Origin of the sequence: Nocardia sp. NPDC046763 (assembly GCF_040645495.1) — a bacterium.
Lineage (GTDB): Bacteria > Actinomycetota > Actinomycetes > Mycobacteriales > Mycobacteriaceae > Nocardia.
The window spans coordinates 56,405-111,307 of the sequence record NZ_JBEYYI010000023.1 but is presented as its reverse complement, the minus strand read 5'-3'; the positions used below and the strand labels follow the sequence as shown (position 1 = coordinate 111,307).

Genomic DNA, 54,903 nt, shown 5'->3' with positions numbered 1-54,903 from the left:
CAGCCGCCCCGCGCCCGTCGACGTGATCCGGCCCTGATCGTCCATGTTCTCGGACAGCCGCAGCGCCGACTTCGTCGAACTCATAGGCATCGGGTGTCCACCACGATGCGCGTCCACCACGAGCAGGTGGACGGTATTGCTTCCCACATCGAGTACACCGAGCCGCACAAGAACACGGTACTGGGTGGGTCAGGACTTCTGGCCAGGCGACTGAGCTGTTAGCGTTCCGCATTGTGACGGCAGGTGCATCGGCGAGCGGACCGACCGGGCTGCGACCAGCGGCGAAGATCGACCCGGCGCCCGAAGTTGAACTCGACTTCCCGCGGGAGTGGATCGAATTCGTCGATCCAGCAAATGATGAGCATTTGATCGCGGCCGATCTGACCTGGCTGCTCTCACGCTGGACCTGCGTTTTCGGCACTCCGGCGTGTCAGGGCATCATCGACGGCCGGGAGAACGACGGCTGCTGCTCGCACGGCGCGTTCCTCTCCGACGAGGAGGACGGCAAGAAGCTGCACCAGGCCGTGAAAATGCTCACACCCGAAGACTGGCAGCTCATGGACCAGGCCGTCGACGACAAGGGCCGGGTCCGCAAGAAGCTGTACCTGGAAGAGGACGACCTCGACGACGAGCCCGCCCTGCGCACCCGGCGGGTGGACGGCGCTTGCATCTTCCTCAACCGGCCCGGCTTCGCCGAGGGGATCGGCTGCGCGCTGCACACCATGGCGCTGCGCAAGGGCCTGGAGCCGCTCACCGTGAAGCCGGAAGTGTGCTGGCAGCTGCCCATTCGCCGCACCCAGGAATGGGTGGACCGGCCGGACGGGGTGGAGATCCTGCGCACCGTGATCACCGAGTACGACCGCCGCGGCTGGGGTCCCGGCGGCCTGGATCTGAACTGGTACTGCACCGGTTCGCCGGATGCGCACGTCGGCACCCGCCCGGTGTGGGAGGCTTACGCACCCGAGCTGATCGAGCTGATCGGCCAGCCCGCCTACGACGAGCTGGCGCAGCACTGCAAGCGTCGCCAGGGCCTGGGCATCGTGGCGGTGCATCCGGCCACGGCCATCGCGGAGGAGAAGGCCGCCGAGGCCGCGAAGAAACAGACCGCGTCCGCGAAGCGGGCTGCCCGGAAGGCGAAGCCGGCGCAGCAATAGCGGAAAACTAGCCAGTAATTTTCTGAAATCACCCAATTTCACATTGTTGCTCCCTTACTGTGCGACGGACCCCTACCCACACGGGTCGCAGCACAGGAGTACGCATAGTGAGCAAAATCCCCTTGGGCGGCCGCCATCTCGGCATCGGTCTCGCCGGGCTGGCCATCGCGACGGGCGCAGTCACCGTTCTGGCCACACACGAAGCCCCCGCCGCCCACGCCACGGTCGACTCGGTCTCCATCTCGGGATCGAACTGGACCGTCGGCACCAGCTACACCCTCAGCGCCAACCTCTCCGGCGCGTCGATCGGCCTGCTCGTCTACTGGAGCGACAACGGCAGCAGCCTGACCCCGGTCGGCAAGGTCCCCTGGCCCCCCGGGCACGCCAGCCTCGACTGGACCCCCAAGACCCCCGGGCAGCACGTCATCACCTGCTCGCAGGGCAGCACGACCCAGACCCTGATCGTGAACGTCGGCGACGGCACCACCACCACGACCGTGCCGCCGACCACCACCACGACGGTCCCGCCCACCACGACCACCACGGTCCCGCCGACCACCACCACCGAACCGCCGACAACCACGACGGTGCCGCCGACCACCACCACTGAACCGCCCACCACCACAACGGTTCCCCCGACCACTACGACGGTGCCGCCGACCACCACGACCGAACCGCCCACCACCACAACGGTTCCCCCGACGACGACCACGGTGCCGCCGACCACCACGACCGAACCGCCCACCACCACAACGGTTCCCCCGACCACCACCACGGTCCCGCCCACCACGACGACCCCGAGCGGCGGTGGCAGCGGTGGCACCGGCAGCGCCAACGGGCTGCCCTTCGGTCTCTGATCGAGACCAATTCCCCTGAAATCCAGGAGTTTTCATGAGAATCACCCCCATGGGGCGCGGCCTCGGCGCGGGTCTGGCTGGGCTGGCCATCGCGACCGGTGCGGTCACCGTCCTGACCACCCACGAGGCCCCGGCCGCGCACGCCAGCGTCGACTCGGTCTCCATCTCGGGATCGAACTGGACCGTCGGCACCAGCTACACCCTCAGCGCCAACCTCTCTGGTGCGTCGATCGGCCTGCTCGTCTACTGGAGCGACAACGGCAGCAGCCTCACCCCGGTCGGCAAGGTTCCGTGGCCGCCCGGCCACGCCAGCCTGGACTGGACCCCGAGCACCCCGGGCCAGCACATCATCACGTGCTCGCAGGGCAGCACGACCCAGACCCTGATCGTGAACGTCGGCGACGGCACCACGACGACGACCGTGCCGCCGACCACCACGACCACGGTCCCGCCGACCACCACCACGACGGTGCCGCCCACCACCACGACCACGGTGCCGCCGACCACGACCACCACGGTCCCGCGCACGACCACCACCACGGTCCCGCCGACCACCACGACGTCGCCGGGCAACAGCGGCGGGGGCACCGGCAGCGCCAATGGCCTGCCCTTCGGCCTCTGATCCGATTTCCACCCCAATTCCTTTGGGGCACACCATGAGAAGCACAGGAGTACGCATGCGCAGCAAACCTTCGGGCCGCGTGATCGGGGCCGGGCTGGCCGGCGTCACGGTCGCGGCTGCCGCCGCGGTCGCGGTGGCCATGTCACCGACCGCGAGCGCCACCGTCGACGTGATCACCATTTCCAGCGCCACGCCGACCGTCGGCGGCGACTACACCCTGCACGCGTCCCTGTCGGGCGCGTCGGTCGGCCTGCTCATCTACTGGAGCGACAACGGCGCCAGCCTGACTCCGGTCGGCAAGGTCCCGTGGCCGCCGGGTGAGGCCAGCCTGGATTGGTCGCCGTCCACCCCGGGCCAGCACATCATCACGGCCTCGCAGGGCAGCAGCACCCAGACCCTGGTCGTGAATGTCGGCACCGGTTCCGGCGGGACGACGACGACCACGCCGCCGACCACCACTCCCCCGACCACCACTCCGCCCACCACCACGCCGTCGACCACCACCCCGGGTGGCAGCGGCAGCGGCAGCTCCAGCGGTTCCGCGAAGGGCCTGCTGGGCGGACTGCTCGGCAGCAGCTAGCAACCACCCGATTCGGGTACGGCGTGACGGGTTTTCCGGTGGGACCCGTCACGCCCACCAGTACCAAGCGGACGCTTGCTTGATTATTTTTTCGAAATGGCCACGCTTCACACATCTGGTCCCTTAGGGTGCGGAAGCCCGCACATCTCCCCGTGGGGCAGCACAGGAGAGCAACACATGCGCAACACACCACCGAGGATCAGCGCGCGCCGAGCCGGCGTGGGGATCACCGGCTTCGCCGCCCTCGCCGCCGCGGCCGTGGTCGCGGCCCCCGCGTCCCTGGCCGCGGTCGACACGGTCAGCATCGACGAGACGAACCCGGTGGTCGACAAGGCGTACACGATCTCGGCCACCCTCAGCGGCGCCTCGATCGGCCTGCTCGTGTACTTCAGCGACAACGGCAACGAGATCGGCCCGCCCAAGATCCCGTCCCCGCCCGGACACGCCTCCATCAGCTGGCGGCCCACCACCAGCGGACAGCACATCATCACCGCGTCCCAGGGCCCCAACAGCCAGTCGATCGTCGTGCAGGTCGCCGACGCGCCGCTCGGCTCGGGCTCCAGCAGCACCGGCAGCGGCTTCGGACCCGCGGGCCCGCTCGGCAGCGGCAGCAGCGGCACCACGCCGAACTAGCAAGCGAGACAGGACTTTCCGCATGAGCAGCATTCGTGCATCGAGATCGGTCCGTCGGATCGGCGCGGGCGTCGCAGGGCTCGCGACCACCGCCGCCGTCGCCGTGCTGGCCGCGCCGCAGGCCGCCGCCACGGTCGACTCGGTCGCCATCTCCGGCAGCGCCCCGTACACCATCAACACCGGCTACACCCTCACCGCGAACCTCAGCGGCGCGGGCATCGGTCTGCTCGTCTACTGGTCGGACAACGGCACCAGCCTCACCCCGGCCGGCAAGGTGCCGTGGCCGATCGGCTACTCCAGCATCGACTGGAAGCCCACCACCGCGGGCCAGCACATGATCACCGCCTCGCAGGGCGGCAACACCAAGACCATCATCGTGAACGTGACCGATCCGTCCCAGCCGGGCGGTGGCGGTGGCACCGGTGGCAGCACCGGCGGTGGCGGCGGGACCGGCAGCGCGGGTTCGGCGCTGGGCGGCCTGCTCGGCGGGCTGACCGGCAGCGCGGGCTCGTAGTCCGCACCGGCCTTCGTGCCCGCCGTCACATCGCGGCGGGCGCGGACATCCCGAGCGGGACCCGCGTCGTTATGTGACGCGATCGCGGGTGTCCCGGAGGTGAACAAACGGTGCCACCGAGCGACAAACGAATCAGGCTGCGCAGAAGTATATTTCGCATCCCCTCCGATCCGATGACCTCGGGATGTGAATAGCCGGAAGTATGCGCGACATCGTTCCGCTATTGCGAATTCACCGGAACGTGTTAGACATCCTGGCCATGATCAAGAAAACCCTCGCCATCACTGCGCTGACCGCCGGTGCCGTTCTCTCCATTGCGCCGCAGGCGTTCGCCGATAACACCGACCCCAATGCCTTCTCCGATCGCACCGCCGACTTCGTCGCGTACAACGACCCGGCCGTGCTGGGCGCCAAGGATGCCGGCAAGCAGATCATCGTCAGCCCGTACGGCACCAGCCACACCATCGCGTGCAAGGGCAATGGCGCGGACGTGCCGTGGTACGGCTGCATGCAGCAGGACAACCCGGGCCTGGGCTGGATCATTCTGGACAAGCAGGACCTGCCGGGCCTCGGCCCCGCGTGGGTCGACAGCATGAACAACGACCCCAACGCCTGAGCGCCGAAAACTGCCGGGGGGCGCACGAAAGACTTGGTGGGAGTAAGCCGAACCCGCCCGCTTCTCGAATTCGAAGCGGGCGGGTTCTCTTCGTCCGGGTGGGCTACGCCTCGAGCTTGTAGCCCAGGCCGCGCACGGTGACCAGGTGTTCCGGCTTGGCCGGGTCGGCCTCGATCTTCGAGCGCAGGCGCTTGACGTGCACGTCGAGGGTCTTGGTGTCGCCGACGTAGTCGGCGCCCCAGACGCGGTCGATGAGCTGCCCGCGGGTGAGCACGCGACCCGAATTGCGCAGCAGGTATTCGAGCAGGTCGAACTCCTTGAGCGGCAGGGTCACCGCCTTGCCGTTCACCTGGACGGTGTGGCGGTCCACGTCCATGCGCACCGGGCCGGCCTCCAGCACGCTGGTCTCGCTGCCGTTGTCGGGTTCCTCGCCGGCGCCGCGGCGCAGCACGGCCCGGATGCGGGCGATCAGCTCGCGCGAGGAGTAGGGCTTGGTGACGTAGTCGTCGGCGCCCAGTTCCAGGCCGACCACCTTGTCGATCTCGCTGTCACGCGCGGTCACCATGATCACCGGGACACTGCCGCGAACGCGCAGTTGCTTGCACACGTCGGTGCCGCTCATGCCGGGGAGCATGAGATCGAGCAGGACGATGTCCGCGCCGGAACGGTCGAACTCGGCCAGGGCGGCCGGGCCGTCACCCACCACGGTGACCTCGAACCCCTCCTTGCGCAGCAGGAACGCGAGCGGATCGGCCAGCGACTCCTCGTCCTCGACGATCAGCACACTCGTCATCGGGTTGCCTCCACACCGTTGGTTCTGGCCCGCCCGAGGGGGCGCGAGCCGTTTTCCTTCTTGGCCACCGGAACACCGGTGGCAAGTCTCTTGTCGACCTGCCCGTTGGAATCGGCAGGGTGGGCCGGGATACGCAGGGTGAACGTCGATCCGGTGCCCAGTTTGCTCCACAGCGTGATCTCACCGTTGTGGTTGGCGGCCACATGCTTGACGATAGCCAGCCCGAGGCCGGTACCGCCGGTGGCACGCGAGCGCGCCTTGTCGGCCCGGAAGAAACGCTCGAAGACGCGCTCCTGGTCCTCCTTGGAGATGCCGATGCCGCGATCGGTGACCGCGATATTGACATAGCCGCCGCGCAGCGCCCGGCTCACCGACACGTGCGAGCCGCGCGGCGAGTAGGCGATGGCGTTCTCGACCAGGTTGGACAGGGCGGTCACCAGCAGGGTCTGGTCGCCGAGTACCTCGAGGCCGCTGGTGGCGTCGGTGGAGACGGTGATGCCCGCGGCCTCGGCGGCGGTGCGGGAGCGCTCTATGGCCTGGGTGACGACGGTGTCGACGTCGACGGCTTCCAGATCCGGCAGCCGCTCCGCGCCCTGCAGGCGGGACAGTGCGATGAGCTCGGTCACCATCTTGCCCATGCGACGGGCCTCGCCGTGCAGGCGTTCGCCGAAGTGCCGCACCGAGTCCGGATCGTCGGCGGATTCCAGCAACGCCTCGGCCAACAGGCTCATGGCGCCGACCGGGGTCTTGAGCTCATGGCTCACATTGGCGACGAAGTCGCGGCGGGTGGCCTCCATGCGGGCCTGCTCGGAGTCGTCGTCCGCGAACAAGACCACGAAGTTCGTGTTCTCCTGCGAGAGCGGCCGAGCAACCCCTCGGACAGCGAGGCGGGCGCGGCCCGGCATGGGGATCTTGGCGGTGAGTTCGAAATCGACGTCCTGGCCGCCGGCCAGCACCTGTTCCACCGCGGCCCAGGCGCGCTCGTCGAGCAGGCGGTCGTGGACGACGCCCAGCTCCTCGGCGCGCGGGTTCACCAGCACCACGTCCCGATACTGGTCCACCACGGCGATGCCGGACTCGGAGGCGAGCACGATCAAGTCCAGCACCTGGGACATGGTCAGCCCGGTGTCGGTGGCGGCGCGCAGGCGCTCCTGGCGAGCGTTCACATACGGAATGAGCAGTCCTCCGACGGCCAGTCCGACTACGGCCGCCAGGACTGCCAAAAGCACGGCCTGTGGAACGCTCACACTTTGAATCGTACGGTCGCCGACGCGGGGTCAAACCCCGGGTGCTGGAAGTTTCACGCAGGTCATGGGCACTTCCACCCTCGTTAGCCCGGCGTTTACGCAATGTTCGGACAGCGTGTCGCGACCGCTGAGCGCCCGTGCGGCAACCACTTTCGCGATCCCGGATCAGTCCGCTACGTCGCCGTAGAGGGCGGTGCGGACGGTGTCCCCGTGGCGGTCCGCCCACTCCCCCAGCGCGAAGATCGGGATGAGCAGATCCGTGCCCGCGGGAGTCAACGAATACTCCACGCGCGGTGGCGCTTCCGCGTATCGGCGACGTTCCAGCAATCCCATCCGCTCCATGCGCCGCAATGTCTGGGTGAGCATCTTCTGGCTGATGCCGCCGATCGCCCGCCGCAACTCCACCGGCCGCATCGGGCCCTCGCGAAGTGTGTAGATGATCACAGTCAGCCACGAATTGCCGAATACGTCCACGGCCAGCCGCGCGGGGCAATCGGATTCGAGCCCGCCGTACTCCGCGAATTCCACCGGTTCGATGATCTCGGCCGTCATGAATCCAGCCTGCCATCGCCATTGGGCACCCGGGAGTGCGCATCGGAATTCCTAGCGTCGACTACGTAAGCCAGACCAAGGAGTTCACATGCGAATCGGAATCATCGGAGCCGGACAGATGGCCCGCGCCCTCGGCGGCGGCTGGGCCGCCGCCGGACACGAAATCGCGCTCGGCGCACGCACTTCGGCGCGCGCCGACGAGGCAGTCGCCGCCATCGGCCACCGTGCACGAGCCACCAGCATCACCGATGCCGCTCGCTTCGGCGACATCACGCTGCTCGCCGTCCCGGCCGACGCCCTCGCCGAGGTGCTCGCCGCGGCGAACTCGGAGGATGCGACGGGGGCGGATGCGGCGCACGGAACCGGCGGACGGCATGCCCTGGCGGGCCGCACGCTGATCGACTGCACGAACGCCTTCGCACCCGACAGCGGCGGGTTCACCCTCTCCGAACCCGCTGTCGCCGAACGGATCGCGGCAACCGTGCCCGGAGCCCATGTGGTGAAGGCGTTCAATCTGCTTGCGGCAGAAGTCTGGGCGGGCCCGCACCGTGAGTTCGAGAGCCGCCCCCTGACCGTTCCGCTGTGCGGCGACGACCCGAACGCCGTGGCGACGGTGGCAGCCCTGGCCACGGACCTGAAGCTGCATCCCGTCCACGCGGGCGGCCTCCGCCGGGCCCGATACCTCGAAGCCACTTCGGCTTTCGTCGTCGGCCTGTGGTTCGCGGGCCATGACCCCCGAGCCATGTTCCCGCCCTTGGAGTCTGCCTTCGCCGTTCCCGACAACTAGAAGGGGTTGCCGAACAGCGGAGAGTGAGTGTACGGTCACTCACATGAGCAGACGCGGGATCGCACTCTCGACTTCGGATGTCCGACGCGAAGCAGTACTGGACGCGGCCATCACCGAATTCGCCAAGACCGGATTCCACGGGACCCCGATCAATACCGTCGCCGCGACGGCCGGAATCTCGCCCGCGTACGTGTTCAAGCTGTTCCCGAGCAAGGTGGAGTTGTTCGTCGCCGCACTGGACCGGTGTTTCGAGCGGGTCGAGGGCGCACTGGCCACCGGCGCCGCCCGGACACCGGGCGGCGATCCGGAGCAGGTGCTGCATGAGATGGGCGGGGCCTATGCCGAATTGATCGCGGACAAGAGCCTGCTCATGCTGCAGGTGCATGCCTTGTCCGCGGCCGATACGCCCGATATCGCCACGGCCATGCGCCGCGGGCTCCAGCGCATCACCGAGTTCGCCGAAACCCGTTCCGGCGCAACGGGTGAGCAGGTGCAGCACTTCATGGCCTACGGCCAGCTGTGCCACCTGATCACCACCCTCGGCCTGGATGCCGGCGAGGGCGCCTGGGCAGCCACCCTGACCGCCGGCATCCGCCACTTCGACTGACATTCATGCGCCCTCCGACGAGGGCGCCTTCTTTCAACCACCGAGTGATTGATCAATCACACACCCAGAAGGGGCCGACCCATGTCGAACATCATCGCCACCGAAGTAGTGCTGCCGGGACGCGTCGAGCCGGAGGGCCTGACCGTCGCCGACCGCGAGCTGCCGCCGCCGGGCCCCGGCGAGGCGCTGGTCCGTATGGAGGCGACGGGGGTGTCCTTCGCCGAACAGCAGATGCGACGCGGGAAGTACTACGACCAGCCCGCGTTCCCGTTCGTGCCCGGCTACGACATCGTCGGTGAAGTGCTGGTGGTGGGCGCGGGGGTCGATCCGGCACTGGTCGGCCGCCGGGTCGCGGCGCTGACCAAGATCGGCGGCTGGAGCAGTCATCTCACGGTGTCCGCGGGCGATCTGGTGCCGGTGCCGGACGGACTGACGGCGGAGGCGGCGGAGACCTTCGTCGTCAATGGCGTCACCGCCTGGCAGATGCTGCACCGGAAGGCGAAAGTCCGGGCGGGACAGACCATTCTGGTACACGGCGCGAACGGGGGCGTCGGTTCGACACTGGTTCAGCTGGCGAACGCGGCCGGGATCCGGGTGACCGGGACGGCGTCGGCGCGCAACGCGGACGCGGTGGCCGCGCTCGGCGCGGAGCCGGTGGACTATCGCGGCGACGTCCCGGCGCAGGTGCGGGCCCTCTCGCCGGGCGGGGTGGACGCCGTATTCGATCATGTCGGCGGTCCGGGCATCGTGGACTCGTTCACGCTGCTGGCGCCCGGCGGCACCCTCGTCTCCTACGGCACCGCGGCCACCAAGAACGAGGAAGGCGATTCCCGGCTGCCGGTCCTGAAACTGTTCATCCGCCTGTTGTGGTGGAATGCGCTGCCCAACAAGCGGAATGCGTCCTTCTACAACATCTGGGCCGGACGCCGTCGGCGCAACCGTTTCCGGGCTCGCGTCGCCGAGGACCTCGGCGCGGTGTTCGACCTCGCCGAGCGCGGCGCCCTGCACCCACAGATCGCGGCCCGAATCCCGTTGCGGGAGACCGCTCGCGCGCTCGCCCTCGCCGAATCCGGCACCGTCACCGGCAAGGTCGTCATCGTCGGCGACGCGGAAGCCTGACACCGCGACACCGGTGATGCAGGCGGAAAGCAAAACCCCGGGTGTGCACGCCGTTGTGCACACCCGGGGCTGTAATCCCGGAGGGACGGATTCACCAGCCGGTGTTACCGCGGACCGGGATGTTCACGAAGCTCGGGCGATCCGGATCGAGCTGCAGATGCTCGGGCTTCAGGCCGGTGTCGATCAGCATCGGCAGGATGGGCAGGCCCTTGGGGAAATTGCCGGCGAAGACGTCGACGCGCAGGCGGTGGCCCGGCTGCAGGACGGCCTGGGTGCCGCCGAGCGCGATGTCGAGGGTGGTGGCCTCGCCGGGGACGGTCTCCTCACGCTTGTCCAGGGAGGTGAAGGCGCGCGGGTCGGTGTAGTCGCCGTTGGCGGAGCGGGTGCTGTCGGCCTCGTCGACCTGGCGCAGCGAGGCCATCAGCTCGCCGGAGGTCAGCACGGTCGACTGTCCGTCGGGGGCGACGTCATTGACGGTGACGGTCCAGTAGCCGTCGGCGGCGTCCTGAACGGTGTTGAGGTGCACCGCGATCGGGCCCGAGACGGTGGTGGCCTCGGCCACCGGCGCGCTGGTGAAGGTGAGCGCGTTGGTCTCGGCGATGCGGGAGTCCTTGGCGCAGGCGTCGATCAGGTTCAGGATGCCCGCGGTGGCCTGGGCCGCGTCATTAGAGCAGACGGTGGACAGGCCGGGCGCGACGGTGAGCCGGTCGGTGTCGCCATTGGCGTCCGCGGTGAGCGATCCATCGTAGAGACTGTTCGCGGTGCCGGAGCGCTGCGACGAGAGGTACATGCGGCGGTAGTCGGCGGCCTCGGAAACCGGTGCGGTGGGCCCGAATCCGCCCTGGGTGGTCCAGCCGCCGCCCTGCTGCTTGAGGGTCACCGGGCCGTACTGATCGATGCCGTTGTCGATGCCCTTGAGCCACTTGTCGAACCACGCGCGCTGCAGCACGTCCAGGCGCGGCGGCGCCCCGACCCGGTTGACATCCGCGCCGGAGGTGACGTGGTAGGTGTTGCCCATGAGCAGCTGCTTCTGGCCGGGCGGCAGCGGAATCTGGTTGTAGATCTTGGATTCCGAGTAGGTGAACAGGTCGTGCCAGCCGCCGGTCACGAAGGTCGGCACCTGGATCTTGGCCGGGTCGCCCAGCCACTCCTGGCGTTCCTGGCTGAGGCCGTTGAGCATGTCCTTGACGCGCGGGTCGATGCTGTTCATGTCCGTGCTGGTGTAGGCCGACATGAGCACGTCGAGGTAGCCGAAGGGATCGTCGACGCGATCCTGCAGCCATTTGAAGTCGAAGGTGCCGTTGGCGATCGAGGCCACGTCCGGCACCCACTTGAGGCCGTTGATGGCGCTCAGCCACAGCGGAATGAAGTTGAAGCCGAAGCCGCCGCCGGGCGCGAGCACATCGTCGATGAGGTCGCTGCCCGGCACGATGGGGAAGATGGCCTTCAGCGCGGGCGGCTGCTTCTCGGCGGCCTGCACCTGGTTGATGGCCGAGTAGGACAGGCCGTTCATGCCGATGCGGCCATTGCTGAAGCCCTGCTTGGACGCCCAGTCGATGACCTCGACGGTGTCCTGCTGTTCGCGGCCGCGCAGCATGTCCCACTCGCCCTGCGAGAATCCGGTGCCGCGCACGTCCACGACGACCTGCGTGTACCCGGACTTGATGAGCTGGCGGTCGACGGAGAAGTTGCGGAGTTCGCCGTTGCCCGCCGCGTTCAGCAGTTCACCGAAGCCGGTGATCGGAGTGCCGTCGAGGTGGATGTCGCGGAAGACATCGAGGAGCGCGTCGGACAGTCCGGGAATGGAGAAGGCGCTGTCGGCGACGTTCGACACCAGCTTGGTATAGGGCGTCATATTGACGACGGTCGGCGTCGGGGTGTCGATGGGATGGCCCGCGGCGTCGGCCGGGTGGTAGACATTGGCCTTCAGAACGGTGCCGTCACTCATGGTGATCGGGACGTCCCAGTCGATGAAGACGTTGGGGTACTGCTGCTGCCCGTCTTCGGTGGTGGTCCATTCGGCGCCTGCGGCACCACCGTCGGGTCCGGTCGGGATGGTGGCATCGGCGGTGATACCGATAACAGGCAGGAGCAGAGCGGCCGCGGCGGCAGAGACCGTGGCCCGTAGCGCATGCTTCATCGAACGTGATCTACCTCTCGCAGATGGTCGAACGCCCAGCAGCATATCTACTGCGAAGTAAGTTGCAAACCCCGGTTACAGACACCGAATTAAATTCGCAACGCTTCGGCAAATTCTTTTGCGAGACAGGGAAATACCCTACGGTCACGTAGTGAGACGCATATCACAGTAGCGGATAAAGCATTCCGATCGAGGCTTCGACATGAAAACTTCGCCGGAAATGAAAAACGCGCCGTGACCGCATAATTCGGTCACAGCGCGAGTTCGTTACGAATTACTTGCCGCCCTGGCTTGCCACGGCGGCGGCGCCCGCCGCGGCGGCCTCGGGGTCGAGGTATTCGCCCTTGCCGATCGGCCGCAGGTTCTCGTCCAGCTCGTACTTGAGCGGGATACCGGTGGGGATGTTCAGCTCGGAGATCTCCTCGTCCGAGATGTTCTCCAGGTGCTTCACCAGGGCGCGCAGCGAATTACCGTGCGCGGCAACGAGAACCGTCTTGCCCGAGCGCACATCGGCCGCGATGGTGTCCTCCCAGTAGGGAACCATGCGGGCCACGACGTCCTTGAGGCACTCGGTGCGCGGCACCTCGATGCCGGCGTAGCGCGGGTCGCCGTCCTGGCTGTACTCGCTGTCCACCTCGATCGGCGGCGGCGGGGTGTCGTAGCTGCGGCGCCACAGCATGAACTGGTCGTTGCCGTACTGCTCCTTGATCTCCGCCTTGTTCTTGCCCTGCAGCGCGCCGTAGTGGCGCTCGTTCAGGCGCCAGTCGCGGACCACCGGAATCCAGTGCCGGTCGCAGGCGTCGAGGGCATTGTTGGCGGTGCTGATGGCACGGCGCAGCAGCGATGTGTAGACGATATCCGGCAGAATCCCGTGCTCGGCGAGCAATTCACCGGCACGCTTGCCTTCCGCGACACCCTTGTCGGTGAGACGAACATCCACCCAACCGGTGAACAGGTTCAGGGCATTCCATTCGCTCTCGCCGTGGCGCAGCAACACGAGGGTGTACGTCATGGGGTCATCCTCCCACGCGGGGTTTTGCCTGCATTCGCGGCCCCGAGCGCGAGAATCGCGGCACCCTGCAGGGTGGCCTGATCGGTCAATTCGGACGGCACCACGCGCAGCCCGCGCAGGAACTTCAGCCGCGCGTGCGCCGCGGCGGCGGTCCGCAGCGGACCCCACAGCGGTTCGCCGGATTGCGCGAAGCCGCCACCGATGACCACGAGATCGGTGTCGAGCAAGGCGGCGGCCGAGGCGACAGCCGTCCCGATCGCGGTGCCCGCCCGCTCGAGAGCAGCCATGGCGATCGGCTCCCCCGCGTGCGCCGCGGCCGCGAGCTCCACCCCGGTCGTTCCGGCCCACCCCTGCCGCCGCGCCCAGCGCACCGAGGATTTGCCACTCGCCACGGCCTCGACACAGCCGAATCCGCCGCAGGCGCAGGGCTCGTCCTGACCGGGCACGACAATATGGCCGACATGCCCGCCATTTCCGGTGCGCCCCATGACAACCCGGTCATCGGAGATGATGCCCCCACCGATTCCCGACGAAACGGTCATGGCGAGCACATTCGGCACCCCGCGCGCAGCCCCGAAACGCTGTTCGGCCAGCACCAGGCACACACCGTCGATGGCGAACCGAATCTCGGCCTCCGGAAACAGTTTCCGCACCGCGTCCACGATCGCAAACCCGTCGCTCCACTCCGGAATATTGAGCGGCCCGCAAACTCCCGCAGCCACATCCACCGGCCCGGCCGATCCGATGCCCACCGCACTGATCCGGGCATCCTCGACAACGTCGGTCAGCAATGCCCGGCAGGCATCCCACACCCCGGATTCCGGCACCGCGATCCGCCGCGGTTTCCCCACGGCTCCATCCGGATTCACGGTCGCCGCCGCGAATTTGGTCGCTCCGATATCCAGCGCTAGTACCGTCATCGCCGACCGCCTCCTGTGCGCTTCCGTGTCCCGATGGCCCGGCCGATTGTCGCGCACGGAGCTCGTTCTCCGTATGCCACGGTGACAACTGATTTCGTAACGGTCGGGGTAACGGGGACGTCCGAAATCGGTTCGGCTCCCAGCCTCCGGCACGCGTTCCCGATGCCGACGGCTCTCAGCCGTGCGCTGAAGTCTCGGGGAGGCGGGTCAGTCCACGAGGTGTTCGAAGGCCCGGAGGTTCTTCAGCGATTCGCCGCGGGCGACCCGCCATTTCCATTCTTTGCGAATGGATTCGGCGAAGCCGAGTTCGAGGAGGGTGTTGAAGTCGGCGTCGACGGCTTCGAGGATCTGGCCGAGCCAGCGGTCGAGTTCGTCGGGGGTGACGCGGTCGTTGGACATGCGGCCGACGAGGTAGATGTCGCCGACGCGGTCGATGGTGTAGGCCACGCCGTAGAGGCGGCGGTTGCGGCGGAGCAGGAATTTGTAGACGCCCTCGAAGTTCTCGTCGGGCTTGCGGCAGACGAAGGACTCCATGCGGACGCCGTGCTTGCCGACACTGACCCCGATGACGGTCTTGAGCTTGCGTTCACCGGGGAGCACCACCACGAACAGGTCGGGGGCGTCGCGGGTGTACTCGATCTCGCGTTCGCGCAGTGTCTCGTCGATGAGTTGCGCGGTGGCGCGGGCGGTTTCGTCGTTCAGGCCGCCGGTGCTGGCATGCGGGCGGGGCGTCCACTCCTCGGTGCGATCGGCCTCGCTCATCTGCGTACTGCTCCCATCCGACGCCGCCATAGCGCCAGCGATCTGGCGTGATTGCTGTCGGTGTGCAGGTTACCGCCGTGCGGCCGGACGATCGGCGACCGGGCGAGCGCGGCGGCATAGCTGTCGAGCAACGCCTCGGCCGTGTGCGCCCAGGAGAAGTTGGCGGCGTGCCCGACCGCGGCCCGGCCCATGTCCTCCAACCGGCCCGGATCGTCGAGCAGCGAATGCAGGGCGGCGGCCCAGTCGCCGGTCTGGTGACCGGGGACCAGCAGGCCGGAGACGCCGTCGTGGACGGCGGTGCTCAGCCCGCCCACATCGGCGGCGAGCACGGGGGTGCCGCTGGCCTGCGCCTCGATGGCGACCAGGCCGAAGGACTCGTTGTAGCTGGGCACGGCCACCAGGTCGGCGGCCCGGTAGACCTGCACCAGCCGGTGCGCGGGCTGGGGCGGCAGGAAGGTGACCCGGTCCGAAATGCCCAGGGCCGCAGCCAGTTCGATCAGGGCCTCGGGCCTCTTCAGGCCGCTGCCGGACGGGCCGCCCACGATCACCACACGCAGCGGGCGTTGCGGCGGGGTCGGCAGGGCGGCCTCCTCGGCCAGCACCTGGGCGGCCGCGCGCACCAGCACGTCGGGGGCCTTGAGCGGCTGGATGCGCCCGATGAAGGCGACGATGCGCTCGTGCGCGGGCAGGCCGAGTTGGCGGCGGGCGGCGAACTTGTCGCCGGGCTGGTAGCGGGTCAGGTCGGCGCCGGGCAGGGCCACATCGATGTGGTCGGGGTCCGCGCCGTACAGCTCGATCAGCTGGCGGGCCTCATCGGCGGTATTGGCGACCAGCCGGTCGGCCTCGGCGACGATCTGCTTCTCGCCGATCTCCCGGACCGCGGGCTCGGGGCAGTCACCCTCGGCGAGGTAGGCGTTCTTGACCGCGGCCAGGGTGTGAGCGGTGTGCACCATGGGCACCCGCCAGCGGTCGCGGGCCAGCCAGCCGACCTGGCCGGAGAGCCAGTAGTGCGAGTGGATGAGGTCGTAGTGGCCGGGCAGATTGCGGGCCTCGGTGCGCAGCACCTCGGCGGCGAAGGGGCACAGCTGGGTGGGCAGATCGTGCTTGTCGAGCCCCTCGAAGGGCCCGGCGGCCACGGTGCGGACCAGCACGCCCGGCGCTGCCTCGACCACCGGCTCGTCATTGGAGGAGGTGGCCCGGGTGAAGATCTCGACCTCGGTGCCGCGACGGGCCAGTTCGATGGCGGTCTGCAGCACGTAGACGTTCATGCCGCCCGCGTCGCCGGTCCCGGGCTGGGCGAGTGGTGAGGTATGCACCGATAACACGGCAATCCGATTGGGCCGTAGGTCCGGGCGCTGACTCACCACTCCAGTGTGCACGGGGGTAGTAACACCCCATGCACGGGTTACCTTCCCAAGTGAGGTCGGTCACAACTCGCGTGAGCCGCTCGAGGGCTTCGCCCCCGAACTCCCGCGACGCGCGATTACCCCAGCGCCTCAACGAAATTGGTGACCTCCGTCACGAACCGGCTGGGATCCTCGATGAACAGGCCGTGCTGCGCGCCCTCCCAGTAGGAGGTCCGCACATCCGGCGCGGTGTCGGCGATGTAGCGGCCGTTCTCGATCGGCACGACCGGGTCGGCGGTGCCGTGCAGGACCAGCACCGGCACGTCCAGGCCGCGCAGGGTCTCGGTGTTGTCGACGGTGCGATAGAACAGGGCCTTGCGCACCCGGGGCAGGGTGGCGATGCTGCCGCCGAACAGGCGCTGGGCGTCCACGCCCTTGTCGCGGCCCGGCCCGGTATTGGCATTGCCAAAGGCGGCGAATCCGCGTGTGGCCTTGCCCGCGCTCTCGTCGAAGACGTCGGGTATGGCCTTGGCCATCCCCGGACCGGTCTCCGCGCCTTCGACGCCGCGCCCGATATTGGCCTGTGAACCGGTGTAGACGACGCCCGCGATCGCGCCGGTCCCGTAGGCGGTCAGGTAGTCGGACAGCACGATGCCGCCATAGGACCAGCCCAGCAGGATCGCGCCGGAGGAGATGCCCTCGGCGGCGAGCACCGCGGCGATATCGGCTGCCCAGTTCTTCGGGTCGTCGTATCCGGCCTCGGGGGCGTCGGAGTAGCCGTGACCGCGCAGGTCGACCGCGATCACCCGGAAGTGCTCGGCGAGCAGGTCGGCAGATCGACCCCAGCAGCGCAGGTTGCCGGACCAGCCGTGCAGGAGAACGAGCGGCCGGGCCCCCTCCGGACCGGTCACCTGGTAAACGATGGTCGTGCCGTCCGCGCTTGCTACTTCCCGAATCGCCATAGGAGTGAGGCTAACCACCCGCGACGCACCGGCGACACGCCCTGCCTAAGCTCAGGGACATGAGCACTCGTACCGCTGTGGTGACCGGAGCCAGTTCGGGTATCGGCGAGGCAACCGCCCGCGAACTCGCCAAACAGGGGTACCACGTGTACGTCGGCGCCCGGCGGGTCGATCGGCTGGAGCAGCTGGCCGCGGAGATCGGCGGGACCGCGCTGCCGCTGGATGTGACCGACGAGGAGTCGGTGCGCGCCTTCACCGAGGCCGTCGAGCGCTGCGATGTGCTGGTCAACAATGCCGGCGGCGCGAAGGGCCTGGCCCCGGTGCTCGAGGCGGATCTGGACGACTGGCGCTGGATGTGGGAGACCAATGTGCTGGGCACGCTGCGGCTCACGAAGTCGTTGCTGCCCAAGCTGATCGCCTCCGGTGACGGCCTGATCGTCACCATCACCTCGGTGGCCGCGTTCTCCACCTACGACAACGGTTCCGGCTACACCTCGGCGAAGCACGCGCAGGCGGTACTGCACCGGACGCTGCGGGGCGAGCTGCTGGGTCAGCCGGTGCGGCTGACCGAGATCGCGCCGGGCGCGGTGGAGACCGAATTCTCGCTGGTGCGTTTCGGTGGCGACGCCGAGCGCGCGGCGAGCGTGTACCGGGGCATCGATCCGCTTGTCGCGCAGGACATCGCGGAGATCGTGGGCTTCGTGGCCTCACGTCCGCCGCACGTCAATCTGGACACCATTGTCGTCAAGCCGCGCGATCAGGCCGAGTCGGGACGTTTCGCCCGCCGCTCGTGAAGTCACCCCTTCAGGCGTAGGTCAAATGGTGTTGTGCCGCAATGTAGTTCACCTCACATGATCTGAATCATAGATTTTTCAAAACCGAAATATCGGCACTGCTAGCGTCGCCCGCAACCGAGGGCTGCTTGGAGTGAACATGGTGAGATCACGAATCGAGGCGGTCGGGTCCTATCTGCCCGACACCGAGATATCGACCGCGGAGTTGCTGGCCCAGCTGGCCATCGACTCCCCCATCGACCTGGAGCGCATCAGCGGCGTGCGGCACCGCCGCCGCTGCGCCGAGAACGAGGATTCCCTGAGCGTCGCCCTGGCGGCGGCGCGGACCGCACTGGACAATTCGTCCTATGACGCTGCCGATCTGGATGTCGTCATCTCCTGCTCCATCACCCGCATTCGCGACGGCGAATTCTGTGTGGAGCCGTCCTTCGCACTCATGATCCGCAATGAACTCGGCGCGACCGGGGCCATCCATTTCGACGTCTCCAATGCCTGCGCGGGCATGATGAGCGGAGTTCTCGTGCTGGATCGCATGATTCGTGCGGGCATGGTGAAACGCGGGCTGGTGGTTTCCGGGGAGTACATCACGCCCATCTCCGACACCGCCGTGCGTGAGATGTCCGAAAAATACGATCCGCAGTTCGCCTCGCTGACCGTCGGAGACGGTGCGGCCGCGGTCATTCTGGACGGCGAGGGCAGCACCGACGAGGGCATCGACTACATCGAACTCAATACCAGCGCCGGCTTCGCGCAGTTGTGCCTGGGCATGCCCAGCGACCGCAGTTCCGGTATCGCGCTGTACACCGACAACCGGGCCATGCACAACGAGGCCCGCTATCTGCTGTGGACCACCCGGCAGCGGGATTTCCTGCGCGAGAACAACAGCAGTTTCGCGGCGGAGGGCTACGACCACGTGATTCATCATCAATTCAGCGCGCCCGCGGTGGAATTGGTGTCCAAGATCGCCGAACGCGAATTCGACGCTCCGGTGCCGCCCGCGCTCATGGTCCTGGACCGCTACGGCAACACCGCATCCACCTCGCATTTCGTGGTATTACACGATGCGCTCAAACAACAGCGGATAGCGTCCGGGGCGAAAGTACTGATGGTGCCCGCGGCTTCCGGCGTCGTGGCCGGGTTCCTGTCGGTGACGCTCGGCGACCTTCGGGTGTGATGCAGCATGGGAATCGTCATTTCTTCCGTAACCACCGAAATCGGCGGCGGCAGCTCCATCGAGCAGGCGGCGGCCGCGGCGCGCAGGGCCATCGCGGAGGCCGGCGCCACGCCGGAGCAGATCGACGCGCTGATCAATACCGGCGTCTATCGCGACTCGAACATGGTGGAACCGGCCATGTCCGCACTGATTCAGCAGCAGGCCGGCATCGGGTTGGAGTATCGCAGCGGCGATGTGCCGTGCCTGTCCTTCGATCTGATGAACGGCGCCTGCGGCATGCTCAATGCCATCCAGGTCAGCCAGGCGCTGCTGGAGGCCCCGACCGTGCACCGGGTGCTGCTGGTCTCCGGTGACGCGCACCCGTCGAAATCCCCCGAACCGCAGCCGGGCTTCCCGATCAAGCCGGTGGGCGCGGCCATGCTGCTGGAAAAGCGGCCGGGCACAGCCGGATTCGGGGCGCTGCACATCAGCGCCACCGACGGACGGCCCGCGGCGGAGGGCTTCGTGCGGCTGGCGGACATGGGCGCGACCGGCCGGTCCTCGATCACCGTGAACCGCACCGGCGATGTCGAAGAGCTGCTGCGCCACGCGGTTTCGGCGGCGACCGAGGCCCTCGACGTGGCCGACGCTCCCCGCGCGCGGACGGTGCTCATCTGCGGGCGGCCCACCGCAGGATTCCCCGCACTGTTGGCCGAGCGCCTGGGCATCGCGCCGGAGGCGATCAGCGCCGACGACACCGAGAGCTCCGCCTCCCCGCGCTTCGACGCGCACACCTCGGCACTGCCGGTCGCGTATCTGGCGGCCCGCGACAGCGGCAAGCTCGATCGGGCCGACGTGGCCTTGTTCGTGGCCGCCGGGGCCGGGCCGTCGGCCGCGGCCATCGCCTACCGCCTGCCGAAACCGTGAGCCGGGCCAGGAATCCGCCGGGAGAGGCCATGAACGAACTGTGGGTGATCGTGCCCGCCTACAACGAGGAGCACGGCATCGCCGGCACGCTGTCCGCCCTGGCCGGGCAGCGGGACCGGGACTTCACGCTGCTGGTGGTGGACAACAACTCGACCGACGCCACCGTCAAGGTGGTGCGCGATTTCGCGGACACCCATCCGGGCCTGCGCGTCGAGGTGATCACCGAGCCGCGCAAGGGCACCGGTGCGGCCGCCGACACCGGCATGCGGCACGCCATCGCGGCCGGTGCGACCCGGCTGGCCCGCACCGACGCCGACTGCCTGCCCGCCCCCGACTGGACCGCGCGCATCCGGGCCGCCTTCGACTCGGGGCTGCGGCTGATCAGCGGACAGCTGATCCCGCGCACCGACGAGGGCGTGCGGCTGCGCGACCGCACCGTCATCCTGGTCGCGCTGGAGGTGGCCGCTCTGTTCGGGAAATTCCGGCCCGGCAACCGCGATCCGCGCTACCTGGGTCCGTATGTCATGACGCCCGGGTGCAATATGGCCATCACCGCCGAACTGTACGAGGCCGCAGGCGGATTCCCGCGCACCGCCATCGAGGAGCTGCACGAGGATCGGGCGCTGGTGAACGCCGTGCGCACGCTCACCACCGACTACGGGCTGCGCCGGGACGTGCGGGTGTACGGCTCCAACCGGCGCGTGCGAGCCTGGGGTGTGCGCAAGACTCTCGCCTGGTACGCCGACCACCGCTACAAACCGGAGCTGGTGGATATCCGGTGAACGCTGGATACCCCTCGGCGGGTGAGGATTTCACCGCGCTGCTCCGCGAGCAGGTGCTGCGCACCCCCGACGCGCCCGCGCTGGGCATGATCGGCGAACCGCCGCTCAGCTTCGCCGAACTCGACGCCCGCGTCCGGCTGGTCGTGAAACGCCTGCACGGCAACGGCTTCCGGCCCGGCGACCGCATGCTGTTCTCCATCCGGCCCTGCGTGGACGCCGTGGTCATGGTGTTCGGGACCATCGCGGCGGGTGGCACCATCGTGTTCGTGGACCCGGGCGTCGGGCCCGAATTGTTCGCACGCCGCCTGGAATTGGTGGAGCCGAGCTGGGCGGCCACGGAATCGCTGCTGTACCTGCTGAGCGGGCCCCTGCGCGGATTCGGACGCCGGCTCGGGCTATCGCTGCCCGAGTTCGGCCGGCTGCCGGTGCGGCACATCCGATGCGGGCCGCGGCTACCGGGCACGCCGCGCGGGGCCCTCGCGCTGCGGCAGCTGGCGGGTTCCGAGCCCGGTTGGCGAGGTCCCGCGACCACATCGACCTTCGACGCGCCCGTCGAGGACCCCGACGCCGAGGCGCTCATCGTCTTCACCTCCGGCACCACCGCCGACCCGAAAGCCGTTGTGCACACCCGCGGTTCGCTGGGTGCGGGACTGGCGGCCATGGCGGGCTGCACCACCCTCATGCCCGGCTCGCACCTGCACACCGAACAGCTGATGATGGGTCTGCCCGCGGTGCTGGAGGGCGCGCGCTGGTCCATGCCGCGGTACCCGCGTTTCGGCACCCACATCGACCCGATCGGCTTCGCGCGCACCCTCGGCACGGCGACGCATGCCTTCTTCACCCCCGCCGACCTGGCGGTGGTGCTGGACGCCATCGAGGCCGGGCGGCTGGTCGCGCCGATACACCTGGAGGAGATCACGCTGGGCGGCGCCCCGGTCACCACCGCGCTGCTGCGCCGTGCTCGCGCCGCCCTCCCGGACACCGAATTCCTGGCCGTCTACGGCATGACCGAGATCCTGCCGGTGGCCATCACCTCCGGCGCGGACAAGCTGGCCTTCGAGGGAACCGGGGATCCACTCGGCCCACCGGTCGAGGGCGTGGACGCGCGCCTGGCCGACGACGGCGAGCTCATCCTCTCCGGCCCCAACCTGTGCCACGGCTACCTCGGGGAACCGCCGCTGAAGGAGATCGCCACCGGCGACCTGGCCCGCTTCGAGGGCCACACCCTGGTGCTCATGGGCCGCAAGAAGGACATGATGATCCGCGGCAAGACCAATATCTATCCGGGCCTGTACGAACCGGCCATCGCGGGCGTCGAGGGCGTGCGGCAGGCCATCATGGTCGGCATTCCCGACGAGATCGGCGACGAGCGCATCGTGCTGGCCGTGGTGCCGGACCCGGACGCCTTCGATATCGCGGACCGGCTACGCCGCGAATTACCGTCCCTGATCGATGTTTCCGCACTGCCGGACGACATCGTGCTGGTCGCGGAGATCCCGGTCGGCGGGCGCACCAGCAAGCCCGACCGGGCCGAGCTACGCGCCCGGCTGACCCAGCGGCTCGGCTGAGGGATCCGGGCGCTCACGCAGCGCGGTCAGCATCGCGTCCGCGAAATCCGCGGCCCGCCGGGCGGACAGGACCGGTTCCGCGTAGCAGAACCCGAGGCGCATTTCCCCGTGCGCCGTCGCGACCGACACGGTCAGGACGCTCACACAGGAATTCGACGCGGCCAGCGTCAGTCCCGAAAGTCGCCACGCCCCGGCCGTTTCCGGGAATTCGACCCGCCCCAGGTTGGTGAGCGACACATTCCACGGCGCCCGCCGATCCACCAGGTCCGCCAGGCGCCGGCCGGATGCGAGTGCCCGCGGCGTCCCGAATCGCATGCCCGCCACCGTCGCCAGATGCCGCCGCTGCCGCACCCCGCGCTCGAGTTGCCGCTTCACCGACCGGGCCGCGGTCCACAGCGGAACTCCGAACGGCACGAATCCGACCAGCACCGGCGCATAGATCCCCAGCTCATCGTCGGCCGGACGCGGGGAGAGCAATCCCCGGAAATCCACGGGCGACCCGATCCCGGCGGTTCCGCTTCCCCCGGAATTCGAGGCGCCGATCGCGGACGCCGCCGCCGCGGCCAGCGCCCCGTGCACGGTGACTCCGGCGCGCCGGCAGTCGGTCACCAACGCCGCCAGCGCTTCCCGATCGAGCACCCGGTGCACGACCCTGGTTCGCCGCTCCGGCAGCGCCGCCTGCGCACCGGCCACGCGCTGCGGCCGCTGCCAGAGCGCGGCCACCTGATCGAACAGCGTCGTGTACGCCCATCGCCACATCCCCCGCGCCCCGACGGGAATCAGATCATCCGCGGCCGGAACTCCCGCACGTTCCACCAGCCCGGCACTCGCCCCCGCCGCATGCTCGATCAGCTTCCGCAGCAACGCCATCAGCGACCGGCCGTCCACGATGATGTGCGAGATCGTGAGCACGATGTCATGGAACTCGTCCGCGGTCCCCGCCCCGACCGCGATATCGACAATGCGCGCCAACCCCTTCGCGGTGTCGAAGGGATCAGCCATCTCTACATCGATCTCCCGCATCCACGCTTCGGAATCGTGCGACTCCATGCGCCGCACCGGAATCCCCGGCTCGGCCGACTCCCGGAACCACGGATCCCGGCCCGCCCCGTCCACCACCCCGACCCGCAACAGCGGATACTCCGCCACCAGAGCCGCGGCCGCCTCTTCCAGCCGCCGCGCCGAAACTCGCCCGTGAACCCGCACCCGCCCACAGCAATTCGACGGCGACAGTCGGTCGATGATCCAGAACCACCGCTCCGAGGGACTCAGGGCGCGCACATCGGCCGAGGTCGAGTTCCCGGACATGCCCCGACACTATCCGGGATCACCGACACCGCCAACCCACGGCAGTACGGGGATTGCGACTGTCGCGGAAGGGTTTTCAGCGGCCGCCGACGGGCTGGGGCGCGAGTGGGGTGGCCGAGATCTGGTTCTTCGGCTCGCCCTGCAGCGCCGAGAGACCCTTCCAGGTCTCCCAGTCGATGGTCCAGTCGTAGACGTCGCCGTCCGCCGCGGAGAGCTGGATGCGGGTGCCGGTGACCTCGACCGGATCGCCGTAGAGGGCGGTCGGGAAGTAGGCCTGGGCGTCGGTCGGGCTGAGGTTGATGCAGCCATTGGTGACGTTCGAATTGCCCTGGGCGGACACCGATTCCGGATTGGCGTGAATGAACTCGCCATTGTTGGAGATGCGCACGGCCCAGCGTTCCCGCACGTTCGTGTAGAACGGCGGGTTGGACATCATGAAATCCTCGTACTTCTCGGTCACCACATGGATGCCGGAGCGGGTGACATTGCGGTCCTGGTTGCCTTCGCCGTAGCTGCAGGCGAAGTCGAAGACGGTCTGCCCGTCGCGCACCACCTGAACGCGGTGGGTGGGGGCGGCGGCCTTCACGATCTGGGCGCGGCCGATGCGGAAGTCGGAGGTGAGGTCGGAGTCGCCGAACAGCCCGCTGCCCATGTCCAGGCCGTACAGCTTGGCGCCGACGTGCACGGTGGTGCCCGGCTGCCAGTACTCGCGGGGCCGCCAGTGCACCCGGGAGCCGCCGTTGTCGTCCTGCAGCCACGCCCACGAGCCCTCGGTGGCCGGGGTGGCGGTGACGACGAGCGCCTTCTCGACCGCGGCCTTGTTCTCGACGTGCCCCTTGAACTGGAGCATGATCGGCGCCGCGATGCCGACCTCCTGGCCGTCACCGATATTGATGGTGGCGGGCGCGGTGTTCTTGGGGCTGATGGTGGTGAACTTGCCGTCGATGGCCACCGGCTTGCTGTCGGTGCCGATGGCGGTGCCGGACCAGGTGTAGGTGGCGCCGTAGCCGAGCGGTTCGTTCACCGTGAATTTGCTGTGAGTGGCATCGAAGGTGCCGGTTACCTGCTTGCCATTGGAATTGGTCAGCGCCAGCTGATCGATGCGGCCATTGCTGACCGTGGCCGACACGGCAATGGTCGGATTGACATTGTCGGTGCCGTTACCCGGCTCCAGCTTGACGGACGCGACCGGAGCGGCAGGCTGCGCGGGGCCGCCACCACCCTTGTTCGACGACGAACACGCCGCCGCGATCACTGCCGTCGACGCCACCAGAGCGGCCCGCATGGCCGCTCGGCGGGACAGTCCTCGATTACTCACTTGCTCGACCCTACCCCCGCAAACCGTGTATTCCGGACGCTGAATTGATGGCGAAAGCCACTCGCTACAGGCTGACTCCCACGGTCACAGGTTCCGGATCCAAGTGAATGCCGAAGCGCTCAGCAACCCCCTCGCGAACCGTGCGAGCGAGGGTCACCAGATCGGTCGCGGTAGCCGCGCCCCGATTGGTCAGCGCCAGCGTGTGTTTGGTCGACAAACGCGCTGGAGACCCGTCGCCCGGAAAGCCCTTGGCGAAGCCGGCGCGCTCGATGAGCCAGCCCGCCGAGAACTTTACCCCGCCGTCCGCGGGATAGGTGGGCACGGCCACGTCCGCCCCCAGATGTGACGCGATCGCCGCGCGCACCGCCGCCACCCGCGCGTCCGGAATGACGGGATTGGTGAAAAACGAACCCGCACTCCAGGTGTCGTGATCCGCCGGATCCAGCACCATGCCCTTACCCGCCCGCAAACGCAGCACCGCGTCTCGCACCTCGGCCGCGGGACGGGACTCGCCCTCGGCCGCACCGAGCGCATGCGCCAGCTCGCGATAGCCGAGCGGCGCACTGGAACCGTCCGCACGCAGCGCGAATTCGACGGCCAGCACCACCGCGGCAGCGCTGTGCTTGAGAACCGAAGTGCGATAACCGAATCCGAGCTCGGCCGGCTCGGCCCAGCGAATCTCACCGGTGGCGCGGTCCAGCAACCGCACCCGGCGCAGCAAACCCGCCACCTCGACGCCGTACGCGCCGACGTTCTGGACCGGTGTGGCACCGGCCGAACCGGGAATTCCGGACAGGCATTCCAGCCCGCCGAATCCGGCCGCCACCGTGGCGGCCACCACCGCGTCCCAGTTCGCACCCGCCTCGGCGATCGCGGTGTCACCGCTGATCTGCACGCCCTCGGTCGCGATCCGCACCACGACCCCGTCGAAGCCGTCGTCACCGATCAGCAGATTGGAGCCACCCGCGATGAGCAGCACCGGAATGCCGGCCGCGTCCAGTTCGCGCACGGTCGCCACCAGGGCGTCGGTGGTCGCGCAGTCGGCGACCGTGGCCGGGCCGCCGACCCGCAGGGTCGTCAGCTCCGCCAACGGCACCGCGGCACGCAGCCGCGCACCGGTTGCCGTCAGCCGGTCCCGCAGGTCGTCGAACGACACCACCCGAGAAGTACGCACAGGCACAGACGGTAGCCTGTCCGACCATGGCGACACCTCTGGCCTTCACTGCGCACTCCACACATCCCATGGCCGCGGTGCGCGCGGCGTTCGCCGACGAGCAGTACTGGAAGGACCGCATCGAAGCGGTCGGCGGTCCCAATGCCCGTATCGAGACCCTTGTCATCAGCGGTGACCAGGTGCGCGTCGACATGGTGCAGACGATTCCGGCCGAGGAGCTGCCCGCGCAGATCACCGCGATCAAGCCCGAGGGCCTGACCATTCCGCGCACCGAGACCTGGCACGGCAGCGGCGGCACCGTCGAGGCCCACGTCGAGGGCGCGCCCGCCACCGTGAACGGCACCCTGACCGTCACCGACGACGGCTCCGGCTCCACCTTCGTGGTGGACGGCTCCATCGACGTGAAGATCCCATTGTTCGGCAAGAAGATCGAGGCCGCCATCCAGCAGCACCTCACCGAACTGCTGGAGCGCGAGGCCGTGTTCACCGACACGTGGCTGAGTTCGCATTGAGCGGCCGGGTTCACAGCCGGCGACCCGCCCTGAGATCGCACTGACCGGGGTCGCCCGGCAGTAACCTGAGCGATCGTGTCACGCCGACTCGACTACTCCGCGCGGTATCCGCTGCACACCACGCAAGAGGTGTACGCCGCGATGATGAACCGCGAACACTGGGATGCCCGCATCGAGGAACTGCGCAAGCACTCCCCGAACGACATCGTCAGGCTCGACTCCGGGGACCAGGGCATCACCATCGAACTGCGGCACGTGCTCCCCCGCGACACCCTGCCCGAGATGGCGCAGATGGTGGTGCACAGGGACATGGTGATCACCCGCCGGGAAACCTACGGCCCCTACGGACCCGAGGTGTCCGGCGAGTACACCGCCGAAATCCCCAACAGCCCAGGCACTCTCGGAGGCACCATGCGATTGTTCCCCACCGAGACCGGTTGCACGCTGCGCACCTCCTCGCGGGCCCAGGTCCACCTTCCGTTCTTCGGGCGCAGGCTCGAACAGCTCATGCTGGTCAACCTGGTGGACCTGTTCCGCGCCGAAGCCGAGGTGACGAAGGTTTGGCTGGATCAGCAGCACCCCGTCGGGTAGCCAAGCCGATCGGCACCATCACCCGCGGCACCACCGGCATCAACAGGCTGCGCCGCGGCGATCGCTGGATGGCACACGACCCCCTCGTCGCCGGACGATTGCTGGATGCCGGGGATCCGCTCGTGGTGGATCTCGGATACGGCGCCAGCCCCGTCACCACCCTGGAGATGGCGGCCCGGCTGCGGACCGTGCGGCCAGACCTGCGGGTGGTCGGCCTGGAGATCGATCCGGACCGCGTGGTTCCCGGCCGGGACGGGGTGGTGTTCGCGCGCGGCGGTTTCGAACTCGCGGGCCTGCGCCCGACCCTGGTACGCGCCTTCAATGTGCTGCGCCAATACCCGGAATCCGCCGTCCCCGCAGCCTGGTCGACCATCCAGTCCGGTCTGGCTCCGGACGGCCTCCTCCTCGACGGCACCTGCGACGAACTGGGCCGCCGCTGCGCCTGGATCCTCCTCGACCGCACCGCACCGCGCTCCCTGACCCTCGCCTGGGACCCCTTCACCGTCGAAACCCCCTCCGACATCGCCGAACGCCTCCCCAAGGCCCTCATCCACCGCAATATCCCCGGCGAACCCGTCCACACCCTGCTCACCGCCGCCGACCGCGCCTGGGCCGTCGCCGCGCCCCTGGCCCCCTACGGCCCCCGGATCCGCTGGCGGCACGCCGCGAACCTCCTGCGCGAGCAGGGTTTTCCGCTCCACCCCCACCGCCGCCGCCTGCGCGACAACATGCTCACCGTCCCCTGGTCCGCCGTCGCGCCCTTGCCCTGAGCGGGGTGGCGACCGCGCCCGGATCATTGGAGCTTGTTGAGCAGCTCCTGGATCGTGCCGGAGATCGCGGCCGGGGCCATCAACGAGCGTGGGGCGAAGGGCTGGCGCCAGAGGCCGCCGTGGGCCGCGCCGACGGCGAAGAGGGCCTCCGGGTTGGCATTTCGGGGTTCGTCGTCCGCGAACAGATCCGCCACCAGTTTGGCGGCGAGCAGGGTGCGGGCGGTGGCGGGGTCGAAGACCTCGATGCCGAAACGGGAGGCGGCACGGTATGCCGCAGTGCGCCAGGGGTATTCGCGGGCGACGCTGCGGGTCCAGGCGGGCGGGGCGACCGTGACGGACACGGTGTGCCCGGCCGCGCGGGCCAGGACGGCCCGCCAGCGCGGAAGCCGTTGGGCCAGGGCGTAATCCGGTCCCGCCAGGGCGGGCAGATTGTCGAACAGACCCCAGGCGCCGCCCTCCGAATCGAAGATCGGGCGCGTGTAGTTGAGGCGGTAGAGCGAGTGCGGGGCCACGCGATGCAGAAGATCCTGGGCACGGCCACGGATACCGCGCTCCGCCAAGCGATCCCGGGCCGCCGCCACCACGGAGGCGGGCACGGCGTAGGTGTCGGTCGGCGAGCCGAGCAGCGCGAGGGCCGCATCGGAATGCTGCCGCAGCAGGGTTTCGGCGAGCACGTCGGACGCGGCGGCGAGCCGGACACCGGCCGGCCCGGGCAGCCCGGCGTACAACCCGAGCACCGGGCGGGCGTCACTGTGCGCGGTGATCCACCGGGCCAAGGCCGGAAAACTCCGGGCGATGTCCACGCCGGGTTCGCCGTCCGCGACCGGGAACCGCATGACCCCCGCCCCGGCCTTCGCGACCGCCCGCAACCGCTCCCATCGCACCCGGCCCGGCCGATCCACCGCCAGCACATCCGCGCCCCACCCCAGCAGCGGCCGCAGCGGCCCGAGCTCGGCCTCCGCACCGGTCACGGTCACCCGGAAACCTGGCAGCCGCAACCACTCCGGATGATCGATGACCCGCTCGATCGCCGCCACGAAGTCGGCTTCCAAAACCCCGCGGGTCTGCCATTCGGCCAGCCGAAGCCGCAGCGTGTCCTCGGCCAGCAGCAGCCCGCGCCACGGCACCTCGAGGCCTTTCACCGCGGGGGCCTCGCCCGAGACCTCGGCGGTCTCCAGGACCGTCCCGCCGGCCTCGGCGTCGACATCGACGGTGTCCAGCGCCGCCACCGTGCGCCCGACCGTGAACCGCAGCATATGGCGCACCGCGCCCAGCCCCGCCCGGGCCATGCCGGTCGAGACCTCCGGCGCGCCGATGGCCAGCGCCGTCATGCCCCGGAAAACCCGGTGGTAGCCGCGCCGCCAGTCCCGGCAGGTCTCCACCGACTGCGCCAGATCGGCGTCGTAGGGCCGGATCGCGTCGGCGACCACGGCCGCCGAGAACATGTCCGCGATCCGCTCGGGCGGCCCCGGCGGAAACACCAGATCCCACACGTCAGCACCGACCGTCCCCATGAACAGTCACCCTGCCACGAAACGAGCCGCCGCAAAACTCGAGGACCACACCTCGAAAACCCCGCAGGCCCCTAACGCGGGTCCTCCTGGGCGCGGGTCAGGGCCCGGTGCAGCCGGGCCGCCGTGGCCGGATCCAGAGCGGCACTGGCGGAACGAATTTCGGCGCGAGCGCAGCGGTGGATGGCGACGGCGTCGGCCACCACCTCGTCCAGCGCGGCCTGCCCGATCCCGGCCTCGGCCAGATCCAGCACGGTCCGCAGCGGCGTGGTCACCAGGAAGGCTCCCGCAGACTCCACATCATTGCGGGCGAAGCTGCGCCGCAGCACCACCAGCCGCGGCGACAGCGGAAACCGCCCGACCCGCGCCGACAGGTGCACGAACCGCGGCCGCAACCGTCCCAGCCCGTGTAATTCGGCGGCGCTGTGGTGCGAGACCGCCGCGGCCCCGTCGAACCAGGCCGACCACATGGCGTATTCGTCGAGCGGCCCGTCCGGCCAGTCGGCCATCCGCAGCAACCCCACCCCTGAACGCAGAATGCTGCCGTCCCGCAGCCCGTCGCGAATCCGGACCTCGCACCCGGTGCGCAGCACCTGACGGGTGGTGAAATACCCCGCGTGCCGCGCGGCCAGCTCCCGCAACGCGCGCCATCCGTACTCCGGATCGGGCTCCGGTGCCGCGTTCCCAACCATGACGTTCAGGATAAGCGGCACCCCTGTGCGTTATGTCACATTCCACGCCTGCGAGCCGACACCTCACGGGATGCACAGAGCTCACACAGAAAGCTCGGGAAGAATCACGTCCATGAATTCGGAACCCACCTCGGACGACGCGATCAAGCGCGACGCCACCGTCGCGCAGCCGGACAATCCTGCCGCGCAGCCGGTCGAATTCGGCAAGCCGGACAGCACGCCCACCGAAGTCCTAGGTGGGGCACACGACTCGCCCACCGAGGTGTTCAACGGCCAGGGCGCCACCAACGACTGGTGGAACGACCCCACCGCCCGGCACGGCGACCAGGCCACCCAGGCCCTCCACCCGGGCGAGGCGGCCTACGCACCCGGCGCCCCCGGCGCCACCGCCGGCACCGCCGCCACCGCCGGCACCGCCGCCACCGCCGGCACCGGCCACTCGACCGGTTCGGCGCCGACCACGGTGCTGCCGGTCGGCACCGGCACCTCCGGTTCGATTCCGCAGCCCGGCGGCGCGCAGCTGCCGCCCGGCACACCACCGCCCCCGATGAATGTCGGTGGCGGGCAGGGCGGCTCGTCCGGCAAGCCCCGAAATCGCAAGAAGACCCTGCTCGTCGTGGGCCTGGTGGCGACGCTGCTGGTGGCCGGCGGCCTGGGGGGCGGGGAGGCCTACGCCCGCAACAAGGTCGAGAAGTGCATCAGCTCGCAGTTCCAGGCGCAGATGGGCTCCAAGATCGATGTGTCGTTCGGCTGGAAACCGCTGCTGCTCACCATGTTCGACCACAAGGTCAGCTCGGTGACGGTGAACAGCGACGACTCCAAGTTCGGCCCGGCGCAGGGCATGGTCGTACACGCCACCTTCGATGACGTCGAAATGTCGGACGGCGGCAAGCAGGCCACCGTCGGCAGCTCCACCGCCGACGTCACCTGGAGCACCGACGGCATCACGAAGACGCTGGGCGGCATGGTCTCCGGCACCACCGCCGATCCCGGCTCCGGCACGCTGAGCTTCGCGGTGCTGGGCGGCCTGGCCCAATTGCAGGTCAAGCCAAAGATTGTCGGCGACAAGATCGAGGTCGACACCTTGCAGGCCTCACTGCTCGGCTTCGGCCTGCCCACCGATCTGGTCTCGGGCATCGTGGATCTCATGACGCGGAGCCTGCAGAGCTACCCGATGGGCCTGCAGCCCACCAAGGTCGAGGTCACCAAGGACGGCCTGCACGTCGCGCTGCAGGGCGGGCACGCCGAGCTGACGGCGGATCCGAATCAGCAGCAGCAACCGGTCAACTGCTAGTCCGGAAACCCTTCCAGCACTTCACGAGACCGCGACAGTCCCAGCCGCGTGGCGCCGGCGGCGATCAGTTCCGCCGCCTGCGCCGCGCTCCGGATACCGCCGCTGGCCTTCACCCCGAGCCGCCCGCCGACGGTCTCCGCCATCAGCCGCACGGCGTGCGCGCTCGCACCGCCGGCGGGGTGGAATCCGGTGGAGGTCTTCACGAAATCCGCGCCCGCCCGCTCGGCGGCCCGGCACACCTCGGCAATGGCTTCATCGGTGAGCGCGGCGGATTCGATGATGACCTTGAGCAGCGCCCGATCCCCGATCGCCTCGCGCACCGTGACGATGTCGGCCAGCACCGCGTTGTACTCACCGGCCCGCGCCGCGCCGACGTCGATAACCATGTCCACCTCGGCCGCGCCCTGGTCCACCGCCAGCCGCGCCTCGGCCCCCTTGACCAGCGAATGATGTTTGCCGGAGGGGAATCCCGCGACCGTGGCCACCACCAGACCCGGCGCACGCACCGGCAACATGGACGGCGACACGCAGATCGCGAACACGCCCAGTTCGCGCGCCTCGTCCACGAGCGCGGCCACCCCGGCGGGCGTGGCATCGGGTGACAGCAGGGTGTGATCGATCATCGCCGCCACATCACGACGGGAAATCTGTGCCATGAGCACCGAGTTTGGCACACGCCCGGCGAATTTCGTTGCGGGCGGCCACCGTTGTCACGCAGACTTGTAGGCGTGCTGATCCGTCGTGAACGTACCGGCGATGCCGCCGCGATCGACGCGGTGCACCGCAGCGCCTTCGATCGCTCCGCGGATGCCGACGGTGATACCCCCTCTTCCGAGCCGATCGGCGACCCCGTCGAAGTCGGTCTGGTCCATCTCCTCCGCGACGACGGTTCCGTGTGGATCCCGACCCTGTCCCTGGTGGCGGAGTTCCACGATCAGATCGTCGGGCACGTCTGCCTCACCCGGGCGACCATCGGCCCCTTCCCGGTGCTGGCCCTGGGCCCGATCGGCGTCCGCGCCGATCACCAGCGCAAAGGCATCGGCTCGGCCCTTATGCACGCCGCCCTCGGCGCCGCGGACGCCCTCGACGAACCCCTGGTCGGTCTGCTCGGCAGCCTCGAGTACTACCCGCGTTTCGGCTTCGTCCCCGGCACCCGCCTCGGCATCATCCCCGACAAACCTGACTGGACGCCCCACTTCCAGGTCCGCCCCCTGACCGCCTACGAGCTGGAGATCAAGGGCGAATTCCGCTACGCCGATGCCTTTTACGAGTTGTAGGTCTTTCGATTGCCGGGGTGACGGCTGATTTCGTCCCGCGCGGGGTAACTCGTCGGGTACGCCCGGGATCGGTTCGGTGCCCAACCGCCGGCACGCGTGCACAACCGGCGATGGCACCCGTCCGTGCGCTGACGGCTCGGGGAGGCGGATAGGCTGGTCGGATGAGTTCCACCCCGGACGACCGTCGCTACGTGCTCACCCTGGGCTGCCCGGATCGTCCCGGCATCATCGCCCGCATCACCTCGTTCATCGCCGAATTCGGCGGGTCGATCGTGGAGGCGGGCTATCACTCCGACCTGGAGACCGGGTGGTTCTTCACCCGGCAGGCGCTCGAGGCCACCACCGTGCCGTTCGATCTGGACGAGCTGCGCAGCCGCTTCACCGCCGTCGCCGCCGACCTCGGCCCGGAGACCGACTGGCAGGTGCACGACTCCGGTGAACGCCGCCGCGCGGTGCTGCTGGTCTCCAAGGATGGCCACTGCCTGCACGACCTGCTCGGCCGGGCCACCAGCGGCGAGCTGCCCGCCACCATCGAGGCCGTCATCGGCAATCACCCGGACCTGGCCGGCATGACCGAGGCGCACGGCATCAAGTTCCACTACGTGCCCTTCCCCAAGGACCCGGCCGAACGCGGCCCGGCCTTCGAGCAGGTGCGCGAGCTGGTCGACGTGCACGACCCGCACGCCGTGGTGCTGGCCCGGTTCATGCAGGTGCTGCCGTCGGAGCTGTGCGAGCACTGGGCGGGCAAGGCCATCAATATCCACCACAGCTTCCTGCCGTCCTTCGTCGGCGCGCGCCCCTACCACCAGGCTTTCGCCCGCGGCGTCAAGCTGATCGGCGCGACCTGCCACTACGTCACCGCCGAGCTGGACGCGGGCCCGATCATCGAGCAGGACGTCACCCGCATCGACCACTCCGACACCGTGCGCGACATGGTCCGCCAGGGCCGGGACATCGAACGGGTGGTGCTGGCCCGCGGCCTGCGCTGGCATCTCGAGGGCCGGGTGCTGGTGCATGGCCGCCGCACCGTCGTCTTCGAATAGGACCCGAAAAGCCAACGCCCGCCCCGGTTTTCCCAGGGCGGGCGTCGTCGTCTCCGAGGTCAGCCGGCGACGGCGACCGGGTCGCGGCGCGACCGGCGGATCACGCGGTGCAGCTCCACATTGAACGCCTTCTCGGCCTCGATGTTCACCAGATGCCCGGTGGGCAGGATGGTGTACCGGTCGAGATGTCCCGCGGCGGCGAGGATGTCGGCGATCTCGCGCGAATGCACCTCCGGCAGCAGCCGATCGTGCGAGCCCGCGATCACCGTGGTCGGGATCGTCAAATGTGCTGCGGCACCGTGCAGATCGAGTTCGAGCAGGCCCCGGGCCACGGCCGCGCGCACCGACGGGCGGCAGGAACGGACGATCGAGGTGCCGAAGAGGATCTGGTCACGGGTGGCGGCCGGAGTCATCAGCCGATGCTTGGCGATCAGGTTGACCGCGGGGCCGCCGGGCAGCGGCACCGGCGTGCCGAACAGCGCCAGCGCCAGCCAGTCCGGGCCCGGGATCACATCATTGAGCAGCGGAATCACGGTGGCGCGGTTGGGAATCTGACGCGCGGCGGTGGTGGCCAGCAGCACTGCCGACGCCCGATGCCGGACCTGGTGCGGATAGCGGTCGGCCCACGCCTGAATGGTCATGCCGCCCATGCTGTGCCCGACCAGCACCGCCCGCCGGCCCGGACGCAGCACCGCGTCGAGCACATCGGAGAGGTCGTCCGCGAGTTGATCGGCGCTGAAAGAGCGTGTGCCGCTCTCGCTTTCGCCGTGGCCGCGCTGATCGAACGCGATCACCCGGTACTCGCCGGCGAAGGCGTTGATCTGCGGGTTCCAGTATTCGATGGCGCAGGACCAGCCGTGCGCCAGCACGATGACCTCACCGTCGGCCGGACCGTAGGCGTGCACACGCAGCTTCGCGCCGTCACGCGTGGTGACGGGGATGATCTCGGTGGGGCGTGGGGTGTTGAGCGATGCGGTCCGGTAGTTCCGGGACCGTAGCCCAGAGCGGAAGGGCGCGGTCAGCGCATCGGCGCCGACACCGGCCTCTGGCAGTTTCACCAGCATGAGCACTCCTTTGTGTTCCAGACCACCGTAACGCGCTAACCAAGGCGCTTGCAATAGCAAGCATGGGTATATCTTCTTGCTCTACAACTATGTTCGTTGTGACTGCCGTCTCCGTTAAGGAACCTCAGGGGTGAGCGAGCCCACCCCTCAGGCGCCCACCACCCGCGCGGGAATTCCGAACGCGGACTTGGCGATCCGGGCAAGTTCGGCATTGAACTCCCGGTACGCCTCCACATTCCCCAGGTGGCCGGTCGGCAGGACCCGGTACCCGTCCAGGCTGCCGGTCGCGGCGAGCATCTCGACGATCCGCTCCGAGTGCACCGGCGGGGTCATATCGTCGGCCGACCCGGCGATGACGGTGGTCGGCACCGTCAGATTGGCCGCCCCGCGCCCGACTCTCAGGTAGGACAGCAGGGTTCCGAACCGGCCGCGCACTCGCGCCGGGCACGAGCGCACGATGTTCAGACCGAAGGCGGCAACATCGCCGACCGCGGCCAGGCTCATGATCTGCCGCCGGAACACCCACGTCACCGGCCGGATGGGTGGGAAGAGAATCGGAGTGCTCAGCCCGATCAGGCCGACCAGGAACGGCAGCTTGGCGATACCCCGGTTGAAGAACGGCACCACGGTGGTCTCGGCGATCAGGTCGCCGGCCGCGGTATTGGTGAGCAGCACCGCGAGCAGCTGCCGCTGCACCCGTTGCGGATACCGGCCCGACCAGGCCTGAATCGTCATGCCGCCCAGACTGTGCCCCACCAGCACCGCACGCCGGCCCGGCTTCAGCACGGCGTCCAGGACATCGGCGAGATCGTCGGCGAGCTGATCGATGGTGAGCGGGGCGCTGCCCTCGTCGCTCTCGCCGTGGCCGCGCACGTCGTAGGCGATGACGCGGTATTCGCCCGCGAAGGCGTTGATCTGGGGATTCCAGTATTCGAGGCAGCAGGTCCAGCCGTGCACGAGAACGATCACATCGCCGTCGGCCGGACCGTAGGCGTGCACCCGGAGCCGGGCGCCATCGGAGGCGGTGACCGGGACAACCTCGTAGGGACCGGCCGGCGGATTCAGATCCGCGTTGCCGTAGGTCCGGCTGCGCAGGTCCGCCCGGTGCTCGCGCACCAGATCACGGACCTTCCGGCCGAGGTTCGCCCGGTGAGGCAGCGTTGCCCGCATAGGACACTCCTTTGTGTTACTGCTAGATACAGTAACCTGCGCCATCGGGTGCTTGCTAGTGCAAGCACCCGAAAAGTTCCCGAGTCGGAACCCACCTCACCCCCGGCCAGCGCATTGATGTGAAAAAAATGACCGCCACCCGGATGATCCGGAGTGGCGGCCGACTGTCTCGAACGCGTGCTACCAGCGCGGCCCACGCTGGATCTCATCCACCTTCGGCCGGACATCGGCGAGGTAGACGCCGGTGGCCACGATCGCCGCGATACCCAGAATCCCCACCGGGGTCTGCGCCAGCAGCAGGGCGCCCAGCGACGCCAGCAGAATCGCGATCCACACCGGCTTGGTCAGCTTGTCCACGGCCGTGAAGGCATCCGGGCGCTGGCGAATCGCGTGCACGAGCGCGAACACCGTCATGCCGAGAGCACACAGCTGCAACACCGTCAAGATCAAGCTGGGGATTCCCATCACCTCACCCATCATACGGATGAAGCCCTGCCCACCAGGGCTTCTCACCACGACACGGGTTCCGGCACTCCGATGTTCACACCGCCCGGCAACACCGCGAGCTCCGAGTGGCGACCGTGTCCCGCAAAAATGCGGCCGCCCTCGCACACGTGAGTGTGCGAGGGCGACAAGCTTTTTCGCGAAGTGCGAGGTCTTACTTCTTGGCGGGGGCAGCCTTCTTGGCGGGGGCAGCCTTCTTGGCCGGGGCAGCCTTCTTGGCGGCAGCCTTCTTGATCGGAGCCTCGTCCTCGACCGGAGCGGTCTCGGTGGTCACGTCCACGACCTCGGCGTCGACGGTCTCCTCGGCCTCGGCCTCTTCCTTACCGGCGAGCCCGATGTAGGGGCCGACCTGGTCGGTCACCTTGCCGATGATGTCCTGGGTCTGCGACAGCAGGTCGTTGTAGCGGGTCTCGACCTGCTCGAAGCGCTCCTCGAAAGCGGGGTTGCTGCGCAGCTTCTCGACGGTCTCCTCGCCCCGGACGACCAGGTCGGCGTACAGGTCCAGCAGCTGGTGGTAGTACTGGTCGACCAGCTTGCGGAGCTCATCGGCGGTGGCCTTCTCGCGCAGCTCGGCCAGGTCCTCGGGCAGCTCGGACGGCAGTGCCTGCACGCGCTGGCGCAGGGTCTCGGCCTGCTCCTGCAGGTCGGCCGGGAGGTTGGCGACGCGCTCGCGGGCCTCGTCGATGCGGCCCTGGACGTCGGCGGAGGTGGCGCGCTCGCGGATCTGCGAGACGGCGTCGAGCACGGCGGCGTAGATGGCGTCACCCGCGCCGACCGTGGCGTAGATCGGCTTGGTCACGGTGGCGGTCAGGTTCGATTCGGTCATGATGGTTCGCCCTCCTGGCGTGGCGGAACTTCGGTTGTGCGGTGCGGAACCTCGTTGTCCCTGTCTCCCCCGGGAACGCCCCCCATTAGGTCCGTTGCGTCCCCTCTGTCCTCGTTCGCCTGGTTTTCCCGGCAGAACGATTCATAGATGTCCAGGAGGACCTGCTTCTGACGTTCGGTCAGGCCGGCGTCGGCCAGCAGGGCATCCCGGACAGGGCCGTGCGGCCTCTGCTCGAGGTACCCGGCCCGCATGTACAAGACCTCCGAGGAGACCCGCAGACCCTTCGCGATCTGGGCGAGTACCTCGGCGGACGGGTTGCGCAGCCCGCGCTCGATCTGACTCAAGTACGGATTGCTCACCCCCGCCAGCTGTGCGAGCTGACGCAGCGAGACCTGGGCGGCCTCGCGTTGCGCCCGGATGAAGCCCCCGATGTCGTGAGCCGCGTTGGCTACGCGACCCGTCCGATCTCCGGCGGCGGACGTCTCCGCGCTGTCGCCCTCGATCGGTTCGGGAACCTCGGGATCGTGCTTCATCACTCACCTTCCGGCGGTTGTGCGGTCAATTCTAGGACGGGGTGCTAACTCTTGCAAGCGCTCTGCTAGCGCTGTTCACCGAATGGCACCGTGGCAAACAACCGGCGCTCCGCCCGAGCGCTTATTGGTCAAATGTTCAGCCATTGAACAGCAAGTGCGAGACGGCATAGATGACCAGGCCCGCCAGCGAACCGATCACCGTGCCGTTGATGCGAATGAATTGCAGATCCTTGCCCGCAGCCAATTCGATCTTGCGGCTGGCCTCCTCCGCGTCCCAGCGGGCAACGGTGTCGCTGACCAACGACGCGAACTCGGCCCCATAGTTCGCGACCAGGTACCGGACGCCGCGCTCGAGCCAGCCGTCCACCTTGTCGCGCATGGCGGCGTCGGTCGAGAGCCGCTCGCCCAACTGCTGCACATTGTCGGCCACCTTGCGGCGCAGCGTGGAATTCGGATCGTCGGCCGACTCCAGGATCATGCGCTTGGCCGCCCGCCAGGTGGCCTGCGCCATCCCGGTCACCTCGCGCCGGCCCATGAGCTCGGTCTTGATCTTCTCCGCCTTTTCGATCATGGCGTCGTCGAATTGCAGATCGTGGGCGAAATCCTCGAGAAAGCGATTCGCTGCCAGCCGCACCTCGTGATCGGGCTGGGTGCGCACCTTCCAGGTGAATTCCACCAGCTCCCGATAAATGCGCTCGGCCAGCAGCGAATTCACGAATTTCGGGGCCCAGGACGGTGCGTCCCGGTTCACGATGCGGTCCAGCGTCTCCTGCGAGTCGAGCGCCCACTGGTGCGCGCGCTCGGCCAGCAGGTCCAGCAGCGGGGCCTGCCGGTTGTCGGCGATCAGCTCGTTGAGCACCTTGCCGATGGGCGGGCCCCACAGCGGCTCGGCGATGCGCTTGACGATGGTGTTGTCGATGATCTGCTCGACATCCTCGTCGCGCAGTACGCCGATGACCGCGCGCAATATGGTCGCGCTCTCGTCGGAGATGCGTTCCGCGTGCGCCGGTTCGGCTATCCAGCGGCCCAGCCGGAGCGGGATCTGCGCGGAATTCACCTTGACGGCAACGGCATCCGGAGACAGGAAATTGGTGCGCACGAATTCGCCGAGTCCGGCGCCCACCTGATCCTTCTTCTTGCGGATGATCGCGGTATGCGGGATCGGCAGGCCCAGCGGATGCCGGAACAGCGCGGTGACGGCGAACCAGTCGGCCAGCGCACCGACCATGCCGGCCTCGGAGGCGGCCTTCACATAGCCGACCCACTCACCGCCCGCGCCGCGCGAACTGATCCAGGCGCAGACGATGTAGATGACCGTGGCCGCGGCGAGAAAGCCGGTGGCAATGCCTTTCATGCGCCACAGTTCGCGCTTCTTGCCCTCGTCGTCCAGGAGATCGGCGAACGCTCCGCCGCCGTTGGGTGTGGTCTTCATCGGCTTCGGCTCGGTCGTGTCGAGTACCCCGGCACTGCCGGCAGGTTGCTCCATATCGTCCATTCTGGCGCGTGGTGTGACGAACTCACCGCCACCGGGCCCTTCCCGATCGGCGACGATCCACAGCATGGGAGGCTTAAGCTGAATAGGCCCAGGCCCAGGACGCGAACAAGGAGCCAACGCAGCGTGACCACCAAAGGCAGCGTGAGTGCCGCCGTAGAGGCGGCCACCGGCCCACGCGGTGGTCGTGTCGACGGCCGCAAACGCCGCTGGCAACAGCACAAGATCGACCGGCGCGAGGAGCTGGTGGACGGCACCCTGGCCGCCATCCGCAAGCGCGGCGGCGATGCCGGCATGGATGAGATCGCCGCCGAGATCGGCGTCTCGAAAACCGTGCTCTACCGGTACTTCTCGGACAAGCAGGACCTGACCCGCGCCACCATGGAGCGGTTCATCGAGACCACGCTGATGCCGCGCATCTACGAGGCCATCAGCGACGACCTCGACGAGTATCAGCTGGTCCGCAATACCCTGGCGGCCTACGTGCGCACGGTCGACTCGGACACCGATGTCTACCGGTTCATCATGGGCAACGGCTCGGCCACCGACACCTCCACACTCGCCGATTTCGAGAAGCTCTTCGCCCAGGTGGTCTCGGCGGTCATCATCGACAAGTCCTTCGACCGCGGCATCCAGACCGACGGCGCGATGCTGTGGTCCTACGTGCTGGTCGGTGGCGTGCAGTTGGCCACGGACTGGTGGATCTCCAACCGCACCATGTCCAGCGAGGAAATGCTCGACTACCTCACGATGATGGCGTGGAGCGCCATCGAGGGCATGGTTCGCGCGGGCGGCGACCGGCACTACTTCAACGCGCGCCCGCACGTGCTACCGGACCCCGAAAACCGCGAAAACAGTGCTAGCTGACGGCTAGCACTCGAGTTCGCAGTGTGGTTAGTCTGAACCCGGCGGACCAACCACGGGGCATCCGCCGTGTCGGCACCAACGGGGGTGTTGGCTCCCATGGAGGGTCACTGATGGCGAAAGAGCTGCCCACATCCAGGCTTGCGCGGGGGACGAAGCTGGGAATTGCCGTCGCCGGTAATGCCTTGCGCGCTCAGAAGACTCGACGGTCCATGCGCGGCCGCTCCGAGGCCGTGCGGGCCCGGATGGCCGAGGAGTCCATGATCCGGGCCACCGAGCAGATGGTCATGGTGCTGGGCACCATGAAGGGTGTGGCCATGAAGCTCGGGCAGATGCTGTCCGTGCTCGACCTGGACCTGGTGCCACCGGAGCATCGGGAGCGGTTCCAGCGCCGGCTCGCGGTGCTGCGCGACAGCGCGCCCACGGTGTCGTTCGAGGTGATGCGGGCGGTCATCGAGGAGGACTTCGGGCAGCCGCTGGAAGCCGTTTTCGCCGAATTCGATCCGGAACCCGTGGCCGCGGCCTCGATCGGGCAGGTCTACAAGGCGACGCTGCACGACGGCCGTGAGGTCGCGGTGAAGGTGCAGTACCCGGGCATCGACGTCGCGGTACGCGCGGATCTGAAGAACCTGGCCATGTTCCGGCGCATCCTGCAGTCGGCCATGCCGTGGGTGACCCCCGCCGTGCTGGACGAACTACGCCTGAATCTGGAGAGCGAACTCGACTACGTCGCGGAAGCCACCACCCAGCAACAGATTTCGGAGCTGTTCACCGGGCACCCGTTCATCGTGGTGCCGACCACCTATCCTGAGCTGTCCACCACCCGCGTGCTGGTGAGCGAGTACTTCCCGGGCCGCGGCTTCGACGAGATCCGGGAACTGCCTGCGGCGGAACGCAATCGGATCGGCGAGATCATCTACCGCTTCTACGTGGGCTCACTGTTCACCTTCAACGAGTTCTGCGGCGACCCGCATCCGGGCAATCTGCTGCTGGGCCCGGACGGCCGGGTGGCGTTCCTGGACTTCGGGCTCTTCAACCGGATGGATCCCGAGCACGTGCAGTTCGAGGCGATCTGTATTCGCGCGGCGGCCGAGGAGCGGGCCGAGGATCTGCGCGATCTCATGGTCGAGCGCGGGGTCATCGATTCGCCGGATGAGATCACGCCCGAGGAGTGCCTGGAATACGTGCTGGCGGCCTGCGAATGGGCGCTGGTGGACGAGGATCTCACCATCACCCCCGAATTGGCCTCCGGCGCTTTCGTATTGGCGGTGGATCCGCGGGCCAGCGAGTTCACCGGGATGAAGCAGCAGAATCTGCCGCCCGAGCATCTGTTCTCCCGGCGGGCCGACTTCCTCACCTTCGGCATGCTGGGGCAGCTGGAGGCGACCGGCAATTGGCATCGCATCGCGCGGGAGTGGCTCTACGGGGACGAGCCGGTCACCGAACTCGGCCGCGCCCATCACAACTGGCTGGCGAGCCGCCCGGCTCGCACGCCGACCACCGGGGGGCCGACCAAGAAGACCCGTAAGCGCGCCGCCAAGGCGTGAAACCTCACCGACGGGAAAGAGAGCCATGGCCAACAGGGAATTCGACATCGTCCTATTCGGGGCGACCGGCTTCGTAGGCAAACTGACCGCACAGTATCTGGCCGGGGCGGCACCGACCGATGCGCGCATCGCGTTGGCCGGGCGGTCGCCGGAGAAGCTGGCCGCCGTGCGCACGGAACTGGGGGCCGCCGCGGCGGAATGGCCGCTGGTGCAGGCGGATTCCACCGATCAGGCCAGCCTGGACGCGCTGGCGGCGCGCACCTCGGTGGTGGTCACCACCGTGGGCCCGTACCTGCGCTACGGGTTGCCGCTGGTGCAGGCGTGTGCCGAGAACGGCACGCACTACGCCGATCTCACCGGTGAGCCGTTGTTCATCCGGGAGTGCATCGACCGCTTCGGCGAGCGGGCCGCCGAGACCGGCGCGAAGATCGTGAATTCCTGTGGCTACGACTCGATTCCGTCGGATCTGAGCGTGTATCAGTTGTACAAGCGCAGTGTCGCGGACAATGCCGGCGAGCTCACCGATGTCACCCTGGTGGCCTGGCTCAAGGGTGGGGCCAGCGGCGGCACCATCGATTCCGGGCGGGCCATGATGGAGGCCATCGCGGAGGACCCGAGCAAGGCGTCGGTGATGTCGCACCCGTATTCGCTGAGCCCCGACAAGGCCATGGAGCCCGATGTCGGCCGCCAGACCGATCAGGCGCTCTCGCGGGCCTCGGCCATCGATCCGAGCCTGGACGGCTGGGTGGCGACCTTCATCATGGGCGCGCACAACACCAAGATCGTGCGGCGTTCCAATGGCCTGCTGGGCTGGCCGTACGGCAAGAACTTCCGCTACCGGGAGGTCATGAGCGCGGGCTCCTCGGCCACCGCGCCGCTGGTCGCCGCGGGCATCGCGGGCGGGATCGTGGCCACCATGGCGGCGGGCGCGGTGCTCTCGCGGGTGGCCATGGGCCGCAAGCTGATCGACCGCATCGTGCCCAAGCCGGGCACCGGGCCGAGCGAGCAGGCCCGGCGCAGCGGCTGGTTCACCATGCGCACCTTCGCGCACACCACCTCGGGCGCGAAGTACGAGTGCACCTTCGCCGGCAAAGGTGACCCGGGCTATCAGGCCACCTCGGTCATGCTGGGCCAGTCCGGCCTGTGCCTGGCCTTCGACAGCCTGCCGGAGCTGGCGGGCATTCTCACCCCGGCCTCGGCCATGGGTGACGCGCTCACCGAGCGGTTGCGCGCGGCGGGCATCACCATCGAGGTCGCGCCCGTCTGATGCGCCGCGGCGATCACATCCGACGCGCCGAGGCGATCACGCCGGAGTGCTGTATGCCGCGATGAGCTCGCGGTAGCGATCGAAGGCGGGCTTCGGCGTGTAATCCGAACGCAGGAGCCCGAATTCGAGGTTCATATCGCCCTGATCGCTGTAGGAGTCGCGCAGGCCGAAGTGCTCGTAGGTGGTGATGTTGAGCTCGCCGGCCAGGCCGTCGACGAGGCGCACCACGGTCTCGAGCATCTCGGCCTGCCGCGCGTAGGACCGGTCCGGCCCGGTGGCCCAGCCGTTTTCGGTGATGTGGATGGGGGTGGCGGCGGGAATGCCCGCGGCGGCCAGGCTTTCGCGTCGGAAGGCGGTCACCACCGCCGTGATGGCGGCTTCCAGGCCCTCGGCAGCGATCGGGCGGAAGACGTCGGGGAAGAAATCCAGGCCGACATAGTCGAGCGCGGCGGCGAATTCGCGCCCGCCCCGGCGGCCCAGATCGGTCCAGAACTCCTGTGCCGGATCGAAGATCGGCGTCGAGTTGCAGCCGATGCGGACCGCGAGGCCGAGCCGATCCACTTCCGCGCGGGCGGCGTGCACCCCCTCGATGATGGCCTGCCGGACCTGCGGGTAGCCGCCGTTGCCGCCGGGTCCGGCATGGTTGGGCTCCTCCGCGATCTGCAGTGAGCAGAGCACCGGTCCGTAGTCGCGAATCTGCTTGCGCAGGAACGCAAGCCAGCCGGTGAGGTCGTCGCCGGGCTCGTGGAAGCACACCACCAGATCGAGTTTCCGGTGCGCCGCGGCGTACTGCCAGGGCTGCGGCGGGGCCTCCTGGAACCCGCCGCGCGCGTCGCTGTAGAGGACGTAGCCGCGCACCACGAACGGGTGCTCGCCGTGCAGTTCGTCCAGGGCCGCCGTGATGCGGTCGGCCCGTTCCGGTGGGCCGGGCGTGACATTGCCGAACTGATCGCCGGCGAGTCCGCCCGCATAAATGCCGAATCTGAGCGTCATGCCCACGACCGTAGCTCAAATTTTGGTGTCACACCAATTTTAGTGTCACACCTATACTGCTCTGCGACAGGAAGGAGAGGTCGTTGGCACTACGCGAGGAGAAGAAGCGTGCGACCCGGACCGGGCTCGCCGACGCCGCCATGACGTTGTTCGCGGAGAAGGGCTTCGACAAGGTGACCGTCGCCGAGGTGGCGCGCGCCGCGAACGTCTCGGTCAACACGGCGTTCAACTACTTCCCGACCAAGGAGGACCTGTTCTTCGACCGTCAGGACGAGGTCGCGAACCGGCTCGCCGCCGCGGTGCGCGACCGCGAGCCGGGCGAATCGGCGGCCGCGGCCATCCGGCGCGCCTTCCTCGACCGGGTGCGGCGCGACGATCCCACCCTCGGCCTCTCCCCCGGCGCCACCACCTTCTGGCGCCTGATCGACGACAGTCCCGCCCTGCAGGCCCGATTGCGCCGGCTCGGCGAGCAGACCGAGACCGCGCTGGCCGAAGCGCTCGCCGAGGCCACCGATACCAGCCCGGACGACCCCACCGCGCGGCTCGCCGCGGCCGCCCTCGCGGGCCTGGATCGCGCGCTGCACGCGGAGATCCGCCGGGCCACCCTGGCGGGCGCGGACCCGGAGACGGTGCGCGCCACCGTGATCCGAGCGGCGACCGACGGATTCGACACGGCGGTAGCAGGACTCGCCGACTACGCCACCCGGCGATAGCAACCCGCCGAAGGAGTGCGGTAGGTCACAGATTGCGCGTCCCGGCGACAGGCAGCACCCGCAGAATCTCTCCGGTAGGGTCGCGGACGGGACGGAGGTGGTACCCAAGAAAGGGGGGTCGGCCACGTGAAATGGATCCTGACCCCGGACGAGTTCGCGATGCTCTGGACCCGCGAAACCGATCTGGAACGCCGTCCCTATCCACTCGACACGACTCCGTCGGCACCCGAGAATCTCGACGGCGCAGCGCAATTCGGGCCGATCACCCCGGGCGGAGCGCCGGCGCGCTTCCTGCGCCGTACCGATCCCGACCTGGCCGCGGCACTGACCCTGTGCGCCCGCACCGACCCCACCACGGTCACCCTGTACGGCGAGCGCACCGCCGGCCCGGAGGCCCGGCGCATTCTCGCCTTCGCGGCGGTGGCGCAGCAGCGGGTGGGCATTCTGGTCTCGCTGCCGGACGCGGTGACGGTATCGCTGTGTCCCGCAGAGCAATTGGGGCGGGAACTGGTGGAGGTCATCGGGTCGGCGCCGCCGGGACGGCTGGAGCCGCTGCGCGAACCGCAGCAGGCGGTGCTGTATCCCGATGCCGACGGCACCGGCGCGGAAGCCGACCGCTTCCGCCGCAAACTTCGGGAACCGGTGGACGGGCGCGGATTCATCACCGTCACGGTCGAACCGGCGAATCCGCTCTCACCGCCGACCCGGCATCGCACCTGGCTGGATTTCTCCGGCGACGGCCGCTATCTGCTGACCACGGCCGCCGACCTGACCCTGACCCCGGTCACCGACGAGGAATTGGCCGCGCAGCTGGTGCAGCTGGCCCGGGTGTGAGAGGCACCGGACGGGTTCGGCGCAGTTGCCTGCGGGAAACCACGCCCCGTGCTACGCATGAGGAATGGCGAAGGCGACATCCTGGTCGAAACCGGTCACCAAGGCGCTACGCGCCGATGGCGTCAGGGTGAGCGATCTGAACCCATCCGCGACTCCGGGTTTCAAGGGCGACAAGCGCGCCGGCGAGGCTCTGCTCGAGCAACGCCGTGCCGTGTTGTCGGATCTGCAGGAAAAGCTGTATGCCAACGGCCGTTCCGGTGACACCCGCAGCGTGCTGCTGGTCCTGCAGGGCATGGACACCGCGGGCAAGGGCGGCATCGTCCGGCACGTGATCGGTTCGGTGGACCCGCAGGGTGTGGACCACGCGGCGTTCGGGGTGCCGACGCCGGAGGAACAGAAACACCACTACCTGTGGCGCATTCGCAAGAAGCTGCCGCGCGGCGGGCAGCTCGGCGTGTTCGACCGCTCGCACTACGAGGATGTGCTGGTGGTGCGGGTCCACGATCTGGTCGCGCCGGAGGTGTGGGGCAAGCGCTACGACGAGATCAACAAGTTCGAGCGCAAGCTGGTGGACGACGGCACGACCATGGTGAAGGTGGCCATGTTCGTCTCGCTGGACGAACAGAAGAAGCGGCTCATGCAGCGGCTGGACCGGCCCGACAAGTACTGGAAGTTCAGCCCGGGCGACATCGACGAGCGCGCGTACTGGCCGCAGTACCAGGAGGCGTACCAGGAGGTCCTGGATCGCACCAATACCGACTACGCGCCCTGGTACGTGCTGCCCTGCGATTCCAAGTGGTACGCGCGGCTGGCCATCACCGAACTACTCATCGACGCCCTGCAGGGCCTGAAGCTGGACTGGCCGCCCGCGGACTTCGATATCGCCGAACAGAAAAAACGTCTCATCCAGGGGTGATTCACACCCCTGCTGGATGAATATTCGCCGTTGACCACGGAAAAGGGCTCGTCGCCGCGGCCCGGGCGCGACTCGGCACGCACACATGCAGCTTTCTCTCAGGTTCTCGGGTGAAGATGGGCGCGCACGTGTCGTGACAACGGAAGGCGTGGTGAGCACAGACGTGAGCACTAAACCGGGTGACCGTAAAAATCCGCTCGCGAAAGCGGCGCGGGCCGAACGCAACCGCAAGATCTTCATCCAGGTCGGCGTGGCCGCGGTTCTGGTCGGTCTGGTGGCGGCCATCGGTATCGGTCTGGCGATCCGCAAGCACGACGACAACAAGGGCACCCCGGCCGCGTCGTCGGCCACCTTCGCCCCGGCCGTCACCCACGACCCGAGCACGGGCGCGATTCCGCCGAACGTCACACCTGGCGGCGCCATCCGCATCGGCAATCCGGACGCCAAGGCGAAGATCCAGATCGTCGCCGACCTGCAGTGCCCGGCCTGCAAGATGTTCGAGGGCTACAACTCCGACGCGCTGACCAAGGCGGTCCAGAACGGTTCCGCCACCATCGATTACAACATCATCTCCTTCCTGGACCGGGCCTCCAACGGCAACCAGTACTCGACCCGCGCGGCCAATGCCGCCTATGTGGTCGGGACCGCGGACCCGTCGAAGTTCCAGGCCTGGCTGGGCACCATGTTCGGCAAGCAGCCGCCGGAGAACGGCAATGGCATGACCGATGACCAGCTCATCCAGATCGCGGCCGACGCCGGATACACCGATCCACAGGTGGCGCAGGACATTCGGGACGGCAAGTACATCCAGTTCGTGAAGGACGAGACCAAGGCGGTCTTCGCCACCGGGCTGCAGTCCACCCCGACCGTGTATGTGAACGGCAGCCAGGTGCAGGACGCCAAGACGCTCATGAGCCCGGGTGGCATGACCTCGGCGATCGAGAACGCGAGCAAGTGATGATCGCGGCGGGTCCCCGTTCGGCCTGGCCGCTGCTGCTGGGTGCACTGATCGGCTGGGCGGCGTCGGTGACGCTGCTGGTGGAGAAGTTCAAGTCGCTGACCGAGCCCGGCTACAAGCCGGCCTGCTCCATCGATCAGACCCTCTCGTGCTCGACGGTCATGGAATCACCGACGGCGTCGATGTTCGGATTCCCCAATCCGATCATCGGCGTGGTGGGGTTCTCGGTGTTCGTCACCGTCGCCGTGCTGCTGGTGTGCGGAATCGCCCTGCCGCGCTGGTTCTTCGGCGCCATGTGGTTCGGCCTGCTGCTCGGCGTGGCGTCCATCTGCTACCTGGTGTGGGACGCGGTGTTCAAGATTCACGCGCTGTGCCCGTGGTGCATGGTGGTGTGGGCGGTGACGCCGGCGCTGCTGGCCATCGTGACCAATGTGCTGTGGGGACGCTCGCGGGGACTGCTGCAGATCCTGGTGGAGTGGCGGTGGACGCTGGTCGCCGTCTTCTACGCGGTGGTCATCCTGATCGTGTACCTCCAGTTCCAGTCGTACTGGAACAGCAAGTTCTAGTTGGGCGGGCCGACGGTGAGCGTCACGTTCACCGTCCGGTGCCCGCCGTTCGGGTCGCTGACCTCGAGCCGCACCACATCGTCCGGTCTATGGGCGTTGAGTGCGGCTTTCAGCATTTGTGAGCTGGTGATGGCGCGGTCGTCGAGAGCGGTGATGACCTCGCCGTCGGTGAGTCCGGCCTCGTAGGCGGGCAGTCCGTAGATGGACACGTCGATGTGCGCGCCGGCCGGCTGCGCATCGGAGGTGAGGATGCCCAGGGTGGCGGTGGGGCCGATGTGCACGGTGTCGGTCGGTGTGCCGGAACGGATCTGACGGACCACGTTCATGGCGGTGTCGATGGGCACGGCATAGCCGTTGGGGCCCTTGCCCATTGCCTTCTGCATGTCGCCCGAGGCGGCGGTGATGACGCCGATGACCGAGCCGTAGCGGTCCACCAGCGCGCCGCCGGACTGCCCGGCGGCCACGGCGGCCGCGACCTCGATCATGCCGTGCAGCGATTTCCGCGACAGGTCGGCGGCATTGCGGGCCACGATGGCCGAATCCAGATTGGTGATGGGCCCGCCCACCGCGGTCGGTGAGCCGGTGCCGCCCGCATTGCCGATGGCCAGCACGGCGTCGCCCAGGTGCAGTGGGGCGGAGTTGCCGATATGGGCGACCGGGAGCCCGCCGGCGCCGTTCAGATCCAGCAGGGCGATATCGGCGCCGGAGTCGTAGCCGGCGATGGTGGCGGTGTAGGTCGCGCCGGTGCCGACATCCGAAACCGTCACGGTGTCAGCGCCTTTGATGACGTGATGGCTGGTGAGCACCTCGCCCTCGGCCGTCAGCACGATGCCGGAGCCGGCCGCGCCCAGGCCGTAGGGGCGGATGCCGGCGGTGATGTTCACCAGTGCCGGTTCGGCCACCCGCGAGACCAGGTCGACGTCCAGCGGCGGCAGCGACGGGCCGGCCAGCTCGGCGGTGGTGGAGTCGTCGCGGAACGGCCAGCGCGGCAGTTCGCCGCGGTAGCCGAGGAATCCGGTGATGCCGAGGACGGCGGCGACGAGCAGTGCCAGGATGCGCCCGGCCCGGCCGGGTCGGCGGCCGCGGGCCAGGTAGGGACCGGTAGCGCCGCCCGCCGGATATATCCCGCGCGTGTCGCTGTCCACGGACCCTCCCGATTGCGGTTCGCCCGCCGACTCGAGCATGTCTGTCTACTGGTGTACCAGTATTTCAATGGCTCAGTGCCGCAACAGCCAACATGGCCAGCACCCCGGCCAGTGTGCACAGCAGCGGTCCCCTGGCGGGTTTGCCCGCATGTGCCTCGGGCAGGATATCGGCCGTGGCGAGATAGAGCAGGAAGCCCGCGAAATAGCCGAGATACAGGCCGACCAGTTCGGCGGGCACCCGCACCAGCGTGCCGATGATCGCGCCGACCACCGGGGCGATGGCATCCAGTCCCAGCATGATCAGGCCTCGGGTGCGGGCATTGCCGTACAGCGTGGTCAGGGTGAAAGTGTTGAATCCGTCGGCGAAGTCGTGGCAGATGACCGCGATGGCCACCGCCACGCCGACCGCCGTGCCGGCCTGGAAACCGAAACCGATGCTGAGGCCGTCGAGGGTGGAGTGGAACACCAGGCCCGCGCCCGCGAGCAGGCCCAGCGAGGAGAAGTCGTGATTGTGCCGGTGCGCGACGAATTCGTCCTCGTAGCCGGTGTGCAGAGCCATCGAGCGCTCGATCACGTGCACGGTGAAGAAACCGACCACCGCGGCCAGCAGCGGCACCGGCACACCGAGCACGATGCGGCTGTCCTGCTCCAGCGCGTCGGGCATCAGGTCGAAGGCCACCACGCCCAGCATGACGCCCGCGGCCAGGCCGAGCACCAGGCGCTTGCGATCACCGATGTGCACCGCCGACAACCCGCCGATCAGGGTTGCGCACATGGAGAGCACGGAGAGCAGAATGGCCATTCCGCCAGCATGACGACGGTTGGAGCCCGGATTGCCACGCCGCGCCGCGCGTGAGAAATCGAACGATGGTTGGTCATTTCGGGCATGCGGGAGTAGGCATTACTTCATGAGCACTGCTACCGCCTACGCGGTCTCCGCCCCGGACGGGGCCTTCGAGAAGATCGCCATCGAGCGCCGCGAACTGGGCCCGCACGACGTGCTCATCGACGTCAAGTACGTGGGCATCTGCCATTCCGACATCCACACCGCCCGCAACGAGTGGCGCGGGACCGCCTACCCGTGCGTGCCCGGGCACGAGATCGCCGGCATCGTGGCCGCGGTCGGCTCCGAGGTGACCCGGCACCGGGTCGGTGATCGGGTCGGGGTGGGCTGTCTGGTCGGCTCCTGTGGACACTGCGATCCCTGTCTGGCGGGGGAACAGCAGTACTGCGAGAACGGGGCGGTCTGGACCTACAACAGCCCCGTGTCCGCCGAACTGCAGGCGGGCGGGCATACCCTCGGCGGCTACGCCACGCAGATCGTGGTGACCGAGGGCTTCGTACTGGCCATTCCGGAGGGCATCGGGCTGGATGTGGCCGCGCCACTGCTGTGCGCGGGCATCACCCTGTTCTCTCCGCTGCGGCACTGGCACGCCGGGCCGGGCAAGCGGGTCGCCATCATCGGTATGGGCGGGCTCGGGCACATCGGCGTGAAGATCGCCGCGGCCATGGGCGCGGAGGTCACCGTGCTCAGCCACTCACTGTCCAAGCAGGAGGACGGCCTGCGGTTCGGGGCGCACCACTACTACGCCACCGGTGACCGCGACACCTTCAAGAAGCTGCGCGGATCCTTCGACCTCATCATCAATACCGTCTCCGCCGACCTGCCGATCGAGGACTACCTCAAACTGCTGCGGCTGGACGGCAGCCTGGTGGCGCTCGGCCTGCCCGAGCAGCCCTACAGCGTGCGGGCTTCCGCGCTGGCGGGCGTCCGCCGTTCGCTGTCCGGCTCGATGATCGGCGGCATTCCGCAGACCCAGGAGATGCTGGACTTCTGCGCCGAGCACGGCATCGGCGCGGAGATCGAGGTAATCTCCGCAGACCGCATCGACGAGGCCTACGAGCGGGTGGTCGCCTCCGACGTGCGCTACCGCTTCGTCATCGACGCCGCCACCATGTGAGGCCGCGGGCGTGTTTCGCGCCGGCCGGCGCGAAACACCCTGTGCCGCTTAGTGTCCCGACTGCTCGCGCAGAGCCTGCTTGGCGGCGTCCTGCACCTTGTCCACCGCATCGGCGAACTTGCCGTCGGTCTGCTGGTCCACCAGATCGCCGGCCTTGTCGATCAACGGCTCCAGCTTGTCGGCGTGCTGGCCCGCCAGCTCCGCCGCCTTACCCGCCGCATCCTTCAACTGGTCGAACAAGCCCACGATCCACACTCCTGTCTCGAATCAACGTCCGTGACAGGCTATCTCCGCGTCGCGGCGGGAGCGGCGGAGCTCAGTTCGCGGGAGGCGGGCTGAAGACGCCGAAGCGGTTGCCCGAGGTGTCGAGCAGCTCGGCGAAGACCAGGCCGTTCTTGGCGGTGACGGGCTGCAGGAAGACCTTGCCGCCTTCCTTCTCGGCCGCGGCCAGTACCGCGGGCACGTCCTGAACCAGCACATAGAAGATGGCGTGGTTGCCGGAGGCGTCGTCCTGATGCGCGATGCCGCCCGCGGGCATCTCGTTACCCGGATAGGTGACGACGTCGTATTTGCCGTCCTCGTCCGGGTCCGGAGCGAAGTTCCAGCCGAACAGTTCCCGGTAGAAGGCCTTCACCTGTTCGGGCTCATTGCTGCCGACCTGGAACCAGGCGACGGTGTTGAAGGGCGGAGTGGTCATCTCTGTCTCCCGAAGAGTCATGGTGGATTTCCTTGCCCCACCACGATCTCCGGGCCCGGCGACAACCCCCTGTCGGTGTTTCGCGATTATTTGCCGGTGTTCGCCGACCTAGCCGAGCGAGATCATCCGCACCTCGTGCACCGGCTCGTCCGGGCGGCACATGTCGATGGTCCGCTCCGGCCCGATCCACTCCGTCAGCTCGATGCCCTTCATCCGGTCGAGCCGGAAGTTGCGCGGTTCGTCGCGCAGCCGGCACCAGGCCAGCAGATACCAGCCATTGGTCCCGTGCAGCAGCGCCACCGGCTCCACCTCGCGCTCGCTGAGCACCCCCGAGCGATCCAGATATTCGATGCGCAGCCCGCGCCGCGCCACCACCGCCTGCTCCACCTCCGCCGGGATCGGCATCGGCGCGACGGCCTCCGGCGACTCCAGCAGCCGCACCCGCAACGCCAATTGCCTTGCCGCGTCGGCATTCTGCTGGGACATGGCGGCCAGGATCTTGCGCAGGGCACTGCGCCCGGCCGCCGCGAAGGGCCCATCGTCGGCGCGGGCCACGGCGACCGCCAGCGCCACCGCCTCGGCCGCGGTGAAGTTCAGCGGCGGCAGCGACATACTCTTCTCCAGCGCGTACCCACCCCGCCGCCCGACATCGGCGTAGATGGGCACCCCCGACTGCTGCAGCGCGCTGATGTCCCGCTCGACGGTGCGCACGCTCACCCCGTGCCGCACGGCCAATTCCCGTGCGGTCCGCAGACGCGGGGACACCGCCCGCAACTCCTCGACAATCGCGTAGAGCCGATCCGTGCGGTTCACGCCCACACCGTAGCGGCACCCACCGACAATCCCGGGTCGGCGCTCAGCGCCCCGACTTCCAGGGCGGATCCGGCGGCACCCGGTCCCCCTTCTGGTCGTATGTGTCGTTGTACTGCTTCTCGGTTTCGGGATCGTCCACCGGCTGATCACTCTTACCCGTCGGATCCAATGCTCATTGCCTTTCTCGAAAACCTGTGTCCCCGCACGCTAATCGCCGCTCCATGACCGATTCGTGACGCCGGACGCACGGAACCCCGGTCCGATCGGAGGATCGAACCGGGGTTCCGGGGTGAGTGCGAACCGGGTGGCGAGGTAAGCGCTACCGCCTCAGGCGGTTTCGCCCGCGGCGGCCTCCGCGCGGCGGCGGACGCGGCGGGCCGCGGCGACCATATTGCGCAGCGACGGGTCGAGCTGCCAGTGGTGGCGGGTCTTCAGGCCGCCGTCCGGGTTGGCCCACAGGCGTTCCGGGGTGACAGCTTCCGCTGCGGCGGTGAGCAGTTCGTCCAGCTCGTCGATGTCCGGGATCCGGGCGGACCGGGACTCGTACACGCCCGGGCCGACGCCGTGGGTGAGGCCGCGGCCTTCGGCGCAGTCCTCTTTCAGCGCCTCCAGCACCCACTCGATGGAGCGGGTGGCGACGATGGCGGTGACGTCCGCGTCGAGTTCCTCGATGGCCGCCACCACGTCACCGCGGCTGGAATAGCCGATGTGCGTGTGGATCTGGGTTTCCGGGCCGACACCGGAGGTGGCCAGCTTGAACGCGCCGACGGCCCAGCGCAGGTATTCGGCCCGGCCCTTCTTCCGCAGCGGCAGCAGCTCGCGGATGGACGGCTCGTCCACCTGGATGATGGCGATGCCCGCCTTCTCCAGATCCACCACCTCGTCGCGGATGGCCAGCGCCACCTGGTCGGCGGTCTCGTAGAGCGGCTGGTCCTGGCGCACGAAGGAGCGGGCCAGCATGGTGACCGGGCCGGTGACCATGCCCTTGACCGGCTTGTCGGTGAGGGACTGGGCGTACGTGGTCCACGACACCGACATGGGCTCGGGGCGCGACACGTCGCCGTACACGATCGGCGGTCGCACACAACGGGATCCGTACACCTGCACCCAGCCGAAGTGGGTGGTGGCGAAGCCGTCCAGCAACTCCGCGAAGTACTGGATCATGTCGTTGCGCTCGTGCTCGCCGTGCACCAGCACGTCGAGGCCGATGTCCTCCTGCAGCCGGATGGTGGACTCGATCTCGGCTTCGATGCGCTTGCGGTACTCCTCGTAGGACAGCCGGCCCTGACCGAGGTCGTGGCGCGCCTGCCGGGCCGTCTCGGTCTGCGGGAACGAGCCCAGCGTGGTGGCGGGCACCACCGGCAGCCGAAGCCTGGCCTGCTGCGCGACCTTTCGCGTCTCGTAGGGCTCGCGCACCCGCATCTGCGGGGTGACGGCGTAAACCCGCTGGCGCACCGCGTGCTTCTGCTTGAAATGCACCGAGGTGGGCTTCCTGCGCCACTTCTCCGAGGGGCCCTCGGTGAGCGCCTTGGCCAGCGAAACCACTTCCAGCACCTTCTGTTTGGCGAAGGCGAGGCGGTCGGCGACGGGACCCTCGAGCTCGTATTCGACGAGCACGTCGTAGGGCACGTGCAGCAGCGTGGCGCCGGTGGAAACCACCATGTCGGGGCAGACCTGGGCGAGCGCGTTGAGGTATTCCAGCGTCACGAACCGGTCGGCACGCCACACATTGGTGCCGCTGATGACACCGGCGTAGAGCCGCTTGCGCCTGATGCCGGGGATCTTGGCCAGTTCCTCGGGCACGACCCGGTAGCTGGCCAGGTCGAGACCGATGGCCTCCACCGAAGTGCGGCACAGGATTTCGATGGCCGCACCGAAATCGCCGTACTGTCCGGTGACCAGCATGCGCGGGCGCAGCGGGGCCTTGGACAGCTGCTGATAGGTCTTCTCGAACAGCTCCATCGTGGACGGCGAGCGGTCGCTGGTGAAGCAGGGCTCGTCCAGCTGCACGCAGGTGGCGCCACGCTTGGCGAGGATCTCGAACAGTTCCTCGTACACCGGCAGCAGCTTGTCCAGCAGCACCAGCTTGTCGAATTCGGTCTC

Annotated in this window: 59 protein-coding genes (2 of these 59 only partly in view); 30 read left to right on the top strand and 29 right to left on the bottom strand. The window is 68.4% G+C overall.

All coding sequences use genetic code 11. The annotated features are described in order from the left end of the window. Positions 1-168 carry the 5' portion of a Ppx/GppA phosphatase family protein gene (locus tag ABZ909_RS31115; protein ID WP_357006640.1) on the bottom strand. Its footprint begins 825 nt before the window's first position, so 168 of the gene's 993 nt are visible here — the first part of the coding sequence; its start codon is at positions 166-168; its stop codon lies off the left edge, out of view. A gap of 119 nt (positions 169-287) precedes the next feature. Between ABZ909_RS31115 and ABZ909_RS31110 the strand changes: the two genes are divergently transcribed. The 7 genes from ABZ909_RS31110 (at position 288) to ABZ909_RS31080 (ending at position 4,976) form a co-directional block, all read left to right on the top strand. After that, positions 288-1,154 (top strand): hypothetical protein, encoded by an 867-nt coding sequence (locus ABZ909_RS31110; RefSeq protein WP_357006755.1) that lies wholly within the window; start codon positions 288-290, stop codon positions 1,152-1,154. Between the two features lie 107 nt (positions 1,155-1,261). After that, positions 1,262-2,011 carry a hypothetical protein gene (locus ABZ909_RS31105; RefSeq protein ID WP_357006639.1) on the top strand — a complete coding sequence of 250 codons (750 nt, stop codon included), beginning with the start codon at positions 1,262-1,264 and terminating at the stop codon, positions 2,009-2,011. A 34-nt stretch (positions 2,012-2,045) separates the two neighbouring features. After that, complete coding sequence (locus ABZ909_RS31100; protein WP_357006636.1) at positions 2,046-2,633, top strand: hypothetical protein; 588 nt, start codon at positions 2,046-2,048, stop codon at positions 2,631-2,633. A 55-nt stretch (positions 2,634-2,688) separates the two neighbouring features. Continuing rightward, a complete protein-coding gene (locus ABZ909_RS31095; RefSeq protein WP_357006634.1) occupies positions 2,689-3,213 on the top strand; it encodes a hypothetical protein in 525 nt (174 codons plus the stop codon). Between the two features lie 177 nt (positions 3,214-3,390). Continuing rightward, positions 3,391-3,846 (top strand): Ig-like domain-containing protein, encoded by a 456-nt coding sequence (locus tag ABZ909_RS31090; protein WP_357006631.1) that lies wholly within the window; start codon positions 3,391-3,393, stop codon positions 3,844-3,846. Between the two features lie 22 nt (positions 3,847-3,868). After that, on the top strand, positions 3,869-4,360 hold the full coding sequence (locus tag ABZ909_RS31085) for a hypothetical protein (RefSeq protein WP_357006629.1): 492 nt from the start codon (positions 3,869-3,871) through the stop codon (positions 4,358-4,360). A 259-nt stretch (positions 4,361-4,619) separates the two neighbouring features. Then, a complete protein-coding gene (locus ABZ909_RS31080) occupies positions 4,620-4,976 on the top strand; it encodes a hypothetical protein (protein WP_357006626.1) in 357 nt (118 codons plus the stop codon). Between the two features lie 103 nt (positions 4,977-5,079). Here ABZ909_RS31080 and ABZ909_RS31075 read toward each other — a convergent pair whose 3' ends face one another. The 3 genes from ABZ909_RS31075 to ABZ909_RS31065 form a co-directional block, all read right to left on the bottom strand. Then, on the bottom strand, positions 5,080-5,769 hold the full coding sequence (locus tag ABZ909_RS31075) for a response regulator transcription factor (protein WP_357006623.1): 690 nt from the start codon (positions 5,767-5,769) through the stop codon (positions 5,080-5,082). Next, positions 5,766-7,016 (bottom strand): ATP-binding protein, encoded by a 1,251-nt coding sequence (locus tag ABZ909_RS31070; RefSeq protein WP_357006620.1) that lies wholly within the window; start codon positions 7,014-7,016, stop codon positions 5,766-5,768. The genes ABZ909_RS31075 and ABZ909_RS31070 overlap by 4 nt, the downstream gene beginning before the upstream one ends. 165 nt (positions 7,017-7,181) lie before the next feature. After that, positions 7,182-7,568, bottom strand: a complete 387-nt coding sequence (locus tag ABZ909_RS31065; protein ID WP_357006618.1) for a helix-turn-helix domain-containing protein — start codon at positions 7,566-7,568, stop codon at positions 7,182-7,184. Between the two features lie 88 nt (positions 7,569-7,656). Between ABZ909_RS31065 and ABZ909_RS31060 the strand changes: the two genes are divergently transcribed. The 3 genes from ABZ909_RS31060 to ABZ909_RS31050 all read left to right on the top strand — a co-directional run bounded on the left by ABZ909_RS31060 (position 7,657) and on the right by ABZ909_RS31050 (position 10,081). Beyond that, positions 7,657-8,355, top strand: coding sequence for an NAD(P)-binding domain-containing protein (locus tag ABZ909_RS31060; RefSeq protein ID WP_357006615.1), 699 nt, complete (start codon positions 7,657-7,659; stop codon positions 8,353-8,355). Between the two features lie 43 nt (positions 8,356-8,398). Next, entirely contained in the window at positions 8,399-8,962 is a 564-nt protein-coding gene (locus ABZ909_RS31055; RefSeq protein WP_357006612.1) for a TetR/AcrR family transcriptional regulator, read from the top strand. A gap of 81 nt (positions 8,963-9,043) precedes the next feature. Next, positions 9,044-10,081 (top strand): medium chain dehydrogenase/reductase family protein, encoded by a 1,038-nt coding sequence (locus ABZ909_RS31050; protein ID WP_357006609.1) that lies wholly within the window; start codon positions 9,044-9,046, stop codon positions 10,079-10,081. 91 nt (positions 10,082-10,172) lie between these two features. Here ABZ909_RS31050 and ABZ909_RS31045 read toward each other — a convergent pair whose 3' ends face one another. The 6 genes from ABZ909_RS31045 to ABZ909_RS31020 all read right to left on the bottom strand — a co-directional run bounded on the left by ABZ909_RS31045 (position 10,173) and on the right by ABZ909_RS31020 (position 17,223). After that, on the bottom strand, positions 10,173-12,221 hold the full coding sequence (locus ABZ909_RS31045) for a CocE/NonD family hydrolase (protein ID WP_357006607.1): 2,049 nt from the start codon (positions 12,219-12,221) through the stop codon (positions 10,173-10,175). A gap of 274 nt (positions 12,222-12,495) precedes the next feature. Continuing rightward, entirely contained in the window at positions 12,496-13,233 is a 738-nt protein-coding gene (locus ABZ909_RS31040) for a phosphoglyceromutase (protein WP_357006605.1), read from the bottom strand. Further along, positions 13,230-14,153 carry an ROK family protein gene (locus ABZ909_RS31035; RefSeq protein ID WP_357006602.1) on the bottom strand — a complete coding sequence of 308 codons (924 nt, stop codon included), beginning with the start codon at positions 14,151-14,153 and terminating at the stop codon, positions 13,230-13,232. The genes ABZ909_RS31040 and ABZ909_RS31035 overlap by 4 nt, the downstream gene beginning before the upstream one ends. Positions 14,154-14,360: 207 nt before the next feature. After that, on the bottom strand, positions 14,361-14,915 hold the full coding sequence (locus ABZ909_RS31030) for a YbjN domain-containing protein (RefSeq protein ID WP_357006600.1): 555 nt from the start codon (positions 14,913-14,915) through the stop codon (positions 14,361-14,363). Next, positions 14,912-16,279, bottom strand: a complete 1,368-nt coding sequence (gene mshA, locus ABZ909_RS31025; RefSeq protein WP_357006597.1) for a D-inositol-3-phosphate glycosyltransferase — start codon at positions 16,277-16,279, stop codon at positions 14,912-14,914. The genes ABZ909_RS31030 and mshA overlap by 4 nt, the downstream gene beginning before the upstream one ends. A 119-nt stretch (positions 16,280-16,398) precedes the next feature. Then, positions 16,399-17,223, bottom strand: a complete 825-nt coding sequence (locus ABZ909_RS31020; protein ID WP_357006594.1) for an alpha/beta hydrolase — start codon at positions 17,221-17,223, stop codon at positions 16,399-16,401. Positions 17,224-17,282: 59 nt separating this feature from the next. Here ABZ909_RS31020 and ABZ909_RS31015 point away from each other — a divergent pair, with 59 nt between their 5' ends. The 5 genes from ABZ909_RS31015 (at position 17,283) to ABZ909_RS30995 (ending at position 22,447) form a co-directional block, all read left to right on the top strand. Beyond that, positions 17,283-18,017 carry an SDR family NAD(P)-dependent oxidoreductase gene (locus tag ABZ909_RS31015; RefSeq protein WP_357006591.1) on the top strand — a complete coding sequence of 245 codons (735 nt, stop codon included), beginning with the start codon at positions 17,283-17,285 and terminating at the stop codon, positions 18,015-18,017. Positions 18,018-18,156: 139 nt separating this feature from the next. After that, a complete protein-coding gene (locus ABZ909_RS31010) occupies positions 18,157-19,191 on the top strand; it encodes a 3-oxoacyl-[acyl-carrier-protein] synthase III C-terminal domain-containing protein (protein ID WP_357006588.1) in 1,035 nt (344 codons plus the stop codon). Positions 19,192-19,197: 6 nt separating this feature from the next. Beyond that, on the top strand, positions 19,198-20,097 hold the full coding sequence (locus ABZ909_RS31005) for a hypothetical protein (protein WP_357006585.1): 900 nt from the start codon (positions 19,198-19,200) through the stop codon (positions 20,095-20,097). 29 nt (positions 20,098-20,126) lie between these two features. Continuing rightward, positions 20,127-20,879, top strand: coding sequence for a glycosyltransferase (locus ABZ909_RS31000; protein WP_357006582.1), 753 nt, complete (start codon positions 20,127-20,129; stop codon positions 20,877-20,879). Beyond that, complete coding sequence (locus ABZ909_RS30995) at positions 20,876-22,447, top strand: class I adenylate-forming enzyme family protein (RefSeq protein WP_357006579.1); 1,572 nt, start codon at positions 20,876-20,878, stop codon at positions 22,445-22,447. The genes ABZ909_RS31000 and ABZ909_RS30995 overlap by 4 nt, the downstream gene beginning before the upstream one ends. On the opposite strand, the gene ABZ909_RS30990 is transcribed toward ABZ909_RS30995, so the two are convergent. From ABZ909_RS30990 to ABZ909_RS30980, 3 genes are all read right to left on the bottom strand, one after another. Continuing rightward, positions 22,415-23,755, bottom strand: a complete 1,341-nt coding sequence (locus tag ABZ909_RS30990; protein WP_357006576.1) for a hypothetical protein — start codon at positions 23,753-23,755, stop codon at positions 22,415-22,417. The genes ABZ909_RS30995 and ABZ909_RS30990 overlap by 33 nt on opposite strands. A gap of 76 nt (positions 23,756-23,831) precedes the next feature. Further along, positions 23,832-25,073 carry an Ig-like domain-containing protein gene (locus ABZ909_RS30985; protein ID WP_357006573.1) on the bottom strand — a complete coding sequence of 414 codons (1,242 nt, stop codon included), beginning with the start codon at positions 25,071-25,073 and terminating at the stop codon, positions 23,832-23,834. Between the two features lie 64 nt (positions 25,074-25,137). Further along, entirely contained in the window at positions 25,138-26,232 is a 1,095-nt protein-coding gene (locus ABZ909_RS30980; protein WP_357006753.1) for a UDP-N-acetylmuramate dehydrogenase, read from the bottom strand. A 41-nt stretch (positions 26,233-26,273) separates the two neighbouring features. Between ABZ909_RS30980 and ABZ909_RS30975 the strand changes: the two genes are divergently transcribed. From ABZ909_RS30975 to ABZ909_RS30965, 3 genes are all read left to right on the top strand, one after another. Then, a complete protein-coding gene (locus ABZ909_RS30975) occupies positions 26,274-26,759 on the top strand; it encodes a DUF2505 domain-containing protein (RefSeq protein WP_357006570.1) in 486 nt (161 codons plus the stop codon). 75 nt (positions 26,760-26,834) lie between these two features. Then, positions 26,835-27,350 (top strand): DUF2505 domain-containing protein, encoded by a 516-nt coding sequence (locus ABZ909_RS30970; protein WP_357006567.1) that lies wholly within the window; start codon positions 26,835-26,837, stop codon positions 27,348-27,350. Beyond that, positions 27,320-28,120: a class I SAM-dependent methyltransferase gene (locus ABZ909_RS30965; protein WP_357006565.1), complete on the top strand. Its 801-nt coding sequence runs from the start codon at positions 27,320-27,322 to the stop codon at positions 28,118-28,120. Before ABZ909_RS30970 ends, ABZ909_RS30965 begins: the two co-directional genes overlap by 31 nt. Positions 28,121-28,143: 23 nt before the next feature. On the opposite strand, the gene ABZ909_RS30960 is transcribed toward ABZ909_RS30965, so the two are convergent. After that, positions 28,144-29,634, bottom strand: coding sequence for a hypothetical protein (locus ABZ909_RS30960; protein WP_357006562.1), 1,491 nt, complete (start codon positions 29,632-29,634; stop codon positions 28,144-28,146). A gap of 71 nt (positions 29,635-29,705) precedes the next feature. Continuing rightward, entirely contained in the window at positions 29,706-30,323 is a 618-nt protein-coding gene (locus tag ABZ909_RS30955) for a type IV toxin-antitoxin system AbiEi family antitoxin domain-containing protein (protein ID WP_357006559.1), read from the bottom strand. A 112-nt stretch (positions 30,324-30,435) separates the two neighbouring features. On the opposite strand from ABZ909_RS30955, the gene ABZ909_RS30950 reads away from it, so the two are divergent. Further along, a complete protein-coding gene (locus ABZ909_RS30950) occupies positions 30,436-31,617 on the top strand; it encodes a DUF2993 domain-containing protein (protein WP_357006556.1) in 1,182 nt (393 codons plus the stop codon). On the opposite strand, the gene deoC is transcribed toward ABZ909_RS30950, so the two are convergent. After that, complete coding sequence (deoC, locus tag ABZ909_RS30945) at positions 31,614-32,273, bottom strand: deoxyribose-phosphate aldolase (protein WP_357006553.1); 660 nt, start codon at positions 32,271-32,273, stop codon at positions 31,614-31,616. The genes ABZ909_RS30950 and deoC overlap by 4 nt on opposite strands. A gap of 72 nt (positions 32,274-32,345) precedes the next feature. Between deoC and ABZ909_RS30940 the strand changes: the two genes are divergently transcribed. After that, a complete protein-coding gene (locus ABZ909_RS30940) occupies positions 32,346-32,894 on the top strand; it encodes an N-acetyltransferase (RefSeq protein WP_357006550.1) in 549 nt (182 codons plus the stop codon). 161 nt (positions 32,895-33,055) lie between these two features. Next, entirely contained in the window at positions 33,056-33,937 is an 882-nt protein-coding gene (gene purU, locus ABZ909_RS30935) for a formyltetrahydrofolate deformylase (protein WP_357006547.1), read from the top strand. Between the two features lie 59 nt (positions 33,938-33,996). Here purU and ABZ909_RS30930 read toward each other — a convergent pair whose 3' ends face one another. The 6 genes from ABZ909_RS30930 to ABZ909_RS30905 form a co-directional block, all read right to left on the bottom strand. Continuing rightward, positions 33,997-35,001 (bottom strand): alpha/beta hydrolase, encoded by a 1,005-nt coding sequence (locus tag ABZ909_RS30930; protein ID WP_357006544.1) that lies wholly within the window; start codon positions 34,999-35,001, stop codon positions 33,997-33,999. A gap of 147 nt (positions 35,002-35,148) precedes the next feature. Further along, the gene (locus tag ABZ909_RS30925) at positions 35,149-36,171 is read right to left on the bottom strand and encodes an alpha/beta hydrolase (RefSeq protein WP_357006541.1); all 1,023 of its coding nucleotides are present in this window, start codon (positions 36,169-36,171) and stop codon (positions 35,149-35,151) included. A gap of 180 nt (positions 36,172-36,351) precedes the next feature. Continuing rightward, positions 36,352-36,648, bottom strand: coding sequence for a DUF2516 family protein (locus tag ABZ909_RS30920; RefSeq protein ID WP_354847175.1), 297 nt, complete (start codon positions 36,646-36,648; stop codon positions 36,352-36,354). Positions 36,649-36,829: 181 nt separating this feature from the next. After that, positions 36,830-37,501, bottom strand: coding sequence for a heparin-binding hemagglutinin (locus ABZ909_RS30915; protein ID WP_357006538.1), 672 nt, complete (start codon positions 37,499-37,501; stop codon positions 36,830-36,832). After that, positions 37,498-38,034: a helix-turn-helix transcriptional regulator gene (locus ABZ909_RS30910; protein ID WP_357006535.1), complete on the bottom strand. Its 537-nt coding sequence runs from the start codon at positions 38,032-38,034 to the stop codon at positions 37,498-37,500. Before ABZ909_RS30910 ends, ABZ909_RS30915 begins: the two co-directional genes overlap by 4 nt. Before the next feature lie 136 nt (positions 38,035-38,170). Next, the gene (locus tag ABZ909_RS30905; protein ID WP_357006749.1) at positions 38,171-39,466 is read right to left on the bottom strand and encodes a DUF445 family protein; all 1,296 of its coding nucleotides are present in this window, start codon (positions 39,464-39,466) and stop codon (positions 38,171-38,173) included. Positions 39,467-39,670: 204 nt separating this feature from the next. On the opposite strand from ABZ909_RS30905, the gene ABZ909_RS30900 reads away from it, so the two are divergent. The 3 genes from ABZ909_RS30900 to ABZ909_RS30890 all read left to right on the top strand — a co-directional run bounded on the left by ABZ909_RS30900 (position 39,671) and on the right by ABZ909_RS30890 (position 43,204). After that, positions 39,671-40,393, top strand: a complete 723-nt coding sequence (locus tag ABZ909_RS30900) for a TetR/AcrR family transcriptional regulator (RefSeq protein WP_357006747.1) — start codon at positions 39,671-39,673, stop codon at positions 40,391-40,393. Between the two features lie 110 nt (positions 40,394-40,503). Continuing rightward, a complete protein-coding gene (locus ABZ909_RS30895) occupies positions 40,504-41,937 on the top strand; it encodes an AarF/ABC1/UbiB kinase family protein (protein ID WP_357006532.1) in 1,434 nt (477 codons plus the stop codon). Between the two features lie 25 nt (positions 41,938-41,962). Beyond that, on the top strand, positions 41,963-43,204 hold the full coding sequence (locus ABZ909_RS30890) for a saccharopine dehydrogenase NADP-binding domain-containing protein (protein ID WP_357006529.1): 1,242 nt from the start codon (positions 41,963-41,965) through the stop codon (positions 43,202-43,204). Positions 43,205-43,240: 36 nt separating this feature from the next. Here the strand turns inward: ABZ909_RS30890 and ABZ909_RS30885 are convergent, their stop codons facing one another. Beyond that, entirely contained in the window at positions 43,241-44,197 is a 957-nt protein-coding gene (locus ABZ909_RS30885; protein WP_357006527.1) for a hypothetical protein, read from the bottom strand. Between the two features lie 83 nt (positions 44,198-44,280). Between ABZ909_RS30885 and ABZ909_RS30880 the strand changes: the two genes are divergently transcribed. The 5 genes from ABZ909_RS30880 (at position 44,281) to ABZ909_RS30860 (ending at position 48,184) form a co-directional block, all read left to right on the top strand. Beyond that, on the top strand, positions 44,281-44,910 hold the full coding sequence (locus tag ABZ909_RS30880; RefSeq protein ID WP_357006524.1) for a TetR family transcriptional regulator: 630 nt from the start codon (positions 44,281-44,283) through the stop codon (positions 44,908-44,910). Positions 44,911-45,036: 126 nt separating this feature from the next. Then, positions 45,037-45,744, top strand: a complete 708-nt coding sequence (locus ABZ909_RS30875; RefSeq protein WP_357006521.1) for an ESX secretion-associated protein EspG — start codon at positions 45,037-45,039, stop codon at positions 45,742-45,744. 64 nt (positions 45,745-45,808) lie between these two features. Continuing rightward, the gene (locus ABZ909_RS30870; RefSeq protein WP_357006518.1) at positions 45,809-46,660 is read left to right on the top strand and encodes a polyphosphate kinase 2 family protein; all 852 of its coding nucleotides are present in this window, start codon (positions 45,809-45,811) and stop codon (positions 46,658-46,660) included. A gap of 163 nt (positions 46,661-46,823) precedes the next feature. Next, positions 46,824-47,618, top strand: coding sequence for a thioredoxin domain-containing protein (locus ABZ909_RS30865; protein ID WP_357006515.1), 795 nt, complete (start codon positions 46,824-46,826; stop codon positions 47,616-47,618). Then, positions 47,618-48,184, top strand: a complete 567-nt coding sequence (locus ABZ909_RS30860; RefSeq protein WP_357006512.1) for a vitamin K epoxide reductase family protein — start codon at positions 47,618-47,620, stop codon at positions 48,182-48,184. Before ABZ909_RS30865 ends, ABZ909_RS30860 begins: the two co-directional genes overlap by 1 nt. Here the strand turns inward: ABZ909_RS30860 and ABZ909_RS30855 are convergent. Then, positions 48,181-49,329 (bottom strand): trypsin-like peptidase domain-containing protein, encoded by a 1,149-nt coding sequence (locus tag ABZ909_RS30855; RefSeq protein WP_357006510.1) that lies wholly within the window; start codon positions 49,327-49,329, stop codon positions 48,181-48,183. The genes ABZ909_RS30860 and ABZ909_RS30855 overlap by 4 nt on opposite strands. Positions 49,330-49,393: 64 nt before the next feature. Further along, positions 49,394-50,131, bottom strand: coding sequence for a ZIP family metal transporter (locus tag ABZ909_RS30850; protein ID WP_357006507.1), 738 nt, complete (start codon positions 50,129-50,131; stop codon positions 49,394-49,396). 106 nt (positions 50,132-50,237) lie between these two features. Here ABZ909_RS30850 and ABZ909_RS30845 point away from each other — a divergent pair, with 106 nt between their 5' ends. Then, positions 50,238-51,290, top strand: a complete 1,053-nt coding sequence (locus ABZ909_RS30845) for an NAD(P)-dependent alcohol dehydrogenase (protein ID WP_357006504.1) — start codon at positions 50,238-50,240, stop codon at positions 51,288-51,290. Between the two features lie 48 nt (positions 51,291-51,338). Here ABZ909_RS30845 and ABZ909_RS30840 read toward each other — a convergent pair whose 3' ends face one another. The 4 genes from ABZ909_RS30840 to metE form a co-directional block, all read right to left on the bottom strand. Further along, on the bottom strand, positions 51,339-51,536 hold the full coding sequence (locus ABZ909_RS30840) for an antitoxin (RefSeq protein WP_357006502.1): 198 nt from the start codon (positions 51,534-51,536) through the stop codon (positions 51,339-51,341). Between the two features lie 70 nt (positions 51,537-51,606). Then, the gene (locus tag ABZ909_RS30835) at positions 51,607-51,987 is read right to left on the bottom strand and encodes a VOC family protein (protein WP_357006499.1); all 381 of its coding nucleotides are present in this window, start codon (positions 51,985-51,987) and stop codon (positions 51,607-51,609) included. A gap of 108 nt (positions 51,988-52,095) precedes the next feature. Then, entirely contained in the window at positions 52,096-52,800 is a 705-nt protein-coding gene (locus tag ABZ909_RS30830; RefSeq protein WP_357006496.1) for a WYL domain-containing protein, read from the bottom strand. A gap of 327 nt (positions 52,801-53,127) precedes the next feature. After that, positions 53,128-54,903 carry the 3' portion of a 5-methyltetrahydropteroyltriglutamate--homocysteine S-methyltransferase gene (metE, locus tag ABZ909_RS30825; RefSeq protein ID WP_357006493.1) on the bottom strand. 540 nt of this gene lie beyond the right edge of the window, so only the last 1,776 of its 2,316 coding nucleotides appear in the window; its start codon lies off the right edge, out of view; it ends in the stop codon at positions 53,128-53,130.

What these genes read in the sequence shown, in the direction of transcription:
- ABZ909_RS31000 (WP_357006582.1), top strand. Translation starts at nt 20,127, where the DNA reads ATGAACGAACTGTGGGTGATCGTGCCCGCCTACAACGAGGAGCACGGC.
- ABZ909_RS30960 (WP_357006562.1), bottom strand. Translation starts at nt 29,634, where the DNA reads ATGGGGACGGTCGGTGCTGACGTGTGGGATCTGGTGTTTCCGCCGGGG.
- ABZ909_RS30915 (WP_357006538.1), bottom strand. Translation starts at nt 37,501, where the DNA reads ATGACCGAATCGAACCTGACCGCCACCGTGACCAAGCCGATCTACGCC.
- ABZ909_RS30870 (WP_357006518.1), top strand. Translation starts at nt 45,809, where the DNA reads ATGGCGAAGGCGACATCCTGGTCGAAACCGGTCACCAAGGCGCTACGC.
- ABZ909_RS30845 (WP_357006504.1), top strand. Translation starts at nt 50,238, where the DNA reads ATGAGCACTGCTACCGCCTACGCGGTCTCCGCCCCGGACGGGGCCTTC.
- ABZ909_RS30885 (WP_357006527.1), bottom strand. Translation starts at nt 44,197, where the DNA reads ATGACGCTCAGATTCGGCATTTATGCGGGCGGACTCGCCGGCGATCAG.
- deoC (WP_357006553.1), bottom strand. Translation starts at nt 32,273, where the DNA reads ATGGCACAGATTTCCCGTCGTGATGTGGCGGCGATGATCGATCACACC.
- ABZ909_RS31045 (WP_357006607.1), bottom strand. Translation starts at nt 12,221, where the DNA reads ATGAAGCATGCGCTACGGGCCACGGTCTCTGCCGCCGCGGCCGCTCTG.
- ABZ909_RS30835 (WP_357006499.1), bottom strand. Translation starts at nt 51,987, where the DNA reads ATGACCACTCCGCCCTTCAACACCGTCGCCTGGTTCCAGGTCGGCAGC.
- ABZ909_RS31020 (WP_357006594.1), bottom strand. Translation starts at nt 17,223, where the DNA reads ATGGCGATTCGGGAAGTAGCAAGCGCGGACGGCACGACCATCGTTTAC.
- ABZ909_RS31080 (WP_357006626.1), top strand. Translation starts at nt 4,620, where the DNA reads ATGATCAAGAAAACCCTCGCCATCACTGCGCTGACCGCCGGTGCCGTT.
- ABZ909_RS31095 (WP_357006634.1), top strand. Translation starts at nt 2,689, where the DNA reads ATGCGCAGCAAACCTTCGGGCCGCGTGATCGGGGCCGGGCTGGCCGGC.
- ABZ909_RS30925 (WP_357006541.1), bottom strand. Translation starts at nt 36,171, where the DNA reads ATGCGGGCAACGCTGCCTCACCGGGCGAACCTCGGCCGGAAGGTCCGT.
- ABZ909_RS31010 (WP_357006588.1), top strand. Translation starts at nt 18,157, where the DNA reads ATGGTGAGATCACGAATCGAGGCGGTCGGGTCCTATCTGCCCGACACC.
- ABZ909_RS30950 (WP_357006556.1), top strand. Translation starts at nt 30,436, where the DNA reads ATGAATTCGGAACCCACCTCGGACGACGCGATCAAGCGCGACGCCACC.
- ABZ909_RS30955 (WP_357006559.1), bottom strand. Translation starts at nt 30,323, where the DNA reads ATGGTTGGGAACGCGGCACCGGAGCCCGATCCGGAGTACGGATGGCGC.
- ABZ909_RS31050 (WP_357006609.1), top strand. Translation starts at nt 9,044, where the DNA reads ATGTCGAACATCATCGCCACCGAAGTAGTGCTGCCGGGACGCGTCGAG.
- ABZ909_RS31040 (WP_357006605.1), bottom strand. Translation starts at nt 13,233, where the DNA reads ATGACGTACACCCTCGTGTTGCTGCGCCACGGCGAGAGCGAATGGAAT.
- ABZ909_RS30975 (WP_357006570.1), top strand. Translation starts at nt 26,274, where the DNA reads ATGGCGACACCTCTGGCCTTCACTGCGCACTCCACACATCCCATGGCC.
- ABZ909_RS31030 (WP_357006600.1), bottom strand. Translation starts at nt 14,915, where the DNA reads ATGAGCGAGGCCGATCGCACCGAGGAGTGGACGCCCCGCCCGCATGCC.
- purU (WP_357006547.1), top strand. Translation starts at nt 33,056, where the DNA reads ATGAGTTCCACCCCGGACGACCGTCGCTACGTGCTCACCCTGGGCTGC.
- ABZ909_RS31005 (WP_357006585.1), top strand. Translation starts at nt 19,198, where the DNA reads ATGGGAATCGTCATTTCTTCCGTAACCACCGAAATCGGCGGCGGCAGC.
- ABZ909_RS31060 (WP_357006615.1), top strand. Translation starts at nt 7,657, where the DNA reads ATGCGAATCGGAATCATCGGAGCCGGACAGATGGCCCGCGCCCTCGGC.
- ABZ909_RS30920 (WP_354847175.1), bottom strand. Translation starts at nt 36,648, where the DNA reads ATGGGTGAGGTGATGGGAATCCCCAGCTTGATCTTGACGGTGTTGCAG.
- ABZ909_RS30910 (WP_357006535.1), bottom strand. Translation starts at nt 38,034, where the DNA reads ATGAAGCACGATCCCGAGGTTCCCGAACCGATCGAGGGCGACAGCGCG.
- ABZ909_RS30850 (WP_357006507.1), bottom strand. Translation starts at nt 50,131, where the DNA reads ATGGCCATTCTGCTCTCCGTGCTCTCCATGTGCGCAACCCTGATCGGC.
- ABZ909_RS31055 (WP_357006612.1), top strand. Translation starts at nt 8,399, where the DNA reads ATGAGCAGACGCGGGATCGCACTCTCGACTTCGGATGTCCGACGCGAA.
- ABZ909_RS30905 (WP_357006749.1), bottom strand. Translation starts at nt 39,466, where the DNA reads ATGAAGACCACACCCAACGGCGGCGGAGCGTTCGCCGATCTCCTGGAC.
- ABZ909_RS31015 (WP_357006591.1), top strand. Translation starts at nt 17,283, where the DNA reads ATGAGCACTCGTACCGCTGTGGTGACCGGAGCCAGTTCGGGTATCGGC.
- ABZ909_RS30990 (WP_357006576.1), bottom strand. Translation starts at nt 23,755, where the DNA reads ATGTCCGGGAACTCGACCTCGGCCGATGTGCGCGCCCTGAGTCCCTCG.
- ABZ909_RS30930 (WP_357006544.1), bottom strand. Translation starts at nt 35,001, where the DNA reads ATGCTGGTGAAACTGCCAGAGGCCGGTGTCGGCGCCGATGCGCTGACC.
- ABZ909_RS31100 (WP_357006636.1), top strand. Translation starts at nt 2,046, where the DNA reads ATGAGAATCACCCCCATGGGGCGCGGCCTCGGCGCGGGTCTGGCTGGG.
- ABZ909_RS30895 (WP_357006532.1), top strand. Translation starts at nt 40,504, where the DNA reads ATGGCGAAAGAGCTGCCCACATCCAGGCTTGCGCGGGGGACGAAGCTG.
- ABZ909_RS31085 (WP_357006629.1), top strand. Translation starts at nt 3,869, where the DNA reads ATGAGCAGCATTCGTGCATCGAGATCGGTCCGTCGGATCGGCGCGGGC.
- ABZ909_RS31035 (WP_357006602.1), bottom strand. Translation starts at nt 14,153, where the DNA reads ATGACGGTACTAGCGCTGGATATCGGAGCGACCAAATTCGCGGCGGCG.
- ABZ909_RS31090 (WP_357006631.1), top strand. Translation starts at nt 3,391, where the DNA reads ATGCGCAACACACCACCGAGGATCAGCGCGCGCCGAGCCGGCGTGGGG.
- ABZ909_RS31075 (WP_357006623.1), bottom strand. Translation starts at nt 5,769, where the DNA reads ATGACGAGTGTGCTGATCGTCGAGGACGAGGAGTCGCTGGCCGATCCG.
- ABZ909_RS30890 (WP_357006529.1), top strand. Translation starts at nt 41,963, where the DNA reads ATGGCCAACAGGGAATTCGACATCGTCCTATTCGGGGCGACCGGCTTC.
- ABZ909_RS30860 (WP_357006512.1), top strand. Translation starts at nt 47,618, where the DNA reads ATGATCGCGGCGGGTCCCCGTTCGGCCTGGCCGCTGCTGCTGGGTGCA.
- ABZ909_RS31065 (WP_357006618.1), bottom strand. Translation starts at nt 7,568, where the DNA reads ATGACGGCCGAGATCATCGAACCGGTGGAATTCGCGGAGTACGGCGGG.